At 71.5% G+C, this 55945-nt stretch carries 50 protein-coding genes (1 of these 50 cut by a window edge); 26 read left to right on the top strand and 24 right to left on the bottom strand.

Features of this window, described 5'->3' with window-relative positions; all coding sequences use genetic code 11:
* The 6 genes from CQ393_RS07955 to CQ393_RS07930 all read left to right on the top strand — a co-directional run.
* A protein-coding gene (locus tag CQ393_RS07955) for a sugar MFS transporter (protein WP_153191022.1) crosses the window boundary here: on the top strand, positions 1–170 show its final stretch. 1114 nt of this gene lie to the left of the window's left edge; only the last 170 of its 1284 coding nucleotides appear in the window; its start codon lies off the left edge, out of view; the stop codon is at positions 168–170.
* 43 nt (positions 171–213) lie between these two features.
* Positions 214–1290 (top strand): LacI family DNA-binding transcriptional regulator, encoded by a 1077-nt coding sequence (locus CQ393_RS07950; RefSeq protein WP_055772642.1) that lies wholly within the window; start codon positions 214–216, stop codon positions 1288–1290.
* Between the two features lie 7 nt (positions 1291–1297).
* The gene (locus tag CQ393_RS07945) at positions 1298–2323 is read left to right on the top strand and encodes an SIS domain-containing protein (RefSeq protein WP_153191021.1); all 1026 of its coding nucleotides are present in this window, start codon (positions 1298–1300) and stop codon (positions 2321–2323) included.
* Positions 2324–2629: 306 nt separating this feature from the next.
* On the top strand, positions 2630–3769 hold the full coding sequence (gene nagA / locus CQ393_RS07940) for an N-acetylglucosamine-6-phosphate deacetylase (RefSeq protein WP_153191020.1): 1140 nt from the start codon (positions 2630–2632) through the stop codon (positions 3767–3769).
* A gap of 702 nt (positions 3770–4471) precedes the next feature.
* The gene (locus tag CQ393_RS07935; protein ID WP_153191019.1) at positions 4472–5560 is read left to right on the top strand and encodes a heparan-alpha-glucosaminide N-acetyltransferase domain-containing protein; all 1089 of its coding nucleotides are present in this window, start codon (positions 4472–4474) and stop codon (positions 5558–5560) included.
* Positions 5561–5566: 6 nt separating this feature from the next.
* A complete protein-coding gene (locus tag CQ393_RS07930; RefSeq protein ID WP_153191018.1) occupies positions 5567–6712 on the top strand; it encodes a S41 family peptidase in 1146 nt (381 codons plus the stop codon).
* A 10-nt stretch (positions 6713–6722) separates the two neighbouring features.
* On the opposite strand, the gene CQ393_RS07925 is transcribed toward CQ393_RS07930, so the two are convergent.
* Complete coding sequence (locus tag CQ393_RS07925; RefSeq protein WP_153191017.1) at positions 6723–7949, bottom strand: multifunctional CCA addition/repair protein; 1227 nt, start codon at positions 7947–7949, stop codon at positions 6723–6725.
* Positions 7950–8074: 125 nt separating this feature from the next.
* Complete coding sequence (locus CQ393_RS07920) at positions 8075–10021, bottom strand: transglycosylase SLT domain-containing protein (RefSeq protein ID WP_153191016.1); 1947 nt, start codon at positions 10019–10021, stop codon at positions 8075–8077.
* Between the two features lie 169 nt (positions 10022–10190).
* On the opposite strand from CQ393_RS07920, the gene CQ393_RS07915 reads away from it, so the two are divergent.
* Positions 10191–10598 carry a biopolymer transporter ExbD gene (locus CQ393_RS07915; RefSeq protein ID WP_153191015.1) on the top strand — a complete coding sequence of 136 codons (408 nt, stop codon included), beginning with the start codon at positions 10191–10193 and terminating at the stop codon, positions 10596–10598.
* Between the two features lie 144 nt (positions 10599–10742).
* Positions 10743–11621, top strand: coding sequence for an EamA family transporter (locus CQ393_RS07910; RefSeq protein WP_153191014.1), 879 nt, complete (start codon positions 10743–10745; stop codon positions 11619–11621).
* A gap of 140 nt (positions 11622–11761) precedes the next feature.
* On the opposite strand, the gene CQ393_RS07905 is transcribed toward CQ393_RS07910, so the two are convergent.
* The 4 genes from CQ393_RS07905 to CQ393_RS07890 form a co-directional block, all read right to left on the bottom strand.
* Positions 11762–12499, bottom strand: a complete 738-nt coding sequence (locus CQ393_RS07905) for an endonuclease/exonuclease/phosphatase family protein (protein WP_153191101.1) — start codon at positions 12497–12499, stop codon at positions 11762–11764.
* A 65-nt stretch (positions 12500–12564) separates the two neighbouring features.
* The gene (locus tag CQ393_RS07900) at positions 12565–13395 is read right to left on the bottom strand and encodes a thiol:disulfide interchange protein DsbA/DsbL (protein WP_153191013.1); all 831 of its coding nucleotides are present in this window, start codon (positions 13393–13395) and stop codon (positions 12565–12567) included.
* Positions 13396–13515: 120 nt separating this feature from the next.
* Positions 13516–14163: a thiol:disulfide interchange protein DsbA/DsbL gene (locus tag CQ393_RS07895; protein WP_153191012.1), complete on the bottom strand. Its 648-nt coding sequence runs from the start codon at positions 14161–14163 to the stop codon at positions 13516–13518.
* An 89-nt stretch (positions 14164–14252) separates the two neighbouring features.
* A complete protein-coding gene (locus tag CQ393_RS07890) occupies positions 14253–15038 on the bottom strand; it encodes a c-type cytochrome (RefSeq protein ID WP_153191011.1) in 786 nt (261 codons plus the stop codon).
* A 127-nt stretch (positions 15039–15165) separates the two neighbouring features.
* Between CQ393_RS07890 and yihA the strand changes: the two genes are divergently transcribed.
* Positions 15166–15765, top strand: a complete 600-nt coding sequence (gene yihA / locus CQ393_RS07885) for a ribosome biogenesis GTP-binding protein YihA/YsxC (RefSeq protein ID WP_153191010.1) — start codon at positions 15166–15168, stop codon at positions 15763–15765.
* A 155-nt stretch (positions 15766–15920) separates the two neighbouring features.
* Here the strand turns inward: yihA and CQ393_RS07880 are convergent, their stop codons facing one another.
* From CQ393_RS07880 to CQ393_RS07870, 3 genes are all read right to left on the bottom strand, one after another.
* Positions 15921–16886 (bottom strand): MBL fold metallo-hydrolase, encoded by a 966-nt coding sequence (locus CQ393_RS07880; protein ID WP_153191009.1) that lies wholly within the window; start codon positions 16884–16886, stop codon positions 15921–15923.
* 101 nt (positions 16887–16987) lie between these two features.
* Positions 16988–17821 (bottom strand): helix-turn-helix transcriptional regulator, encoded by an 834-nt coding sequence (locus CQ393_RS07875; RefSeq protein ID WP_153191008.1) that lies wholly within the window; start codon positions 17819–17821, stop codon positions 16988–16990.
* The gene (locus CQ393_RS07870; RefSeq protein WP_153191007.1) at positions 17821–18525 is read right to left on the bottom strand and encodes a VIT family protein; all 705 of its coding nucleotides are present in this window, start codon (positions 18523–18525) and stop codon (positions 17821–17823) included. The genes CQ393_RS07875 and CQ393_RS07870 overlap by 1 nt, the downstream gene beginning before the upstream one ends.
* A 285-nt stretch (positions 18526–18810) precedes the next feature.
* On the opposite strand from CQ393_RS07870, the gene CQ393_RS07865 reads away from it, so the two are divergent.
* From CQ393_RS07865 to CQ393_RS07830, 8 genes are all read left to right on the top strand, one after another.
* Positions 18811–20226: a glutamate--cysteine ligase gene (locus CQ393_RS07865; protein WP_306767953.1), complete on the top strand. Its 1416-nt coding sequence runs from the start codon at positions 18811–18813 to the stop codon at positions 20224–20226.
* Positions 20227–20279: 53 nt separating this feature from the next.
* Positions 20280–20915, top strand: a complete 636-nt coding sequence (locus tag CQ393_RS07860; protein WP_153191006.1) for a glutathione S-transferase family protein — start codon at positions 20280–20282, stop codon at positions 20913–20915.
* A 152-nt stretch (positions 20916–21067) separates the two neighbouring features.
* Complete coding sequence (locus CQ393_RS07855) at positions 21068–21310, top strand: hypothetical protein (RefSeq protein ID WP_153191005.1); 243 nt, start codon at positions 21068–21070, stop codon at positions 21308–21310.
* Positions 21311–21819: 509 nt separating this feature from the next.
* Entirely contained in the window at positions 21820–22095 is a 276-nt protein-coding gene (frmR, locus tag CQ393_RS07850) for a formaldehyde-responsive transcriptional repressor FrmR (protein WP_055772201.1), read from the top strand.
* Between the two features lie 156 nt (positions 22096–22251).
* Complete coding sequence (locus CQ393_RS07845; RefSeq protein ID WP_153191003.1) at positions 22252–23361, top strand: S-(hydroxymethyl)glutathione dehydrogenase/class III alcohol dehydrogenase; 1110 nt, start codon at positions 22252–22254, stop codon at positions 23359–23361.
* Position 23362: 1 nt separating this feature from the next.
* Positions 23363–23701 (top strand): DUF3658 domain-containing protein, encoded by a 339-nt coding sequence (locus tag CQ393_RS07840; protein ID WP_153191002.1) that lies wholly within the window; start codon positions 23363–23365, stop codon positions 23699–23701.
* A gap of 7 nt (positions 23702–23708) precedes the next feature.
* Positions 23709–24539 carry an S-formylglutathione hydrolase gene (gene fghA / locus CQ393_RS07835; RefSeq protein ID WP_153191001.1) on the top strand — a complete coding sequence of 277 codons (831 nt, stop codon included), beginning with the start codon at positions 23709–23711 and terminating at the stop codon, positions 24537–24539.
* Between the two features lie 97 nt (positions 24540–24636).
* Complete coding sequence (locus CQ393_RS07830; protein WP_153191000.1) at positions 24637–26091, top strand: GGDEF domain-containing protein; 1455 nt, start codon at positions 24637–24639, stop codon at positions 26089–26091.
* Positions 26092–26172: 81 nt separating this feature from the next.
* Here CQ393_RS07830 and CQ393_RS07825 read toward each other — a convergent pair whose 3' ends face one another.
* From CQ393_RS07825 to CQ393_RS07805, 5 genes are all read right to left on the bottom strand, one after another.
* Complete coding sequence (locus CQ393_RS07825; protein WP_343199831.1) at positions 26173–26850, bottom strand: ATP-binding protein; 678 nt, start codon at positions 26848–26850, stop codon at positions 26173–26175.
* Between the two features lie 4 nt (positions 26851–26854).
* Positions 26855–27193, bottom strand: coding sequence for a hypothetical protein (locus CQ393_RS07820; RefSeq protein WP_153190999.1), 339 nt, complete (start codon positions 27191–27193; stop codon positions 26855–26857).
* A 68-nt stretch (positions 27194–27261) separates the two neighbouring features.
* Complete coding sequence (locus CQ393_RS07815; protein WP_153190998.1) at positions 27262–28206, bottom strand: DegV family protein; 945 nt, start codon at positions 28204–28206, stop codon at positions 27262–27264.
* A 130-nt stretch (positions 28207–28336) separates the two neighbouring features.
* Entirely contained in the window at positions 28337–29605 is a 1269-nt protein-coding gene (locus CQ393_RS07810; RefSeq protein WP_153190997.1) for an amidohydrolase family protein, read from the bottom strand.
* The gene (locus tag CQ393_RS07805) at positions 29602–31011 is read right to left on the bottom strand and encodes an amidohydrolase (protein WP_153190996.1); all 1410 of its coding nucleotides are present in this window, start codon (positions 31009–31011) and stop codon (positions 29602–29604) included. The genes CQ393_RS07810 and CQ393_RS07805 overlap by 4 nt, the downstream gene beginning before the upstream one ends.
* Before the next feature lie 246 nt (positions 31012–31257).
* Here CQ393_RS07805 and CQ393_RS07800 point away from each other — a divergent pair, with 246 nt between their 5' ends.
* The gene (locus tag CQ393_RS07800) at positions 31258–31797 is read left to right on the top strand and encodes a DUF924 family protein (protein ID WP_153191098.1); all 540 of its coding nucleotides are present in this window, start codon (positions 31258–31260) and stop codon (positions 31795–31797) included.
* A gap of 167 nt (positions 31798–31964) precedes the next feature.
* Here the strand turns inward: CQ393_RS07800 and grxD are convergent, their stop codons facing one another.
* Positions 31965–32891 carry a Grx4 family monothiol glutaredoxin gene (gene grxD, locus CQ393_RS07795; protein ID WP_153190995.1) on the bottom strand — a complete coding sequence of 309 codons (927 nt, stop codon included), beginning with the start codon at positions 32889–32891 and terminating at the stop codon, positions 31965–31967.
* A gap of 61 nt (positions 32892–32952) precedes the next feature.
* On the opposite strand from grxD, the gene CQ393_RS07790 reads away from it, so the two are divergent.
* Positions 32953–33732, top strand: coding sequence for a polysaccharide deacetylase family protein (locus tag CQ393_RS07790; protein ID WP_153190994.1), 780 nt, complete (start codon positions 32953–32955; stop codon positions 33730–33732).
* A 36-nt stretch (positions 33733–33768) separates the two neighbouring features.
* Positions 33769–35019 (top strand): DEAD/DEAH box helicase, encoded by a 1251-nt coding sequence (locus CQ393_RS07785; RefSeq protein ID WP_153190993.1) that lies wholly within the window; start codon positions 33769–33771, stop codon positions 35017–35019.
* 256 nt (positions 35020–35275) lie between these two features.
* Here CQ393_RS07785 and CQ393_RS07780 read toward each other — a convergent pair whose 3' ends face one another.
* The 4 genes from CQ393_RS07780 to CQ393_RS07765 form a co-directional block, all read right to left on the bottom strand.
* Complete coding sequence (locus CQ393_RS07780; RefSeq protein ID WP_343199827.1) at positions 35276–35605, bottom strand: DUF6172 family protein; 330 nt, start codon at positions 35603–35605, stop codon at positions 35276–35278.
* Positions 35606–35683: 78 nt separating this feature from the next.
* On the bottom strand, positions 35684–36355 hold the full coding sequence (locus CQ393_RS07775) for a methyltransferase domain-containing protein (RefSeq protein ID WP_153191096.1): 672 nt from the start codon (positions 36353–36355) through the stop codon (positions 35684–35686).
* A gap of 23 nt (positions 36356–36378) precedes the next feature.
* A complete protein-coding gene (locus CQ393_RS07770; RefSeq protein WP_153190992.1) occupies positions 36379–37029 on the bottom strand; it encodes an SGNH/GDSL hydrolase family protein in 651 nt (216 codons plus the stop codon).
* Positions 37030–37038: 9 nt separating this feature from the next.
* Positions 37039–38310, bottom strand: coding sequence for a pyridoxal phosphate-dependent aminotransferase (locus CQ393_RS07765; RefSeq protein WP_153190991.1), 1272 nt, complete (start codon positions 38308–38310; stop codon positions 37039–37041).
* Between the two features lie 129 nt (positions 38311–38439).
* On the opposite strand from CQ393_RS07765, the gene rsgA reads away from it, so the two are divergent.
* The gene (gene rsgA, locus CQ393_RS07760; RefSeq protein WP_153190990.1) at positions 38440–39537 is read left to right on the top strand and encodes a ribosome small subunit-dependent GTPase A; all 1098 of its coding nucleotides are present in this window, start codon (positions 38440–38442) and stop codon (positions 39535–39537) included.
* Positions 39538–39641: 104 nt separating this feature from the next.
* Here rsgA and CQ393_RS07755 read toward each other — a convergent pair whose 3' ends face one another.
* On the bottom strand, positions 39642–40955 hold the full coding sequence (locus CQ393_RS07755) for a S41 family peptidase (protein WP_153190989.1): 1314 nt from the start codon (positions 40953–40955) through the stop codon (positions 39642–39644).
* A gap of 86 nt (positions 40956–41041) precedes the next feature.
* Here CQ393_RS07755 and CQ393_RS07750 point away from each other — a divergent pair, with 86 nt between their 5' ends.
* From CQ393_RS07750 to alr, 4 genes are all read left to right on the top strand, one after another.
* Positions 41042–42295: a flavohemoglobin expression-modulating QEGLA motif protein gene (locus tag CQ393_RS07750; protein WP_153190988.1), complete on the top strand. Its 1254-nt coding sequence runs from the start codon at positions 41042–41044 to the stop codon at positions 42293–42295.
* A gap of 643 nt (positions 42296–42938) precedes the next feature.
* Positions 42939–43979: a serine hydrolase domain-containing protein gene (locus tag CQ393_RS07745; protein ID WP_153191095.1), complete on the top strand. Its 1041-nt coding sequence runs from the start codon at positions 42939–42941 to the stop codon at positions 43977–43979.
* 65 nt (positions 43980–44044) lie between these two features.
* Entirely contained in the window at positions 44045–46915 is a 2871-nt protein-coding gene (locus CQ393_RS07740; protein ID WP_153190987.1) for a TonB-dependent receptor, read from the top strand.
* A gap of 46 nt (positions 46916–46961) precedes the next feature.
* Positions 46962–48206 (top strand): alanine racemase, encoded by a 1245-nt coding sequence (alr, locus tag CQ393_RS07735; RefSeq protein WP_153190986.1) that lies wholly within the window; start codon positions 46962–46964, stop codon positions 48204–48206.
* A gap of 166 nt (positions 48207–48372) precedes the next feature.
* On the opposite strand, the gene CQ393_RS07730 is transcribed toward alr, so the two are convergent.
* Genes CQ393_RS07730 through CQ393_RS07720 form a run of 3 tightly spaced genes read right to left on the bottom strand, consistent with a single transcriptional unit; the run spans position 48373 to position 52362 of the window.
* Positions 48373–49275: a LysR family transcriptional regulator gene (locus tag CQ393_RS07730; RefSeq protein WP_153190985.1), complete on the bottom strand. Its 903-nt coding sequence runs from the start codon at positions 49273–49275 to the stop codon at positions 48373–48375.
* A 53-nt stretch (positions 49276–49328) separates the two neighbouring features.
* Positions 49329–50567 (bottom strand): FAD-dependent oxidoreductase, encoded by a 1239-nt coding sequence (locus CQ393_RS07725; RefSeq protein ID WP_153190984.1) that lies wholly within the window; start codon positions 50565–50567, stop codon positions 49329–49331.
* A complete protein-coding gene (locus CQ393_RS07720) occupies positions 50554–52362 on the bottom strand; it encodes a gamma-glutamyltransferase family protein (RefSeq protein ID WP_153190983.1) in 1809 nt (602 codons plus the stop codon). Before CQ393_RS07720 ends, CQ393_RS07725 begins: the two co-directional genes overlap by 14 nt.
* A 279-nt stretch (positions 52363–52641) precedes the next feature.
* Here CQ393_RS07720 and ggt point away from each other — a divergent pair, with 279 nt between their 5' ends.
* Positions 52642–54375, top strand: a complete 1734-nt coding sequence (ggt, locus tag CQ393_RS07715) for a gamma-glutamyltransferase (protein ID WP_153190982.1) — start codon at positions 52642–52644, stop codon at positions 54373–54375.
* A 275-nt stretch (positions 54376–54650) separates the two neighbouring features.
* On the opposite strand, the gene gltS is transcribed toward ggt, so the two are convergent.
* Positions 54651–55859: a sodium/glutamate symporter gene (gene gltS / locus CQ393_RS07710; RefSeq protein ID WP_153190981.1), complete on the bottom strand. Its 1209-nt coding sequence runs from the start codon at positions 55857–55859 to the stop codon at positions 54651–54653.
* Between the last annotated feature and the right edge of the window lie 86 nt (positions 55860–55945).

Below are 55945 nucleotides of genomic sequence, written 5' to 3'. Positions count from 1 at the left end.
TGCTGGTCATGGGCATCGCCGGCGGCGCGATCATTCCGCAGGCGTTCGCGGTGCTCAAGCAGCACTTCGATTTCCAGCTGGTATTCGCCGCGCTGATGGTGCCGTGCTACCTGTACATCCTGTACTTCGCTGTCAGCGGGCAGCGTGCGGGTCGCGCGCATGGCGGCTGAATCGAGCATCATGGCGGACAGTCAGTCCAGGCAGGAAACCGTCATGCGCAGGCCCACCATCAAGGACGTCGCCGAGCGGGCGAAGGTCTCGCTCAAGACGGTATCGCGGGTCATCAACAACGAGCCGTCGGTGATGCAGGCCACCCGCGCGCGGGTGCTGCGCGCGGTCGCCGAACTGGACTACGAGCCGGACCCGTCCGCGCGCAACCTGCGCAGCAACACCACCTTCGTGATCGGACTGGTGTACGACAACCCGAACCCGTACCACATCATCGGCGTGCAGAACGGCGTGCTGTCGGCCTGCCGCGAGACCGGCTTCGGCCTGCAGATCCATCCCTGCGACTCGACCTCGCCGATGCTGGCCGAGGAACTGGCCGACTGGGTGCAGCGTTCGCGCCTGGCCGGGCTGGTGCTGACCGCGCCGATGTCCGAGCGCCCGGAGCTGGTGGCCGCGCTCAACGCGCGCGGCATCAAGACGGTGCGCATCATCGCTGCCACCGAGGATCCGGCCGACGGCGCCTGCGTGTTCGTGGACGACCGCGACGCCGCCTACGAGATCACCGAGCACCTGATCCAGCTCGGCCACCAGCGCATCGGTTTCCTGTGGGGCGGCCCGGAGCACCGCTCGAGCGGCGAGCGCTACGCCGGCTACGAGGCGGCGCTGAAGGACTACGGCATCAGCCTGGACAAGCACCTCGTCATCCCGGGCGACTACACCTTCGACGACGGCTTCCGCGGCGCGCGCCGCCTGCTGGCGCTGCGCGAACCGCCGACCGCGATCTTCGGCTCCAACGACGAGATCGCCGCCGGCGTGCTGGCCGCGGCCAACTCGGCCGGGCTGAACGTGCCCTACGACCTGTCCATCGCCGGCTTCGAGGACAGCCCGTTCTCGCGCCAGTCGTGGCCGGCGCTGACCACCGCCAAGCAGGCCACCGGCGACATCGCCCGGCATGCCGCGCGCCTGCTGATCAGCCAGCTGCGCACCGACGCCTACGAGGACAACCCGGTGCAGCTGCAGAACCAGGGCTTCGTGCCGCAGCTGGTGGTGCGCGGCTCCACCGCGCCGCTGCGCCAGCAGCCGCTGCGGCCGCCGTCCATTTCCCCCGATCTTTCCGAGTGAATGCCCCATGTTGCCCAGCGAGACCGAAACCCTGATGTTCAACGAGGCCGCTTCCAGCGCCTCTGTGATCGCCGCGCAGTTCGCGCGCAACCATGACGTGGTGCAGGCGCTGGCCGCCGACCTGCGGCGGAACCCGCCGCCGTTCGTGGTGACCTGCGCGCGCGGCAGTTCCGACCACGCCGCCACCTACGCCAAGTACCTGTTCGAGACGCGGCTGGGCGTGGTGACCGCCTCGGCCTCGCCTTCGGTGGGCTCGGTCTACGAGGCCACGCAGAAGCTGCAGGACGCCCTGTACCTGGTGATCTCGCAGTCGGGCAAGAGCCCGGACCTGCTGCGCAACGCCGAGGCGGCCAAGGCCGCGGGCGCACGCGTGGTGGCGCTGGTCAACGTCGAGGATTCGCCGCTGGCCCAGCTCGCCGACACGGTGATCCCGCTGGGCGCCGGCGCCGAGCGCAGCGTGGCCGCGACCAAGAGCTACCTCGCCTCGCTGGCCGCGATCCTGCAGCTTTGCGCGTACTGGCGCGACGACCCGACCCTGATCGCCGCGCTTGCCGCGCTGCCCGGTGCCCTGACCGCGGCCTGGCAGTGCGACTGGAGCCTGCTGACCGACGGGCTGGTCGATGCGCACAACCTGTTCGTGGTCGGCCGCGGTCCCGGCCTGGCCGCGGCGCAGGAGGCGGCGCTGAAGTTCAAGGAAACCTGCGGCCTGCACGCCGAGGGCTACAGCTCGGCCGAGGTCAAGCACGGGCCGATGGCGCTGGTGGGCCGGGATTTCCCGGTGCTGGCCTTCGCCCAGCCCGACGAGACCGGCGCCGGCACGCGTGCGCTGGCCGACGAGTTCGCCGCGCGCGGCGCGCGCGTGTGGCTGGCCGGCGAGGGCGGCAACCTGCCGGTCGCGGCCGCGCCGCATCCACTGTGCGCGCCGTTGCTGACGGTGCAGAGCTTCTACCGCGCGATCAATGCGCTGGCGCTGCGCCGGGGCCATAATCCGGATCTGCCGCCGCATCTGAACAAGGTGACCGAGACGGTTTGACGGGTTTTCCTTCCCGCACTGCGGGAGAGGAGAGAGCTTTTCCCTTCTCCCTCTGGGAGAAGGTGCCCCGAAGGGGCGGATGAGGGCAGGGATGAAGCCGCGTGTGTCCAGGCATGGCGGAGGCTTCGCCCGACCCTTTTCCCACCCCCCGCTCCGCGCCCCGGCCCACGCCAGCGGCGTGGGCGCTCCAGGGCACGCGCGCCAGTGGCGCGCAAGCCGTGCCTTCTCGCCCCGGTGGGAGAGGGGCTTTGCATTCCCAGCCTTCCCGCTGGCCTTGACAGCGGGAGGCAACCCGGAAACGGAAAGATGACCAGCTACGCATTGACCAACGCCCGCGTCCTGGGCAACGACGACTTCCACTCCGGCCATGCGGTGCTGGTGCAGGACGGCAGGGTGGCCGCCGTCCTGCCCGAGGACTCGCTGCCGGCCGGCGTACCGCGGCACGACCTCGGCGGCGGCTGGCTGCTGCCGGGGTTCATCGACGTGCAGGTCAACGGCGGTGGCGGCGCGCTGCTCAACAACACGCCGGACGTGGACGCCCTGCGCGCGATGATGCGCGGGCACCGCCGCTTCGGCACCACCGGCATGATGCCGACGCTGATCAGCGACGACGCGGCAGTGATGGCGCAGGCCATCGCCGCGGTGCGCCAGGCCATCGCCGAAGGCGTGCCCGGCATCCTCGGCATCCATCTGGAAGGGCCGTACATCGCGCCGGCGCGCAAGGGCACGCACGACGCCGGCAAGTTCCGCGTGCCGGGGCCGGACGAGGTGGCGATGGTCACTTCGCTCGACAACGGCGTCACCCTGATCACGCTGGCGCCGGAACGGGTGCCCGTCGCGACCATCAGGGCGATGGTCGGCAGCGGCGCCATCGTTTGCGCCGGCCACACTGCCGGCAGCTACGAGGAAACCCGCGCCGGGCTGGATGCGGGCATCACCGGCTTCACCCACCTGTACAACGCGATGACCCCGCTGCAGGGGCGCGAGCCCGGCGTGGTCGGCGCGGCGCTGGAGGACCCGCACAGCTGGTGCGGGGTGATCGTCGACGGCGTGCACGTGCACCCGGGCAGCCTGCGCGTGGCGCTGGCCGCCAAGCCGCGCGGCAAGGTGCTGCTGGTGACCGACGCGATGCCGATGGTCGGCGCGGACGATCCCTCGTTCGAGCTGTACGGCGAGGTCATCACCGCCGTCGACGGCGTGGTGCGCAATGCCGCCGGCTCGCTGGCCGGCTCGGCGCTGGACATGGCCACCGCCGTGCGCAACACCGTGGACCTGCTCGGGTTGCCGCTGGCCGAAGCCGCGCGCATGGCCTCGACCTATCCCGCGCAGTTCCTGCGCCTGGACGACCGCTATGGGCATATCGCGGCGGGCTACCAGGCGGATTTCGTGCTGCTGGACGATGCCTTGCAGGTGCAGGCCACCTGGATTGCGGGTCAGCGGGAGTGAGCCTTTGTTTCATGCGCTCGCCGTTGTTTTGAGAACGCGTGCGGGTCACGTCCTCCACAGGGAGGAGAGCCGGGTCCGGCGGAATTTGAACGTCGTGGAATCTGCCTGGTTTTCCTCCCTTGAGAGGAAAGCAAGGCGAAAGCTTTCACTCCTGCCTGCAGGAGCGGGTCACGTTGACCAGCCATCCGGCTGTTGAAAAGGCGCATCTTTGCTCGTGCAAAGAAAAGTAACCAAAAGCGGTGCTTTTCAACTGCCGGATGGCTGGTCAAGCACCGCCTGCGTCCCCGCCCGACGCGCCGTGCGCGCCGGGTCCACTCCGCCGATGGGATTATTTTTCGACACGACCCGGCTGCGATGCAGCTGGGGCCGGGACAGTCGCCTAACGGCGCCAGCCGCTCACCGAGGCGGAGCAGCGCTTCGCCGCTTTCCGGTTTGCCCCTGTCGTGTCGAAAAGGACGTGCATCCATGCACGTTGCCCCTATGGGATCTTGTCCATCGGCTCCGTCGCTGCGGACGGAATCCCGGAAGGTCAAAATCATGGGCAACAGCAACAGCAACAGCAACAGCAACAGCAGAGCAACACGCTTCGGCCCGTTGTTCCCATGAAAGTGGAAGTGGTTTTCAACAGCCGGAAGGGCCGGTCAATCGCTTCTCAACGCATCGCCATCAGCCTCTGACACCTGATCGCACGGGACACCCTCGATGACCAGTTCCCCATCCAGCCATGTACCCGCCCGCTACGCCTCGGTCGACGCCCTGCGCGGCATCACCGTGGCGGCCATGCTGCTGGTCAACAACCCGGGTACGTGGAGCCATGTCTACGCGCCGCTGGAACACGCGCAATGGAACGGTTGCACGCCCACCGACCTGGTGTTCCCGTTCTTCCTGGTGATCGTCGGGGTGTCGATCGCGCTGGGCGTGGTGCCGCGCGTCGAACAGGGCGCTGACCGCGCCGCCTTGACCCGCACCGTGCTGGTGCGCGCGCTGCGCATCGTTGGCCTGGGCATGCTGCTGCACCTGCTGGCGTGGTGGTGGCTGGACCTGGCGCATTACCGGCCGCTGGGCGTGCTGCAGCGCATCGGCGTGTGCTTCGCCGTCGTCGGCACGATGGCGATCTGGCTGCGCGCGAACGCGCAGCGTGCCTGCCTGCTGCTGTTGCTGGGCGGATACGCGGCGCTGCTGGCGGCGGGCGGCACGCTGGAGCCCTGGCACAACCTGCCCAGCCGCGTGGACACCGTCCTGTTCGGCGACATGGCCTACAAGTACGACGCCGCCACCGGGCTGGGGCACGATCCCGAAGGACTGCTTTCCACACTGGGTGCGCTGGCCTCGACCCTGATCGGCCTGCGGGCCGGCGCGCTGCTGCGCAGCGGCCGCCCGGCGCGCCTGCTGCTGGCCGCCGCCGCGCTGCTGGCGCTGGGCGCGCTGTGGTCCACCTGGCAACCGCTCAACAAGAACCTGTGGACGCCGTCCTACGTGCTGTGGACATCCGGTTGGGCGTTGGGTGCGCTGTGGCTGGCGCACATGCTCATCGACCGCGTGCAATGGCCGCCGCTGGGCCGGCGCTTCGGCGCCAACGCCATCACCGCCTACGCCGGTTCCGGGGTGATGGTGCTGGCGATGCTCGGCACCGGCAGCTGGGGCTGGCTGTACGGCAACGTGTTCGACCGCTGGATCACGCCGCTGGCCGGCGCGCAGGCCGCTTCGCTGGCGATGGCGATCGCCTTCGTCGCGGTCTGGTGGCTGCCGATGTGGTGGCTGGACCGGCGGCGGATCTATCTGAAGATCTAGGCGCGCGTGCAGGGCAAGGGATCCGTTCTATCCTGCACCGATCCGATCCAGGGGAGGGAAACCACGATGCGCAGGAAGCAGAACGGTGTGATGGTGTGGACCACGCTGGCGGCGATGCTGCTGGCCCTGCCGGCCGCGGCGACCCCGGTGCCGTCGTTGCCGGCGCGGGAGCAGATGCTGGGCCTCCTGGAGCACAAGGCGCTGTATCGCGACCGGGTCGACTGGGCGGTGCTGCGCCGCGATCTTGCTGCCACCGACGATCCGGACCGGCAGCGCAGGTTGCTGTCCGATGCCATCAACCGCGCGACCGCCGGCCATGGCGGGTGGATGTCGGCCGAAGAGGTGCGCGAGGGATACCGGAAGCGGGCAGCGGGGCCGGGCATGGCTCCGGCCGCCGCTGCCACCGAAGGGCCGCAGGCTCATCCGATCGACGCCCGGCTCGGTCTGATCCGCGTTGCTCCCTACCTGCCCGACCCCGGACTCCCGCGCGAGCAGCAGCGGGCCGCCGAGCGGCAAGAGGCGCAACGCCTGCAGGACCTCCTCTGGCGCCAGGACGATGGCAGCCGCTGCGGCTGGATCGTGGACCTGGGCGACAACACCGGCGGCAACATGTGGCCGATGCTGCTGGGCGTGGGCCCGTTGCTGCGCGGCCGCGCCGATGGGCCGGACGTCGTCGGGCATTTCTTCGACGGTGCCGCGCTGCAGCCCTGGCGGTACCGGGAGGGCGCGGTATGGGTGGGCGATGCGCCGAGACTGGCACCAGACGATACGGCCCGTCGCCCGCGCAGGCCGGACGCGCCGGTCGCGGTGCTCCAGTCCGGCCGCACCGCCAGTTCCGGCGAGGCCATCGTGCTGGCGTTTCGCGGGCGACCGCACAGCCGCAGTTTCGGCACGCCGACCATGGGCTATTCCACCGGGAACGTGCCGGTGACGCTGGTCGATGGCAGCACCCTGCTGCTGACCGGCACGGTGATGAAGGACCGCAACGGCATCGGCGGCGGCAGCCGCATCGTTCCCGATGTCACCGCGGCGCAGCGCGCCGACGCGATGCGGCTGGCGCAGGCATGGCTGCTGGCGCAGCCCGCCTGTGGCGGGAATCCGACGGGAAATGCAGGGCCAGGCGCGCGGCCGTCGTGGAAAACCGTCCCCTGAGCGGTTTTCCCTATGCCCGGCGCGCCGTGCCGATCGCTTCGATCCGTGCCTTCTTCAGGGCTTCGCCCACCGCCGGGCCGCTCAGGTCCCCGGCGGCGAGGTCGCGTGCGTTGACCGCCAGCGCGGCGGCATGCAGGCGCAGCAGCGTGGCGCGCTGCGGGTAGTCGCTGTCCTCGAAGCCGAGCCGGCCGCGCTTGTCGCATTCGCAGGCCAGCGCCATCTGCGCGATGCGTTCGGGACGGCGGAAGCCGTCGCAGCGCTGGATCAGTTCCAGCACCGTGGCATCGCGCAGTTCGTCGATGCGGTGCACGTTGAGGTGTTCGCGGCACACCGCCTCGGCCAGCTGGCGGTGGTCGGCGGGAATCTTCAGGCGCTCGCACAGCGCGGCCAGCGGCTTCAGTCCACGCTGCTCGTGCATGACGTGGCGCGGCAGCTGGTCGGCCGGCGTGAGCGCCTTGCCCAGGTCGTGGGTGAGCGCGGCGAAGCCGACCAGGTCGTCGCCCGGCGCCAGCCGCGCGGCCATGTCGCTGACCATTTCCTGGTGCGTGCCGGTGTCCACTTCCGGATGGAACTCTGCGCGCTGCGGCACGCCGTACAGCGCTTCCAGTTCCGGCAGGATCGGCGCCAGCGCACCGGTGTCGTGCAGCGTGCGCAGGAACGCGGAAGGGCGCGGCGCGCGCAGCGCCTTGCGCAGTTCCTGCCAGATGCGCTCGGGCACCAGCGCGTCCAGTTCGCCGCTGGCGGCGATTTCCCGCATCAGCGCACCGGTTTCCGCGGCCAGGGTGAAGCCCAGCGGCGCCAGGCGCGCCATGAACCGCGCCGCGCGCAGCACCCGCAGCGGGTCCTCGACGAAGGCCGGGCCGACGTGGCGCAGCACGCGCGCCTGGATGTCGCGCACGCCGCCCCAAGGGTCGACCAGTTCGCCGGTGTCGCCGTCGCGGGCGATGGCGTTGACGGTGAAGTCGCGGCGCTGCAGGTCCTGCTCCAGCGTCACCGACGGATCGGCGTCGACCACGAAGCCGCGGTAGCCGCGCCCGCTCTTGCGCTCGGTGCGCGCCAGCGCGTGTTCCTCGCCGCTGTGCGGATGCAGGAATACGGGGAAGTCGCGGCCCACCGGCTTGTAGCCGGCGTCGAGCATGCGCTGCGGGGTGGCGCCGACCACGACCCAGTCGCGGTCGCCGTGCGGCAGGTCGAGCAGTTCATCGCGGATCGCGCCGCCTACGAGATAGGTCTTCATGCGGGAATGATGCCGGAAGCGGAGGCTGTTGCCCTCCCGTAGGAGCGACTTCAGTCGCGATGGGGCTTCACCGGTAGAGCCCCTCGCGACTGAAGTCGCTCCTACGGGGAGCGGGTGCCCGGCCCTTATCCGGCCGGGCAGGCGAACTTCTTGCGCGTGTCCGCTCGCTGCCCGCGCATGCGGTCGCTCAGCGGCAGCGCGTCGCCGCCCAGGCGCCAGTCGTAGATCACGCTGAAGGCCAGCACGCGCGCGACGTACTCGCGGGTTTCCTTGTAGCTGATGGTCTCGATCCAGAAATCCGGATCGAAGCCGGGGCGCTGCGACTGCCAGCGCGCGGTCGGCGTGGGCCCGGCGTTGTAGGCGGCGATGGTCACGTAGGGCAGGCCGTCGTACTTGTCCAGCAGCTGCCGCAGGTAGGCGCTGCCGATGGCGATGTTGGTGTCCGCGTCGTACAGGCTGGCCGCGCCGCCGTAGCCGGACAGGCCGATGCGCTTGGCCACGTCCGCGCCGGTGGCCGGCAGCACCTGCATCAGGCCCATGGCGTTGGCCGGCGAGCGCGCATTCGGGTTGAAGACGCTCTCGGCGCGGATCTCGGCCGCGACCCAGGCCGGATCCAGCGCGTTGCGCGCGGCTTCGCGGCGGATCGCGTCGTCGTGGTGGAGGGGGAAGCGCAGCGCGTACAGGCGCATTTCCTGCGCCCCCTTCAGGCCGAATACCGCGCGGTCGAACCAGCCGCCTTCGCTGGCCACTTCCACGGCCAGCCGGCGCTGGGTGTCGTCAAAGCGCGACAGCGCGTCGGCCCATTCGCGCGTCGCCCAGGCCGCGCGGTCGATGCGGAACAGCTCCAGCGCCCGCACCAGCGCCGGGTCGCGCGCCACGGCCGCGCGCGCCTGCGCGCCGTCGCCGGGATTCCAGGGACACAGCGCGTACGGCTGCCGCAGCTTGTCGGCGGCGAGGAAGCCGTGGAAGGTGGGTTCGGCCGCGGCGGCGCGATAGAGCGACACCGCTTCGGCGGCCTTGCCGGTTTTTTCCAGCAGGCGCGCCTCGAACCAGCGCCAGCGCGAATCGCCGCGCTGGCTGGCGGGCATCGCGCGGATCGCGGCCAGCGCCGAAGGCCAGTCGCCGCGCGCCATCGCCTCGCGCGCGCGCCATTCGTGCAGGCGTTCGTCGTAGGCCGATTCCGGCACCGCGGCCAGTCGCCGCGCCGAATCCGGCAGGTAGGACGCCACCGTCCACAGCGCGATCTGGTAGCGCACCTGCGCCTGCTGCGCGGCGTCCAGGCCCAGCGCCTGCGCGTACTGTGGCAGTTGCCGCTCGGCGGCATCGGGATCGGTCCGTGCCAGCTTCGCCAGGCCGTCGGTGACGATGCGGCGGCTGCGTTCGGTCTTCGGCCACTTCAGGGCGCGCGCGTCGGGCTTGTCGACGAAGGCGGCGTAGTCGTTGGCCTGCGCCAGTTCGGCGGTGGGCAATCCGCGCGCGGCCGCGCGCATCACGCCGGGTTGCTGGGCATCGGCGGCGGCGTCGATGCGCTCCCAGCGCACCGCCGGCGTCAGCCCGCCGCGGTCGGCCAGGCCGGCGAACACCGGATCGCAGGCATCGGGCAGGGACTTGCCGCTGCGGCGCCACAGCGCCTGCGCGTCGCTGCTCCATTTCGCATCGGCCTTGCCGGTGGCCAGGCGTGCATTGAGTTCGGCGCACTGCAGGCCGGGGTCGCTGCTCGGCTGCCAGTTGGCCAGCAGCGTCGGCCAGTCCTGGCGCCGTGCCAGCGCCGGCAACCACACGGCGCGGAATGCGTCGGCCACGGCTTGGCCCTGGTAGCGCTTGAGGAAATCCAGCGCCTTCGCGGTGTCCACGGTGTCGATGCCGCGGCGCAGCGCGCTGTATTCGAGCCAACCGTACAGCGGATGGTTGCGCAGGCCGGCGGTCGCGGCGGCGTCGAACTGGCCGCGTTCGGCGTTGTCGATGGCCATGCGCATGGCGGAACGCTGGGCGTCCAGGGTCTGCGCGCCGGTACCGGTGCAGGCCAGCAACAGGGACGCGGCGAGGGGCAGCAGGCAGGTCGTTCGTTTCATGCGGGAAAGCATAGCCGGGCCACCGTCAACACCATCGCGGCGATGCCGGCTCGCGCATGAACGCGTGCCGAAACCGCGACTGAACGCCGGCTCGATGCGCACACCGGGCGGTCGCGGGCGCGGCGTAGTGTCGATGGCGAGGCGCACCGCCTCGCCGAAGGAGCGGACCATGGCATTCAGTGCAGCAGGAAGTTCCGGACCGATCGCCGACATCAACGTCACGCCGCTGGTGGATGTGATGCTGGTGCTGCTGATCATCTTCATCGTCACCGCGCCGCTGGTGTCCTGGCCGATTCCGGTGGACCTGCCGCAGCGCACCACCACCCCGGTGCAGCGCGTGGACCCGCCGCCGCCGATCGAACTGCGGGTGGATGCGGCCAACCAGCTCACCTGGAACGGCCAGACGTTGCCGGTCGCGGCGCTGCAGGTGCGCCTGCAGGAGCAGGCCCGGCTGCATGCCGGCAACCTGCCGGAACTGCGCATCGACGCCAGCCCCGACGCCGAGTACGACACGATGGCCAAGGTCCTGGCGGCCGCGGACAACGCGCACATCGAACGCATCGCCTTCCTGCGCTGAGTCCTTCCCTGGCGGGCCGCCTGCTGCCGCGGGCGGCCCGTCATGCCGCTGCCGACCACGACGGCGGCCACCGGGCGCAGCGGCCGCCACGGAAAGCGCTGCGCCGGGCGCGGCCGCGGGCCGCCGGCGCAATACACTACGTGCATGCAGACTTCCCGATTCGCGCCGCTGTTGCCGGCGCTGGCGGTGCTCGGCTCGGTGACTTCGCTGGCCATCGGCACCTCCTACGCCAAACATCTCTTCCCGCTGATCGGCGCCCAGGGCACCAGCGCGCTGCGCGTGGGTTTCTCGGCGCTGTTCCTGCTGCTGCTGTGGCGGCCGTGGCGCTGGCATACCAGCCGCGCCGACGGCGCGGCGATCCTGCGCTACGGCCTGACGCTGGGCCTGATGAACCTGCTGTTCTACATGGCGCTGCGCACGATCCCGTTCGGGATCGCGGTGGCCATCGAGTTCACCGGCCCGCTGACGGTGGCGATGCTGTCCTCGCGGCGGCCGATCGATTTCCTGTGGGTCGGCTGCGCGGTGGCCGGGCTGCTGCTGTTGCTGCCGTTGGCCGGCGGGCCGGCACTGGACGCGGCGGGCGTGCTGTATGCGCTGGGTGCCGCGGCCTGCTGGGCCCTGTACATCGTGTTCGGCAAACGCGCCGGGCACCTGCACGCCGGCCATTCGGTCTCGCTGGGGCTGGCGGCCGCGGCGCTGGTGGTGGTGCCGGTCGGCATCGCCCATGCCGGCACGGCGCTGCTGCAGCCGTCGATCCTGCTGGCCGGGCTGGTGGTGGCGGTGGTGTCCAGCGCGATCCCGATGTCGCTGGAGATGATGGCGCTCAAGCGCCTGCCCAAGGAAACCTTCGGCATCCTGATCAGCATGGAACCGGCGGTGGCCGCGCTGTGGGCGCTGCTGCTGCTGCACGAACGGCTGGGCGGGCTGCAATGGCTGGCGATCGCCTGCACCGTGCTGGCGTCGGTGGGCAGCGCGGCGACCGCGCGCCGGTCGACGCCGGCACCCGCCGCCGTGGTGACGTGAGGGCAGCGCCGGCCGCTGGCCGGCGATCGCACGGTTTCATGCCCTGAGTCAGGGCGGCCGCGAAGCGGCAGGGCATGGAGAGCGTGAGGCCGCGCCCCGGAGATCGCATTGCAACCCCGCGGCGGCAGCGCCCGCACCGGCTAACGCAGGCTGTCGCCCGGCACTTCGACCTGCATTTCCACCGCCAGGTGGTCCGAGTGGGCAGCGGCGACGGCACCGGTCTCGAGAGTGCGCAGGCTGTCGCTGACCAGGATGTGGTCGATGGCCCGGTCCGGGCGCCAGCTGGGGAAGGTCGGCACCAGGCAGCCCGGCGGCTGCAGCCGGGTCTTGCGGTAGAGCACCTGCATTTCCGGGCGCTCGGCCTTGCAGTTGAAATCGCCCATCAGCACCGCGTTGGGGTAGTCGCTGAGCAGTTCGGCGATGAAGTCCAGCTGCGACATGCGCGAGCCCACGCCCAGCGACAGGTGCGCCACCGCCACCGTCAGCCCCTCGCGGCCGTCGCCGAAGCGCGCCAGCAGCACGCCGCGGCCGCCGATGCGGCCGGGCAGGGCGTGGTCCTGCACTTCCACCGGTTCCAGCTTGCTGAGCAGGCCGTTGGCGCTGGAGGCCACGCCGCCCATGCGCCGGTTGGGCTGGTGGCTCCAGTAGTTGAAGCCGGCGCGCTGGGCCAGGTAGTGGGTCTGGTTGGTGAAGCCCGAACGCAGGCTGCCGGGATCGGCCTCCTGCAGGCCGACGATGTCGCGGCCGCTGGCCAGCCTGGCGATGGCGTCCAGGCTGGAGCGCTTGCTGCCCGACGGCAGCGCGTGCGACCAGCTGCGGGTCACGTAGTCGCTGTAGCGGCGCGTGCTGGAGCCGGCCTGGATGTTGGCCGTCAGCAGACGCAGGGTATGGGTAGATTTCACGGCGATGGAACAAGGGCCTCGGGGACGAGGCCCTTCATACCTTACTTGGCGTTGGCGGCGCGTTCGCGTGCGATCAGGTGGTCGGCGATGCGCAGCATGTCGTCGTAGCTCTTGCCCTTGACCAGGTACTTGCCGGCGACGATCAGCGACGGCGTGCCACCGATCTTGCTGCGCTGGGCGAACTGCTTGGCGCGGTTGGTCTTGGCCACCACCGAGAAGCTGCCCATGGTGTCGGCGAAGGTCTTCGGGTTCACGCCGTACTTGCCGTAGAAGTTGGCGATGTCCTCGACCGAGTCGCGGCCCAGCTCGCCCTTGAGCGAATGCTCGACGTGGATGGCCGAGTACAGCGCGTCGTGGGTCTTCTCCTGCACGCCCAGCGCCTCGGCGGCATAGAAGGCGCGGCCGTAGTCGTCCCACATGCTGCCGAACATGGCCGGCACGTAGACGAAGCTGACGTCCGACGGCAGGCCGGCCTTCCACGGCCCGATCAGCGGCTGGAAGCGGGCGCAGGCCGGGCAGACATAGCCGAACACCTCGGCCACTTCGATCTTGCCGGTCGCTGGCTGGATCGGCTGGCCGCCTTCGATGACGACATAGTCGGTGCCGGCCACCGGCTCGGGGCCGACCAGGCGGGCCTGCGCCGGCACCGGGGTGTTGTCGGCGGCCGGTTCGGCGGCGGCTTCCTCGCCTGTGGGCGCCGGTGCGGCGGTGGCGCCCTCGGCTTCGGCAGCCGGGGCGGGCGCGGCGTCGGCGGCGCTGGCGGCCGGTTGTCCGGCGGCGGGCGCCACGGCGTCGGCGGAGCCGTCCTGCGCCTTGCAGGCCACCATCAGCGGGAGCAGGGCCGTCAGGGCCAGTACGAAACGGATCTTCATCGGTGGATCTCCAGCGGGAATTCGTCGGGTCGTCGGGCCGCCTGCGGCGGCGGCCGGACGCATGATGACATCGATGTACGGCAGCGGCTGAACCGGTCCGCGGAACGCTCCGGTACGGGTTCAGCGACGGCGGGCGGCGGCGCGCTCGCGCTCCACCAGCGCGCCGGCGATGCGCAGCTGGTCCTCGAAGCTGCGGCCCTTGACCAGGTACTTGCCGTTGACGATCAGCGCCGGCGTGCCCGGAACCCTGACGCGCACCGCGAAGGCGCGCGCGGCCTTCACCTTTTCGTCGACCTGGTCGCTGCGCAACGCATCGATGTAGCGCTGCGGCTGCACGCCGTAACCGGCGTAGAAGGTCGCCAGCTCCTGCGGCGACACGTTCTGCATCGGCAGGCTGCGCTGTTCGTGCAGGGCCTTGAACACGTCGGCGTGGCTGCGCTTGAGCACGCCGGTCTGCTCGGCGGCGTAGAAGGCGCGCGCGTAGGCGTCCCAGTGGCCGCCGAAGGCGCCCGGCACCGCGGTGAAGCGCACGTCGGCCGGCAGCTTGGCGACCCAGGTTTCCAGCAGCGGCTCGAAATGGGCGCAGTGGATGCAGGGATAGCCGAACACCTCGACCACCTCGATCTTCCCCGCCAGCGGCGCGAACGGGCCGGGCTCGGCGATCAGTTCATAGTCGCGTCCTTCCACGGGCGCGGCGGTGTCGGCGGCGCAGGCGGCCAGCGGCAGCAGGGCCAGCAGCAGGAGGAACAGGCGCGGGAAATGCTTCATCGGGAGTCTCCAGACTGGAAACAGAGACGCCGACCGCTGGGGTCGGCGTATCCGGGGAACGGGGTGCGTCGCCGCGGCGACCGGCACCGTCAGGGCTGGGAGGGCGCCGAGGCCACGCCCATGTCGTCGGCCCGGGCGTGCAGGCCCTGCACGTAGCTGGACAGCGCCTGGATCTCCTGCTCGGTCAGCCGGCTCGCCACCTGGGCCATGATCCGGAACTGCGAGGGATCGGTTTCGTGGGTCTGGCCGGCCTGGTAGTGCTGCAGGCGCTGGGCGACATAACCGGCATGCTGCCCGCCGATATGCGGGTAGGACGGACCGGGGTTGCCGGCGCCGGTCGGGCCGTGGCAGGCCATGCAGGCCGGGATCTCGCGGCTGGCGTCGCCGCTGCGGTACAGCTTCTGCCCGATCTCGTAGAACTTCATGCCCGCGTACGGGCCGTCGGCCACGGCCATGTCGTCGGCCACGCCGGCGCCGGACTTCTGCCCGGCGAAGAAGGCGCCGATGTCGCGCATGTCCTGCGCGGTCATGCCCTGCACGAACGGCAGCATGACGGCGACCGCACCCTCGGTGCGCTGGCCGCCGGCGATCAGCGCCAGCTGGCGGGCGATGTAGCGCTCGCTCTGGCCGGCCAGCCGCGGGTACATCTCGATGGCGGAGTTGCCGTCGGCGCCATGGCAGGCGGCGCAGGCCTGCGCCTTGCCCTCGCCGGCCTCGGCGTCGCCAGGCATGGTCTTGCTGAGGTCGATTTCCAGCGGCGCGGTCTGCACCGGCGCGTTGTCCGGCACGGGCGTGACCGAACTCTGCGCGAAAGCGACGACGGCGATCAGCGGGATGGCGAGGGCAGAAACGGCTAAGACACGAGCGTGGCGCATGCAGAAGCTCCGTGTGGAACGGGCCGGGCGGGTCCGCGCCGGCATCGACCGGATTATCCACGCCGTTTCATGGCAGGGTCAACGCACGGGGCGGGCGGGGAAGCCCCGGGCATGCGATCCTATGCCCATGTCACAGCTCCTAGAACGCGCCCGCTACCTGCTTTCCGCCCACAACGCCCGGCAACTGCCGGCGGACGAGGGCGCCGAAGTGGCGTTCGCCGGCCGCTCCAACGCCGGCAAGTCCAGCGCGCTCAACGCGCTGACCCGCCAGAACGCGCTGGCCCGCGTCTCCAAGACCCCCGGCCGCACCCAGCAGCTGGTGTTCTTCCAGGTCACGCCCGAGGCGCACCTCGTCGACCTGCCCGGCTACGGCTACGCCAAGGTGCCGCAGGAACTGCAGGCGCACTGGCAGGCCTTCATCGACAACTATTTCCGCACCCGCGACGCGCTCAAGGGGCTCATCGTGGTGATGGACATCCGCCACCCGCTCAAGGACTACGACCGGCAGATGCTGGCCTACGCGGTGCAGCGCGGCCTGCCGGCGCACGCGCTGCTGACCAAGGCCGACAAGCTCGGCCGCGGCCAGCAGGCGCAGACCCTGCAGAAGGTGCGCAAGGATCTGGCCGACGCGTTCGGCGACTCGGTGAGCGTGCAGGCCTTCTCCGGCGAGTCGAAGCAGGGCGTGGACGAGGCCCGCGCGGTGATCGGCGGCTGGCTGGGCCTGTAACGCCGGCGACCGGCCGGCGGCCTCCCATTCCCACATTCTGCAGATGCCGGCCCCGCAGGCCGGCATTGGCGTGCGTGACCGAAGCTACCTAATTCAGGGCGCGGTCCGCGGTTTGCGGCGCAAACCGCGGGACGTCGGCGCGGAGCGATGGCCTGTCACATCAGCGGCGAGAACTCGCCCGGTACCCAGGCGAACGCCTCGCCTTCGCGGCGCACGTGGCCGATTCCGGGGAACGGCAGGTGCGCGCCGGCCACCCACCATCGGCCCGCCGCCGCGTCGGCCATCATCCGGCGGCGGCTGGCGATGGCCGCGGCGCGGTCGCTGTCGGCTTCGTAGCTGGCGTCGGGCTGCGCGAACTGCACCGCATGGAAGTGCACGACGTCGCCCCACACCAGCAGTTGCCGGCCATCGCCGCTGTCGATCTTCCAGGAAACGTGGCCCGGCGTATGGCCGTGGCTGTCCAGCGCGGTGACGCCGGCGGGCAGCGCATCGCCTGCGGCGAAATGTCGCAGGCGCCCGGCCGCCGCGTAGGGCGCCACCGCGCTGCGCGCCATCGGGAAGGCGAAGCGCAGCGGCTGCGGCGCGCCCGCTTCGCTGGCCGGGTCCAGCCAGTAGGCGGCGTCGGCCTGCGACAACCACACGGTCGCGTTGGCGAACGCGGCCTCGCCTTGGGCGTCGAGCAGCCCGCACAGGTGGTCCGGATGGGCGTGGGTCAGCAGTACGTCGTCCACGTCGGCCGGGTCGTAGCCGGCCGCACGCAGATTGCCCAGGACCTGCCCGAGGCCGGGGCCGAAGCACTGCGCGGCACCGGTATCGACCAGGGTCAGGTGTTCGCCGCGCTGCACCAGGTAGGCGTTGACCGCAGTCTGCAGGCCCTTGCCATCCTCGGGGACGTAGCCCTGTTCGAGCAGGCGCGTGACCGCGCCGGCATCCAGCCCGGTCAGCGCCTGCCGTGGCAGGGCGACGGTCCCGTCGAACAGGGCGGTGACCTGCAGGTCGCCGATCTGCTGGTGGTAGATGCCGGGCACCTGCTGGTGCGGGACGTGGGACGTGCGGGCGTGCGCGGTACCGGCCGCCAGCAGCAGGACGATGGCCAGGGGACGCAGGGGAATGCGGGGCATGGGGAGTTCCCGGAAGGGCGGCGCTGCCGCGGAGCGGTCATGCTGCCGCGGCGTGCGTGCGCGGTCCGCTCGCAATGCGGCGCGATCCGCTCACCGCGGCCTCAGCTGTTGCCGATGGCCGACGGCTCCATGCCGTAGCGCTCCATGAAGCGCCGGTTGAAGCTGGCCAGCGAGCGGTAGCCCACCCGCGCGGCCACCGTCTTCAACGGCAGGCGCGTGGTGTAGAGCAGCTGCATCGCATGCGCCAGGCGCGCATCGCCCACCAGTTCGCGCAGGCCGAGCCGTTCGCCGGCCAGGCGCCGGCGCAGGGTGGCGCCGCTGATGCCCAGGTGCTGCTCGAAATCGCGCGATTGCCAGTGGCGTGCCGGCTGCGCGGCGACGAGGTCGCGGATGCGTTCGCCCAGGCCCGGCTCGGGCGGGACCAGCAGGCTGCCATGGCCCAGCCGGCAGAAGGCCACGGTCAGGGCGGCCAGCGCCAACCGCGCGCCGGTGTAGTCGCCGCTTTCCAGCGCCCGCCGCCACTGCAGCAGGTGCGCGCCATGGTCGGCCAGCGGCAGCCGCGCCATCGCCTCGCCCGCGTCCGGCAGCGGCCCGCTCCACAACGTGCGCGCGGCGGACAGCGCCTCGGCGCACAGCGGCACGATGGCGCTGAGGTAGAGGCCGCTGTGCGGATCGGGCAGGTTGACCACGTCGATCCGGCAGCGGCGGGTGACCAGGAACAGGTCGCCGGGCGCGAACTCCAGCGCCTGCCGCGCGGTGCGCGCCTGCTTGCGTCCCTGCAGCAGGATGGCGAACTGCGGCTGCGGGATTTCCACCGACGATGCGCCATGCCCGCGTCGCGCGGTGATGCAGGCATAGCCGTCGGCGCGCTGGCAGTCGGCCAGCGTGGCCAGTTCCGCGAGCAGGGAAGCGGTCGCCGCCGGCAGGAGCGCCATCAGCCGGCGAGGTGGGTATCGAACAGGTTGCCGATGGCCGCCGCCGCGCCCATCGCCAGCGCGCCCCAGAACATCACCCGCAGCGCGCCGCGCAGGCGCGGCGCGCCGCCGGCCTGGGCGGCCATGGCGCCGGTGATGCACAGCCCGGCCAGGGTGGAGGCGGTGGTGATCTGCGCCACGTGCGCGTGCGGCGCGAACAGGGCGGTCGTCACAGGCAATGCCGCGCCGGCGACGAAGGCGCCCGCCGACGCCACGGCCGCCTGCAACGGCCGCGCGCGCAGTTCCTCGGTGATGCCCAGTTCGTCGCGCGCGTGCGCGGCGAGCGCATCGTGGGCGGTGAGCTGCACCGCCACCTGGTGCGCGAGTTCGGGCGTCAGCCCGCGGCGCCGGTAGATGCCGGCCAGTTCCTCCAACTCGGTATGCGGATCCTCGTGCAGCTCGCGGCGTTCGAGCGCCAGGTCGGCATGCTCGGTGTCGGCCTGCGACTGCACGGATACGTACTCGCCGGCGGCCATCGACATCGCGCCGGCGACCGTGCCGGCCACGCCGGTGGCCAGTACGGTCGAGGCCGGCGCGCCGCTGGCGGCGATGCCGACCACCAGCCCGGCGACGGAGACGATGCCGTCGTTGGCGCCGAGCACGGCCGCGCGCAGCCAGCCGACGCGATCGGAGCGGTGTACTTCCTTGTGCAGGGGGCGTTTCATGGCCGCCAGTGTAGGGCGGCCGGTCGGCCATAGCTGGAATGACTCGCAGCCGCGGCTGCGAACCAGGGTCAAGTCGCTGCCGGTGGGATGCTGAAAACCGTCACCGCGACATGCCGGAAAGAGGCGCCGCGATATAGTGCGCGCTCGGAAGCTGTTCGCGATCCATCGTGAGCGAGGGCCGGCGGCCCGTGGCGGAGCGCAGCAAGCGCGGCGTATCGATACGCGTGCATTGCCGGCCGTGCGGGAGGCGGGACGAGCGCGACGGATCGCGGGCCGGTTCCCGTGATGCCGGGGGCAGCCCCCTATTTCTCCAGCCAGTCCACTGCGAGCCAGCCCTTGTCGAGCCCCAGCCACGTCGCCGATACGCCCATTACCGACCGCTCGCAGCTGGTGGAGGCGCTCGCCTCCGGCGAGAAGCCGCGCCCGCAGTGGCGCATCGGCACCGAGCACGAGAAGTTCGGGTTCCGCCTGGACGACCTGCGCCCGCCGACCTTCGAGGGCGAGCGCGGCATCCAGGCGCTGCTGACCGGGCTGACCCGCTTCGGCTGGGAACCGGTGCAGGAGAACGGCAACACCATCGCCCTGCTGCGCGACGGCGCCTCGGTGACGCTGGAGCCGGCGGGGCAGCTGGAGCTGTCCGGCGCGGCGCTGGAAACCATCCACCAGACCTGCGTGGAAACCGGTACCCACCTCAACGAGGTCGCGCAGGTGGCCGGCGAGCTGCGGCTGGGTTTCCTCGGCATGGGTTTCCAGCCGAAATGGGCGCGCGCGGACATGCCGTGGATGCCCAAGGGCCGCTACCGCATCATGCGCGAGTACATGCCCAAGGTCGGCTCGCTCGGCCTGGACATGATGACCCGCACCAGCACCGTCCAGGTCAACCTGGACTACGCCTCCGAGGCGGACATGGTGAAGAAGTTCCGCGTGTCGCTGGCGCTGCAGCCGGTCGCCACCGCGCTGTTCGCCGACTCGCCGTTCACCGAGGGCAGGCCCAACGGCTACCTCAGCTACCGCTCGCACATCTGGACCGACACCGACGCCGGCCGCACCGGCATGCTCGACTTCGTGTTCGAGGACGGCTTCGGCTACGAGCGCTACGTCGACTACCTGCTCGACGTGCCGATGTATTTCTCCTACCGCGATGGCGTCTATGTCGATGCCAGCGGCAAGTCGTTCCGCAGGTTCCTCAAGGGCGAGCTGGATGTGCTGCCCGGCGCGCTGCCGACGCTGCGCGACTGGTCCGACCACATGACCACCGCCTTCCCGGAAGTGCGGCTGAAGAAATACCTGGAGATGCGCGGCGCCGACAGCGGCCCGTGGAGCCGCATCTGCGCCCTTCCTGCGTTCTGGGTGGGCCTGCTGTACGACGACGCGGCGCTGGACGCGGCCTGGGACCTGGTCCGGGATTTCAGCCTGGCCGAGCGCCATGCGCTGCGCGACGGCGTGCCGCGGCAGGCGATGAACCTGCCGTTCCGCGGCGGCAGCGTGCGCGACCTGGCGCGGCGCGCGCTGGAGATCTCGCGCGAAGGCCTGCGCCGCCGCGCCGCGCTCAACGGCGACGGCCAGGACGAGACGCGTTTCCTCGACGTGCTGCAGGAGATCGTCGATTCCGGCAGGACCGCCGCCGAGCGCAAACTGGACCTGTTCCACGGTGCCTGGAACGGCAGCGTCGATCCGGTGTTCGGCGAGTTCGCCTACTGATGCGGCGTCGGCCGCGTTGCTAGACTGCCGGCTCCTTTCCCGGAGTCAGGCGCATGGGCAACACCGCGGACGAGATCGTCTTCTATACCCACCCGCAGTCGCGCGGCCGCATCGTGCGCTGGATGCTGGAAGAGACGGGCCAGCCCTACCGCACCGAAGTGCTGGGCTACGGCGAGGGCATGAAGTCGGCCGATTACCTGGCCATCAATCCCATGGGCAAGGTGCCGGCCATCGTCCATCGCGGCGTGGCGGTCACCGAGGCCGCCGCCATCTGCAGCTACCTGGCCGATGTCTTCCCGCGGGCCGGGCTGGCGCCGGCGCTGGACGACCCGCTGCGCGGCAGTTACTTCCGCTGGCTGTTCTTCGCCGCCGGCCCGGTCGAGGCGGCGGCCAGCGCCAAGGCGCTGGGCCTGCTGGCGCCGCCGGAAAAGGCGGGCCTGGTGGGCTACGGCAGTTTCGACCAGATGGTCGACACGCTGGAGAAGGCCGTCGCCGGCGCCGCGCCGTGGCTGCTTGGCGAACGTTTCAGCGCCGCCGATGTCTACCTGGGCAGCCAGGTGCTGTGGGGCATGATGTTCAAGACCCTGCCCGAGCGGCCGGCCTTCGCCGACTACGGTGCACGCCTGCGCGCGCGTCCGGCCTGGCAGCGCGCCACAGCGCTCGACGACGCGCTGGTGGCCGGCGGCTGAGCCGCCGACCGCGCGGTCGCACGGCGGCTTGACCCCGGTCAGGGCGGACGCCGCTGCGGGCACGCAGTATCGGCGGGCGGGCACGGTCGCCCGCCGCCGGGACGGCCGCGGGGCGGGCATCCGGTCGCGTGCATCGCCCCGGGAGCATGTCGATGACGCAATTCAGGATTTCCCTGTCCGGCACGGCGCCGGACCTGCAGGTGCTGGAAGACGCGCTGCAGGATGCCGATCCTTCCGTCCTGCTGGACATCGAGCCGCTCAGCCGGGTGCTGCGCATCTCGACCCTGCTGGACGAACACAGCCTGCTGCCGGCACTGGGCCGCGGCGGGCTGCCGATCTCCGCCGCGCAGCTGGAGCGCGTGCCTTCGGAATGCTGCGGCGGTTGCGGCGGCTGAGCCGTCGCGGCGCGACGGCCCGGCCTTGCGTCCTGGCTTGAAGATGCGGACCTGATGCGTGCGCTGGAAAGCGGGCTCGCCGACTTCGGGGCGATCCTGTGCCGCGCCGCGCTGCGCCGCGCTGCGCCGGGTGGGACGGATGCGCGACCTGCCGCTGTCCGATGTTTTCCATGCTTCGGGGCGGATGACGGCCGGGGCGCCGTTTGCCGACCGGTTCGGCATGCGGATGTTCCGCCATGTCGGAAACGAGATGCGCGTGGCGTATCCCGGGGATATCTCCCTCCATGCTCCGTTCCGGCGATGTCTCCGATAGGAGCATGGCGGCTGGCCCCAAGCGATCAGGAGCCGCCGCCGGCATGGCCGTGAAGGCGGACGGCGCGGCCGCATGACGCTTTGCCCGTCGTCAGCCGGGCTCCGCACGGCGGGGCATCCCCTGCGCCGCTGCCGCGCGCTGGATGCGCAACGATTTTCCAATATACTGTCCCCCAGTACAGGATAGGAGCGGGCGCGTGCCGCATTCCCCCGAGGAAAAGAAGAAGGTGCTGGCGCGGGTGCGGCGCATCCGCGGGCAGTGCGATGCGCTGGAGCGCGCGCTGGAGGCCGGCGCCGACTGCGGGCCGGTGCTGCAGCAGATCGCGGCCATCCGCGGTGCCGTCAACGGGTTGATGTCCGAAGTGATGGAGGCCCATCTGCGCGAGGAATTCGGCCAGCCGGCGCAGTCGGCCGCGCAGCGCGCCGCGCGCGTGGCCGAGATGTCCGGCCTGATCCGCTCCTACCTGAAGTAGGAGCGGCTTCAGCCGCGAAGGGCTTTCGTGCGGATCCCCATGGCTGCCGGCATGGGAACCGAATGCGACGGCCCTGTTGCAACGGAAGCCGCTCGCGCAAAAACACCGGTGCATGCGGACGCACGCACCCACGAACAACCGCTACAGGAGAACCCCATGAAATCACGTGCCGCCGTCGCCTTCGGTCCCGGCCAGCCGCTGCAGATCGTCGAGATCGACGTCGCCCCGCCGAAGGCAGGCGAAGTGCTGGTGAAGATCACCCACACCGGCGTCTGCCACACCGATGCCTTCACCCTGTCCGGCGACGATCCGGAAGGTCTGTTCCCGTGCGTGCTCGGCCATGAGGGCGCCGGCATCGTGGTCGAGGTGGGCGAGGGCGTGACCTCGGTGAAGCCGGGCGACCACGTCATCCCGCTGTACACCGCCGAGTGCGGGCAGTGTCTGTTCTGCAAGAGCGGCAAGACCAACCTGTGCACCGCCGTGCGCGCCACCCAGGGCAAGGGCGTGATGCCGGACGGCACCAGCCGCTTCTCCTACAACGGCGAGCCGATCTACCACTACATGGGCTGCTCGACCTTCTCCGAATACACCGTGGTGGCCGAGGTCTCGCTGGCCAAGGTCAACCCGGATGCCAATCCGGAGCACGTGTGCCTGCTGGGCTGCGGCGTCACCACCGGCATCGGCGCGGTGCACAACACCGCCAAGGTGGCCGAAGGCGACAGCGTGGCCGTGTTCGGCCTGGGCGGCATCGGCCTGGCGGTGATCCAGGGCGCGCGCCAGGCCAAGGCCGGGCGCATCATCGCCGTCGACACCAACCCGTCCAAGTTCGAGCTGGCCCGCCAGTTCGGCGCCACCGACTGCGTCAATCCCAAGGACCACGACAAACCGATCCAGCAGGTGATCGTGGAGATGACCGGCTGGGGCGTGGACCACAGCTTCGAGTGCATCGGCAACGTCAACGTGATGCGCGCGGCGCTGGAATGCGCGCACCGCGGCTGGGGCCAGAGCGTGATCATCGGCGTGGCCGGCGCGGGGCAGGAAATCTCCACCCGCCCGTTCCAACTGGTCACCGGCCGCAGGTGGATGGGCACCGCCTTCGGCGGTGTGAAGGGCCGCAGCCAGCTGCCGGGCATGGTCGAGGACGCGATGAAGGGCGACATCGAACTGGCGCCCTTCGTCACCCACACGATGGAACTGGAGAAGATCAACGAAGCCTTCGACCTGATGCATGAAGGCAAGTCGATCCGTTCGGTGGTCCACTACTGAGATGAGCGCGATGTTCGATAAAGAAGGATTGGCCGCCGCGCTGGCCGGCATGGGCGATGGCCAGGAAGCGCGCGAGGCGGTAGCGCGGCTGCAGGAGTTCGACCGGGTGAAGATCGATCAGCTGATCCTGTCGTCGCTGGACCGGGCATGGAAGAACGCGGGCTTCGTTACCGCGGGCGTGTTGATCGCCGCGCCCGACGAGTATGAGGATATCCCCGAGGCGTACTACGCTTCGCGTGTCTGCGCTCTGGCCAACGCTTCGCGGATCGAGGTGAAGGGCGACCTGGAGGTGTTGAAGACCTGCGAGATCCGCCTTTGGCCTGCATCGGGAGTTGACTGAGATGACGATGGAACGCCTTGAACACCGCGCCTGCTTCGGCGGCTGGCAGGATGTCTACCGGCACCGTTCGGAGACGCTGGGCTGCGACATGAGCGTCGCCGTCTATCTGCCGCCGCAGGCCGAAAGCGGGGCGAAGCTGCCGGTGCTGTACTGGCTGTCGGGCCTGACCTGCACCGAGCAGAACTTCATCACCAAGGCCGGCGCGCAGCGCTACGCCGCCGAGCATGGCCTCATCCTGGTCGTGCCCGATACCAGCCCGCGCGGCGACGACGTGCCCGACGCCGAAGGCTACGACCTGGGCAAGGGCGCCGGCTTCTACGTCAACGCCACGCAGCAGCCGTGGGCGCCGCACTACCGGATGTACGACTACGTGGTCGACGAGCTGCCGGCACTGGTCGAGGCGCATTTCCCGGCCGGCGACGCGCGTGCGATCAGCGGCCATTCGATGGGCGGGCACGGCGCGCTGGTGATCGCGTTGCGCAACCCGGGCCGCTACCGCAGCGTGTCGGCGTTCTCGCCGATCGTGGCGCCGTCGCAGGTGCCGTGGGGCGAGAAGGCGTTCGCCGCCTACCTGGGCCAGGACCGCGATGCGTGGCGGCAGTACGATGCCACCGCGCTGGTGGCGGACGCGACCGAACGCCTGCCGCTGCTGGTCGAGCAGGGCGGGGCCGACGAGTTCCTCGACAACCAGCTGCGCCCGCAGCTGCTGCAGGAGGCCTGCGCAACCGTGGGCCATCCGCTGCAGCTGCAGCTGCGGTCGGGCTACGACCACAGCTATTACTTCATCGCCAGCTTCATCGGCGAGCACATCGCCCATCACGCCCGCGCCATGGCCTGAGCCGGCGTCGGCAGGATGAAGGAGCGCGCGGATCGTCGCGCGTTCCACACGCGGGCCTTTGTTATCGTCGGACCCTCGGCGCTGACAAGGGGAAGGCATGCCGCGGGTGCTGGCGCTCCTGTTCGTGTTGTGCCATGGCCTGGTGCTGGCGATGCTGCCGGCATCGGCGACCGTCCTGTCGTTCTGCTTCCTCATCGCCGCGCCGGTGCTGGCCGCCGCCGCATGCCTGTGGCAAGGGCGGCAGCAGCGGGCCGCGCCGGGCTGGCGGGCCACCGCGCTGGCCATGTTGCTGTGGGCGGGCGGCATGGCCATGAACATGGTCGATGCGGTGCGTGCGGGCGATGCCACCGACACACCGCAGATCAGCCTGCTGCTGTATGTGGCCTACGGCGTGCCGCTGGTGTTCGTGCTGGCGCGCGCCCGGCGCGAGCGCTGGGCGATCAGCCTGATCGACGCCGTGCTGGCGGCCCTGCTGGGCGTGCTGTTCTTCCTGCATACCCGCTACCACGCCAACGCCGGCGATGCCGGCATGAACGGCCTGCGCCTGATGTTCGACATCCAGAACGCCTGCATCGCGGCATTCGCGCTGCTGCGCTGGGCCAGCATGGATCTGCCGGACCGGCGCGCGTTCTTCCGCGTGCTGGCGATCTACGCGCTGGCCTATCTCGCGGTTGCCGGCTACATCAACCACGTCGCGGCCTACATCCCGTTCGGCCAGTACGCCGACCTGCTGATCGACCTGCCCTTCCTGCTGCTGGCGGTGCTGGCACTGCGCGCGCGCGGATCCGTCCCTGCCGTCGAGCGCCCGCGGTTGCGGCATGCCGTGCAGGCGGGCGGGCCGATGATCCTGCCGCTGTTGCTGCTGGTGGTCGCCACGCTGGTGGTGGATCACGCCCGGTACTGGGCGCTGGCCGGCTTCATGGCGGCGATCCTGGGCTTCGGCCTGCGCAGCACGCTGCTGCAGATCGGGCTGCTGGAACGGCAGGCGGCACTGGACGCGCTCGCGCGGCTTGATGGATTGACCGGCGTTGCCAACCGCCGCCAGTTCGATGCCGTGCTGCAGGTCGAATGGAGCCGCGCATGCCGGCAGGAGAGCGCGCTGTCGCTGCTGCTGATCGACATCGACCATTTCAAGCGGTTCAACGATACCTACGGCCATCCGGCGGGGGATCGATGCCTGCGCGAGGTGGCGGCGATGCTGCAGGCCACCGCGGCGCGCGACGGCGACCTGGTGGCGCGTTATGGCGGCGAGGAGTTCGCGGTGGTGGCGCCGGCCACGTGCCCGGAAAGCGCGCGCGAACTGGGCGAACGCCTGCGCGCGGCGGTGCAGGCCATTCCAGCGGGCGTGTTGCCGCAAGCGGTGACCATCAGTGTCGGCGTGGCCGGCATGCGGCCATCGCGGCCACAGCCACCGGAAGTACTGCTGGCCGGTGCGGATACCGCGCTGTACGCGGCCAAGAATGCCGGCCGCAACCGCGTGGAAACGTGGGTGGAAGCCGGGCCGGGGCAGGACATGGCGATCAGCCTGCCCGCGCCGTCCAGCGTGGATTGAACCTGGTCCGCCGGTCGTGGCCCCTGCGCGGTTTGTGCCTCTCTCCTGGCAGAAGCAGAAGGAGGACAACCCGGCAGCATGTCAGTCCGGTGACGGCATGAAATCCGTATAGGCGTAGCGCGCCTCGCGCAGCACCGTCTCTCCCGCGCGCAGGTCCAGCGGCGCGCGGAACATCGGCCCGGCGCTGACGCAGGTATGGAACTCGCCGTTCTCGCCGCAGGCGTCGATGCCGGCGGGCAGTGCGTCGAGCAGGGCGTGGTCGAACGCGCGCCCGGCGAAGGCGGCATCCAGGACCTGCGTGTCCACGCAGCACAGCCGCGCGCGCAGGCCGGCGTCGATCATCTGCCGCGCGAGCGCGGCGGTGTCGCGCCCGAACAGGGGAAACAGGCAGTCCCAGTCCAGTGCCGCGTATTGCTGCTGGCGCCACTGGCGGATGTCCTCCAGCAGCAGGTCGCCAAAGGCGAGCGTGCGCAGCCCCGGCCACCGCCGGCGCGCGCCGTCCAGCGCCTGCGCCATGCGCCGCAGGTAGCCGGCGTTGTCGCAGTCCTGCGGGATCCAGGCGCGCAGCAGCGGCAGGCCGGCGGCGTCGGCCTGCATCCGCAGCACCGCCTCGCGCACGCCCTGCATCGAGGAGCGGTCGTAGCCTTCGGTCAGCGTGCTGAGCAGTGCCACGACCTCCACGTCGCCGCGCTGGCGCAGGACATGCAGCGCCCAGGCGGCGTCCTTGCCGCCGCTCCAGGACAACAGGACGGGGATCACCCGCTCAGCGCACGTCGCGCAGTTCCCAATGGCTGCCGGCCAGCCAGCGCAGGCGCTGCTTGAGCACGTCGCCGGGAATGCGGGTGACGGCGACCAGGTCGATGCGCAGGTCCGACTGCCTGCCGCTCACCGTCGCGTCCGGATCGGTCGCGCCCCAGCTCGGGTCGACATCGTCGGGTTCTTCCTGGGTGGCGCGCCAGCGCTCGAACAGTTCGGGCGTGCGCAGGGCTTGCTGCAGCTGTTCGGCGAAGGCATCGGCACCGTTGGCGGTGAAGGACAGGCGCGGGTCGGTGCCGCGGGCGGCGGCGGGGTCGGGCAGCGAGATCGAGTAGTGCACGGGCATGCGGAGGTCTCCTTGGGAAAGACAGTGTGGCGTGGCCGGCGTCGCGTCCGCGTACACGCCGGCGCGGATCAGGCCTCGAATTCGTGCGGGACGTCGGCGAAGCCGACCGTCACCGCGCCCTTGCCGACATTGACCATGCCGGTCAGGCTCATCACGCTTTCGAGCAGGGCCACGCCGCGCGCCTGGCAGGTCTCGCGCAGGGCGGCGTAGCCGGGCAGGGCGCGCAGTTCGTCGAGCGGGCCGCCGTAGCTGGCGCAGACCACCGGCGTCAGCAGGCCCTGCTCCACGCGCTGGCCGACGAAATCGAACAGCCGCTTCACCGCGTTGTCGAAGCCCTTGATCTTGGCCGCCGGCGCGGTCTCGCCGCGGTAGCCGTGCAGCACCGGCTTGATGTCCAGCGCGCTGCCCAGCGCGGCGGTGAGCAGGCCGACGCTGCGGTCGCCCTTGTGGCGGGCGCGGGCGCGCATGTAGTAGAGGTCGCGGGTGACCATGTAGCCGTGCACGTTGCCGGCCAGCTCCTCCAGCCGTTCGCGCATCTGCGCCACGCTGGCGCCGGCCTCGCGCAGCCGCACCGCTTCCACCGCGGTCACCGCCTGCGCGGCGAACAGGTTCTGGGTGTCGACCACGCGCAGGGCGAACGGCGAGTTGTGGCCGGCGGCCTGGCGGATCGGCCGGTACTCGTTGAGGATGGCGAAGCTGGCCTGCAGCGCGTTGTCGTGGATCGGGCTGCGGGTCTTGGTGATGGTCAGGCAGAACACGTGGTCGTAGTCGATGACCAGGTGCTGCAGGAACAGGTCGCGGATCTGATTGACGCTGAAGGGGATGGTTTCCGCCTCGGCGCCGCGTTCGGCCACGTGGGTATCGAGGAAGTTGAGGGTGGCGTCCTCCTCGCGGTGGTCGGCCAGCACGGCTTCGCCGATCCGGACCGTGATCGGCAGCAGTATCAGCCTGTGTTCGCGGATGAAGTCGGCCGGCAGGTCGCAGGCCGAATCCACGACGATCCCGATGCGCATGATCCAACCTCCCCGTGCGTTGTGTGCCTGCGGTCACACTAACCCAAAACCGCGCCCCGGGCAGGTAGGACAATGCCGCGCGGCGCGCCGCCCGCTCCCGGCGGCGGCGCCGGGAGCGGGCGTGGAAACGTCAGCGGCGGTAGGCCGGCAGCGCCGGCGTCCGGCCCAGGTAACGGTCGCGCAGTTCGGTCTGGCGCGAGCGCATCGGCACCGCGCGCCCGCCCAGCCACATGCGTTCGGCGTAGTGGGCCACGTCCAGCGGGTCGCCCTCCCACAGCACCAGATCGGCCTGCTGGCCGACGGCGATGCTGCCGATGCGGTCGGCTACGCCGAAGGCCTGCGCCGGCACCTGGGTCAGGCCGGCCAGCGCGGCGTCCCAGGGCAGGCCGTTGGCCACCGCGTTGCCGGCCAGCTGGCGGATCTTGCGTGCGTTGTGCGAGGCGTCGCCGTCCTGGCTGAAGGCCACCGCCACGCCGGCCGCGTGCAGGCGCGCGGCGTTCTCCAGCGTCGCGCCGATCTGGTCGAAGCTGGCCGGCAGGTTGGACAGCGCATCGACGAATACCGGCACGCCGGCGGCGGCCAGTTGCGGCGCCACGCGCCAGGCCTCGGTGCCGCCGGCAATCGCGATGCGCACCTGTTCGCGTCCGGCCCAGCGCAGCAGCTGGCGGATGTCGGCGGCGCGGTCCACCCGCACCACGATGCGACCGGCGCCGGCCAGGTAGCGCGCCAGGGTGGCGCGCCCGGCCGGGGTCAGCAGCGCGTGCGGCGAATCGACGGCGATGCGGCCGCGGGCCTCGGCCACCATCTGGTCGAGCAGCATCCACTGCGCGGCGCGCGAGCTGCCGGACAGTTCGGAGCCGGCCGCGCCCATGCGCACGAACAGCATGCGCGGGCCGATCGGATCGGCGCTGCCGTCCAGCCGCAGCACCCCGCCCTGGCCGGCGATGAAGCCGCCGCCGCTGTTGGCGCCCAGCGCGGTGAAGCCGATGCCTTCCACGCGCGCGACCGGTATCAGCACCGAATCGGGGTTGTAGGCCAGGGTGACGTCGAACTCGGGACGCTGCGGCTGTTCCTCCAGCTTCACCGCGCTGTCCACGGTCGAGGCCTCGCCGGAGACCTCCTCCACGCCGATGTCGGTGATGCCGCCGAACAGCGCCGGGGTCAGCGGGCGGCCGCCGGCGTCGACCACCTCGACGCCGGCCGGTGCGGCCAGCGCCGGGCCGACGGCGCGGATCACGCCGCCCTGCACCAGCACGTCGGCGGCGTTGAGCGTGCCGCGCGCGGTGGCGGTGTGCACGGTGGCGTTGCGGACCAGCACGTCCTGGGCGGCGGCTAGGACGGGCAGGGCGGCGGTGGCGGCCAGCAGCGCCAGCCGGCGGATCAGGATGGATGCGCTCATGGCAGTGCCTCCTGGCCGAGCATGAAGTCGCTCAGCGGTTGCCGCCCGCGGTCGCCGCGGTCGTAGGCCTGGAAGCCGTCGACATAGACCTTCTCGGCCAGCGCGTAGGAACCGAAGGGGTTGCCGTTCCACACCACCACGTCGGCCATCTTGCCCGGCTCCAGCGTGCCGGTGCGTTGCTCGATGCCGAGCGCGCGCGCGGCGTTGGCGGTGAGCCAGCGGATGGCGTGTTCCGGCGTGATCTCGTCCATGCCGGCGCGGCGCGCGCTGGCGATGACCTTGGCCGCTTCCTGGTTGAGGCGCTGGATGCCCTCGGGCGAATCGGAATGCACGATGGCGCAGCTGTTGGCCGGGCGGTCGACCAGCGCCAGGTTCTCCTGGATGCCGTCGAAGGCCTCCATCTTGAAGCCCCACCAGTCGGCCCACAGCGCGCCGCAGACGCCCTCGGCGGCCAGGCGGTCGGCCAGCTTGTAGGCCTCCACGCCGTGGTGGAAGGCGGCGATCTTGAAGCCGAACTCCCTGGCCAGGTCGAGCATGGTCGCCATCTCGTCGGCGCGGTAGCAGTGGATGTGCACGCGGATGTCGCCCTGGATGGCGCCGGCCAGCGTATCCAGCTTGAGGTCGCGCTTGCCGCCGCTGTCGCCGGAGCTGTCGCCGTTGTCGCCGCCGCCGAAGCGGCGTTTGCGCTTGACCGGGGCGGCGGTGTTCTTGGCGATGTACTCGCTGGCGTCGATGAAGGCCGCGCGGTAGCCGGCGACGTTGCCCATGCGCGTGGCCGGCGCGGTGCCCTTGCCGCCGTACACGCGCTTGGGGTTCTCGCCGCAGGCCATCTTCAGCCCCCATGGCGCGCCGGGGAACTTCATCGCCTGGTAGGTGGTGGCGGGCAGGTTCTTCAGCGTCACGCCGCGGCCGCCGACCAGGTTGGCCGAACCGGGCAGCACCTGCATCGCGGTCACGCCGCCGGCCAGCGCCGCGGCGAAGCCCGGGTCCTGCGGCCACACCGAATGTTCGGCCCAGACGTTGGCGGTCACCGGCGCAGTCATCTCGTTGCCGTCGCCATGCGCCTGCACGCCGGGACTGGGGTACACGCCCAGGTGCGAATGCACGTCGATGATGCCCGGCGTGACCCACTTGCCGCGCCCGTCCACGCGCACCGCACCGGCCGGCGCCTGCAGCGCGCTGCCGACCGCCACCACGCGGCCGTCGGCCAGCAGCACGTCGGCATCCTCCAGGCGGCGCCCGGTGCCGTCGAGCACGGTGGCGTGGCTGATCAGCACCGGCGCCGAGGGAACCGGGCGGTAGGTGCTGGGGTAGGGGTCCTGCACGAAGCGCGAGGCGGCGGGGGCGGGCGCGGGGTGCGCGCAGGCCAGGGCCAGTCCCAGCCCGGCCAGCAATCGATGTCGCATGGGGTCTCCCTGTGCGGCGGATGGTGTGCGCACGCTAGCGGCCGTCCCGGTTCCTGCCAAGTGCATGGAGCGGCGTGCATGCAGGCGCGGGCGGGCTGGCGGTGCGCGGCCCGGCGGCCGGGGCCGCGGTGGTATCCAGACACGGGCCGGCCGCTTAAGCTGCACCGTCGCGGGCCCGTCCCGCGCCGCCGGCGCGGCCTTGCGGCCGGTGGAACGATCAGGAAAGGGCGATCAGGAAAGGGAGTGATGGAAGCAGTACAGACAGTAGTGGAATTCTGGCGTTCGGCGGGGCCGCGGCGATGGTTCGCGCGCGACGACGCCTTCGACGACGAATTCCGCCTGCGCTTCCTGGACCTGCATTACCGGGCCGCGCGCCGCGGCTGCGAGGAATGGCTGCACGGCGCCGACGGCGCGCTGGCGTTGCAGATCCTGCTCGACCAGTTCCCGCGCAACTGCTTCCGCGGCACCGCGCATGCCTTCGCCACCGACGGACTGGCGCGGCACTACGCCACCCGCACCATCGAGGAAGGGCTGGACCGCGAACTGACGCCGCAGCTGCGCGCCTTCATCTACCTGCCGTTCGAGCATTCGGAAGACCCGCAGGACCAGGAGCGCTCAGTGGCGATGTTCGAGGTGCTCGGCGACCTGGAATACCTGCGCTTCGCCGAACTGCACCGCGACATCATCCGCCGCTTCGGGCGCTTCCCGCACCGCAACGCCGTGCTGGGCCGGATCCCCACGGCGGAGGAACTGCATTTCCTGGCCGAGGGCGGTTTCGCCGGGTGAGGGAGGGACGTGCGTTGTCCCCCCGTCGCCCTTCGTAGGAGCGACTTCAGTCGCGAAAGGGGCTTCACCGGGAATGCCCCTTCGCGACTGAAGTCGCTCCTACGGGGCGTACATGCAGAACGCCGGCTTTCGCCGGCGTTCTTTTTGTCGCGGTGGCGCCCGCCCGATCAGTAGCGCGGCACGCTGGTGTCCACGTCCTGCGCCCAGGCGTCGATGCCGCCGGTGACGTTGTGGACGCGGGTGAAGCCCAGGGCGCGGAACTGCTCGGCGGCCTGCGCGCTGCGTCCGCCGCGGTGGCACAGGAAGGCCAGCGGGGTGTCCTTGGGCAGCGCTTCGAGGCGGGCGCGGGTGTCGCCGTCGAAGGTTTCGAACGGGGCGTTGATCGCGGCGACGGCGCGCTCGTCGGCCGGGCGCACGTCTACCAGGGTCAGGGTGCCGGCGCGCAGCTGGTCGTCGGCGCCGCGCACGTCCAGTTCCTGCACCGGCTTTGGCGCGTTGGGGTTGTCGATGGCCAGGCCCTGGCCGCGGATGTCGTCCACCCAGTCGATGGTGATGCCGTTGGCGCGGCGCGCGCTGGCCGCGTCGAACTGCACGCGCAGGCCGTTGGATTCGGCGGCGATGGCGTTGGCATCCAGCGGGGCCAGCTGGAAGTTCGGCTGGAAGCGCGCATCGATGCTCAGCTGCAGCGCGGCGCCCGGGGCGTCGGCCAGCGCGCCCTTGAGCATTTCCACCGCGGCCGGGGTGACGGTGATGGACGGCGGGGTGCGGTCCGGCGGCGCCACGCCGAGCAGGGCGCTCAGCTCGCCGCTGTTGGCCATCTGCAGCACGATGTCGCTGCCGCCGACCAGTTCGCCGTCCACGTACAGCTGCGGGATGGTCGGCCAGTCGCCATAGGCCTTGATGCCCTCGCGGATTTCCCCGTCGGCCAGCACGTTGACGTGGGCGAAATCCACGCCCAGGTCCTGCAGCGCGCCGACCGCCTTGGCCGAGAAGCCGCACTGCGGCATGGCCGGCTGGCCCTTCATGAACAGGACGACGCGGTTGGCGCCGAGGATGGATTCGATGCGTTCGCGCAGGGCGGGATCCAGGGACATCGTGAACTCGTGGGGTTGGTCGTAGACGGAGCCGATTCTACGCCGCATGGCATCATGGGACATGACCGCCACGGGAACCCTGCATCGCACGCCGACCCATCCCTGGCGCTGGATCGGCTGGCTGCTGCTGTCGCAGGCGCTGGTGGCGCTGGCTTGGGCGTGGCTGGGCTGGAAGGCCGGGCTGCCGCTCATGCTGGCCAGCCACGCGCTGTTCGTGGTGCCGGTGTTCCTGCCCAACAGCGGCTTCTACGCGCCGGTACTGTCGCGCCTGCCCGGCCCGGCGGTCTGGCTGACCATCGACGACGGCCCGTCCGACGACACCCTGGCGATCCTCGACCTGCTGGAGCGCTACGACGCCAGGGCCACCTTCTTCATGGTCGGCGAGCGCGCGGCGGCGCGGCCGGAGCTGGTGCACGAGGTGCTGCGGCGCGGGCACGGGCTGGGCAACCACAGCCAGTCGCATCCGCAGGCGTGGTTCTGGCGCCTCGGGCCGCGGCGGATGGCCGGGGAGATCGGCCGTTGCCAGCAGGCGCTGGCGGCCATCGCCGGCACGCCGCCGCGCTGGTACCGCTCGGTGGTCGGCATGACCAATCCCTTCGTGGCCGTGGCCCTGCGCCGGCATGGCCTGGCGCGGGTGGGCTGGAGCGCGCGCGGGTTCGACGGCGTGCATTGCCGGCCCGACGCGGTGGTGGCGCGCATCGCGCGCACGCTGGCGCCGGGTGCGATCGTGCTGCTGCACGAAGGCGCCGCGCACGGCCACAACCCGGCCATCATCGAATCGGTGCTGCGGCAGTTGCAGGCGCGTGGACTGCCCGCCCGCCTGCCGCCGGAAACCGCTTAGACTCGCCGCCCCGCCGGCGGCCCCTGGAACCGCGCCATGCCCTTTTCCCGACTCGGCCTGTCTCCCTATGTATTGCCCGCGCTGCAGCGCGCGCTGCGGCAGGCCGGCTACGGCGCGCCGACGCCGATCCAGCAGCAGGCGGTGCCGGCGCTGCTGAAGGGACAGGACGTGGTGGCGCTGGCGCCGACCGGCTCGGGCAAGACCGCCGCCTACGTGCTGCCGGCCCTGCAGCGTTTCTTCGCCGCCCCGCCGCGCAAGCCGCGTGCGCTGCGGCAACTGGTGCTGGTGCCCACGCGCGAGCTGGCGCTGCAGGTGGCCGACGTGTTCGCCACGCTCGGCCGGGAACTGCCGCGGCAGCCGCGTGTGGTGTGCGCGGTGGGCGGGGTGTCGATCAATCCGCAGATGATGGCGCTGCGCGGCGGCGCCGACGTGGTGGTAGCCACGCCCGGGCGCCTGCTCGACCTGCTGGCGCACAACGCGCTGTCGCTGCGGCAGGTGCAGCTGCTGGTGCTGGACGAGGCCGACCGCCTGCTGGAGCTGGGCTTCGGCGACGAACTGCGGCAGATCCTCGCCGAGCTGCCCGCGCAGCGGCAGACGGCGCTGTTCTCGGCCACGTTCCCGGAGCAGATCGAGGCGCTGGCCGCCGCCGGCCTGCGCGCGCCGCAACGGCTGCAGGTCGATGCGCAGGCGCCGCCGGAAATCGAACAGCGCGCGCTGCGCGTGGATGCAGGCTGCCGCGTCGAACTGCTGCTGTCGCTGCTGGATGATCCGCGCTGGCGGCAGGTGCTGGTGTTCGTCGCCAGCATCCGCGAGGGCGACCGCCTGGCCGGCGCGCTGCGCAAGGGCGGCATTGCCGTGCAGGCGCTGCACGGCGACCTGTCGCAGGGCCGCCGCGTGCGCGCGCTGCAGGCGTTCAAGGACGGCGAGCTGCAGGTGCTGGTGGCGACCGACGTGGCCGCGCGCGGTATCGACATCGCCGGCCTGCCGGTGGTGGTGAACCATGAACTGCCGCGTTCGCCGGCCGATTACCTGCACCGCATCGGCCGCACCGGCCGTGCCGGCGCCACCGGCCTGGCGGTGAGCTTCGTCGAGGCCGCCGCGCTGGCGCACTGGCGGCTGATCTGCAGGCGCCATGGCCTGCGGCTGGAACCGGAAGTGGTGCCCGGTTTCGAGCCGAAGGATATGGAGCAGGCGCCGCCGGTGGCCGATGGCAACGGCGGCATCAAGGGGCGCCGGCCCAGCAAGAAGGACAGATTGCGCGCTGCCGCGCAGGCGAAGCCGTCCTGAACATCGCGTCGCTGGGCGGCGCATCGAAGCGGTAGAGCAGGGCAACGCCCGCTGGAGCGTTGCCGGACGGGCCCCGCCCGACGTCGCACGGCGCTACCGGGCTGTAGCGATGCGTCCCTCGTGTAGAGCATGGCATCGCCCCGCTTGTGACATTGCCGGGCAGGCCCGGGCGTCGCCCGGCGCTACAGAACCGCAGCGATCGGTCCCTTTGTAGAGCGGGGCATCGCCCCGCTGGGGCATTGCCCGGCGCGGCGGATCAATCCTCGAAATCGCTTTCCGCTGCGACGGTCGGTTCCGCCGCCGGGCGCGGCGTGCGCTTGCCCGGCTTGCGCAGCACTTCCACGTAGAACTGCTTGTTGCCGGCGGCGACCAGCGCGTCCACCGCGCGGATCAGCTCGGGGAACGGCACGGCCTGCGCGCTGGCCTCGTCGACGCCGGCCCTGCTGTCGAAATCCCAGAAGTCGGCGCCGGCCGGCAGCGCCTTGCCGCGCTCGCGCTTGATGTACTTGCGGATGTCGTGCTTGCTGGCTTCCAGCAGGCGGTCGGGGTGTTTGCCTTCGATGTCGAGGCGGTAGGTTCTTCTCACGGGGTTCTCGTCATGGCGCCGACCCGGGCGGGTGGCAGGGAATGGCGCGATTATCCGCGCAAACGGCGCGGCCGTGGTTCAGGCGCGGCGGGCGACCAGCAGCCAGTTGTTGAACGGGGTGTTGCCGTACAGCGGCGCGAGGCTGACCTGCAGGCCGGCCTGCTCGAGCAGCGCGCGCAGCGTGGCGGCGTCGGGATAGTGGCGCGGGCGGAACTGCATCCAGCCGATCCAGTTGGCGGCGCGGTCGCCGATGCGCGAGATGCGGCCGCGGCGGCTGTCGTCGGCCAGCGCCATGCGCAGCACCAGGCGGCCGTCGCCGTCGAGCATGGCCGCGGCCTGCCGCAGCAGGGCCGACTGCGCCTCGGCCGGCAGGTACTGGAGCACGTCGAGGATCGCCACGCTGCCGCGGTGGGCGGGCAGGGTGGTGGCCAGGTCCATCACCTCGAAGTCGCTGGCGGCCAGGCCGGCGCGGCGGGCGACGCCGGCGGCGCGGCGGATCTTGGCCGCGTCGTTGTCCACGCCGCGGTAGGGCAGGGCCTGGCCGTCGTGGCGCAGTGCATGCGCCAGCAGGCCCAGCCCGCAACCCATGTCCAGCAGCGGCGCGTCGCTGCCGCGTAGGGCATCGAGCACGCCGGGATAGAGCGGGTCGCTGCGCAGCTTGGACAGCACGTAGCAGTAGTCCCAGCGGTTGCCCCAGGGATGGCGCGGGGCGAACGCGCGGGCGATGGTCCGGGCGTCCCGGGCGGGCATGGCCGCGGCGGCGCCTGCGCTGCTCACGTGGCGGGCAGGTCCGCCAGCAGGTCCGCCGCCACCGGCAGCGCCTGTTCCATCCACAGCCGGTACATCGCCGCGGACGGGTGCAGGCCGTCGTCCACCAGCATCGCCGGTTCGGCGCCATGCGCGCGGCTGGCCGGGGTGATGTCGACGAAGGCGACGCCGTAGTCGCCGCAGCAGGCGCGGGCGGCGGCATTGAAGTCGTCGATCTCGCGCGCGACCACGGCGGCGTCGCGCTCGTGCGCGGTCGCGTAGGGCGTCACGCCCCAGTCGGGAATCGACAGCACCAGCCCCCGCCGCGGGTCTTCGGCGGCCAGCGCGATGGCCCGCTGCAGCAGCTGTTCGAACTGCTGGCGGTACTCGGCCAGCGGCCGCCCGCGGTACTGGTTGTTGACGCCGATCAGCAGGCTCGCCAGCGCGTACGGCCCCTGCGGCGCATCCGCGTCGATGGCGGCGGCCAGTTCGTCGGTGGTCCAGCCGGTGGTGGCGATCACCTGCGGGTCGTCCAGCGCGATGCCGCGCGCGCGCAGCGCCGCGGCCAGCTGGAACGGCCAGGTGCCTGCGGCGGGCACGCCTTCGCCGATGGTGTAGGAATCGCCCAGCGCCAGGTAGCGCGGGGCAGGGGCGGAAGCGGCGCCGGTCGCGCTCATCGACGCGCCTCAGGCCACCGCGCTGCGCGTCTTCAGCGGCACCACCTTGGTGACCCGCTCGGCGCGGCGCGCCAGCACGCGGTCGATGCGGCCGAACACCTCGCGCATGGTCGCGGCCTCGGGCAGCAGGGTCACGCGGAAGTGGTGGCGGTAGGGCACGTTGAAGCTGGAACCGGGCACGACCAGCACGCCCTCGTCGTTCATCAGTTCCAGCGCGAATTCGTGGTCGTCGAAGCCCTGCGCGGCCGGCCCGACCACCGCCGGGAAGGCGTACAGCGCGCCGGCCGGCGCGACCAGCCGCAGGTGCTCGCTGGCGTCACAGGCCTCGATCACGGCGCGGCGGGTCTCGTACAGGCGGCCGCCCGGCGCGCACAGCGCGGAGATGGTGTCCGGGCCGTTGACCGCGGCCTCGATGGCGTACTGGCCGGGCACGTTGGCGCACAGGCGCAGCGCGCTGAGCAGGTCCAGCGCGGCGCGGAACTCGCCCAGCCGCTCGGCGGCGCCGGACAGCAGCATCCAGCCCACGCGCCAGCCGCAGGCGCGGTGCACCTTGCTCAGGCCGCTGAAGGTCAGGCACGGGTGGTCGCCGGCCAGCGGCGCGACCGGCTGGAAGGTGGCGCCGTCGTAGAGGATCTGGTCGTAGATCTCGTCCACCAGCAGCAGCAGGTTGTGGCGGCGGGCGACGGCGACGATCTTCTCCAGCAGCTCGCGCGGGTAGCTGGCGCCGCTGGGATTGTTCGGGTTGATCAGCACGATGGCGCGGGTGCGCGAGGACACCAGCGTCTCGATCTCCACCGGGTCGGGCTGGAAGCCGTTCTCCGGCGCGCAGCGGTAGTACACCGGGCGGCCGTCGTTGAGGATGGTGGCCGCCGACCACAGCGGGTAGTCGGGCGAGGGCACCAGCACTTCGTCGCCCGGGTTGAGCAGGGCGCGCAGCGACAGGTCGATCAGCTCGGACACGCCGTTGCCGAGGAACACGCGGTCGGGGTGGGCGTCGGGCGCGCCGCGCCGCGCATAGGCCGCGGCGATGGCCTCGCGCGCCACCGGCAGGCCCTGCTGGTGGGTGTAGGGGTCGGTGCGGCCCATGTCGTCGGCGATCGCGCGCTGCAGGTGCTCGGGCGCGCGGAAGCCGAAATTGCCGGGGTTGCCGATGTTGAGCTTGATCAGCCTGCGGCCCTGGGCCTCCAGCTCGCGGGCTCGTCGGGCCAGTTCGCCACGGATCTCGTAGCGGACTTCGGACAGGCGTTCGCGGGTGGGCAGCGGTTTGGCAGGGCTTGACATGCGTGGGGCCGTCATGGGCGGGAAACCGCATGGTAGCGGAATTGCTGCGTTGCGGGGCGATGGTTCCGCGCGGAACGGAAATCGGCCCCGGCAGGCGGCCGCGAACGCCGCGCCGCTTAGAATTGGCCGATGACCGACACCATCGATTTCACCGCGCTGGGCCACATCGGCTGGCCCTGGCCCGGCCCACCCGAAGCGCCCGCATGGCAGGCCGCCCTCGCCGCGCACCCGCAGGCGCGTCCGGCGCGGGTGGTCGAGCAGCACCGTTCCGGCTACGTGGTGGCCGACGCGCCCGACGCCGCGCTCAAGGCCGAGTCGCTGCCGGAATGGCAGCGGCCGCGCTTCCCGAGCCACGAGCGCGCGGCGGTCGGCGACTGGGTGCTGCTGGAGGAGGCGCGCATCGTCGCGCTCCTGCCGCGGCGCACCTCGATCAAGCGCGGCGCGGCCGGCGAGCATTACCACCAGCAGGTGATCGCGGCCAACATCGACACGGTGTTCATCGTCTGCGGGCTGGACGCGGACTTCAACCCGCGCCGGATCGAGCGCTACCTGATGCTGGCCGGCAGCGGCGGCGCGGCGCCGGTGGTGGTGCTGACCAAGGCCGACCAGACCGAGTACGGCGCCGACGCGCTGGCGGTGCTGGAAGACCTGGCCGCGCAGGACATCCCGCTGCTGGCGATCAACGGCAAGGACCCGGCCAGTGTCGCGGCGCTGGCGCCGTGGCTGGGGCCGGGCCGCACCGTGGTGCTGGTCGGCTCCTCCGGCGCCGGCAAGTCCACGCTGACCAACACGCTGCTCGGCGAGGACCGCATGAAGACCGGCGAGGTGCGCGGCAGCGACTCGCGCGGCCGCCACACCACCACGCACCGCGCGCTGCTGCCGCTGCCCGGCGGCGCCTGCCTGATCGACACGCCGGGCATGCGCGAGCTCAAGCCCACCGGCGAGGAAACCCTGGCCGAAGGCGGTTTCGCCGACATCGAGGCGCTGACCGAGCAGTGCCGCTTCCGCGACTGCTCGCACCAGCACGAGCCGGGCTGCGCGGTGCGCGCGGCCATCGAACTCGGGCAGATCGACGAAAGCCGCCTGCTCAACTACCTCAAGCTGCGCGAGGAAGTGGCCGCCGCCGCGGCCAAGCTGGCGCAGCGCCAGGCCGAGCAGGCCACCGAGCGGCGGAGCAGTGGCCGCGGCGCGCAGTGGCGGCCGGCGGGGAAGCCGAAGCGGCGTTGAGGCGCCGCCCGGCCGGTGCCGGGCATGCCCGGCAAATGCAGGAATGGCGGAAGCATGGGGTTGCCGACCGGGGCGACGGTATCGGGTGTGTACCCGGCGTGGAGTCAGATGTCCTTGTCGTCCGCTGTCGGCTTTTCGCCGGCGTCTTCGGCGTCTCCCGTGCCCGCGCGTGCTTTCGCCAGTTCTTCGACAATCCTCGCGACCACGTCCAGGGCCGGGTCCCGGCCCTCGCTGACCGCTTCCGGCGTCCAGGGTGCGGCAAGATCGGGCGTGACGCCCTTGCCCTCCAGCACCTGCCCGCCGCCGGTGCGGATTTCCTGCATGCCGATGGAAAGCTCGCCGCCGTCGGGCAGGTCGATTCCGCGCGAGGCGACCACGGCCCCCGCGGTGGTTTCGCCGATCAGCATCGCGCGTCCGCTTTCCCGCAGGCGGGCGGCGAGCAGTTCGGCCGCGCTTGCCGAGGCCGCATCCACCAGTACCAGCAGCGGGCCGTCGCCATACCGCAACGATGGCGAAGCCGGGCCTTCGGCTTCCCGTCCCCGCCGCGTCTCCAGCCAGGCGAAAACGCCGTCGCCATCGAGCATCGCGTAGACCTCGGCCGCGACCCGGGCGATGCCCCCGGCATTCCCCCGCAGGTCGATCACGATGCCTTCGAGCCCGTCCCGCTCGCGCGCGGCGGCGAACGAGGCGCGCAGCCATTGCAGGCTGTCGTCGTCGAACAGCTTCCAGTGCAGGTACAGCAGGCCGCCCGGCAGGTAGCGGCTTTCCCGCATCCGCACCGGCGGCAGCGGGCCGGGGACGAGACGGTGCCCGTGCTGGCGGCCTTCCCGGTCCTTGAACAGGAACAGGGCCGGTTGCCGCTCGCGCCTGCGGTGCATCCAGGGCGGTTGCCCGTCGATGCCCAGGAGCTGCCAGCCCGGCAATATCCCGGCCGCGGATGCGGCGCTGCCGGGAAGGACGGCCAGCACGGATTCGCCCCTTCCGGACTGCGCCCGCATGAAACCGTAGCCGATGCCGCCATCGCTGCCGCCATTGCGCAGGGCAGCGGCGTTGGCGGCGCGTTCGCCCGGCGCCACGGCATGGCTGTGGGCATCGCCGAGCGTGGCGAGCACTTGGTTCAACGCGCTGTAGAAGCTGTCCTCGTCGGGCTGGGCGACCGCGCCGGCGCGTCGTTCGCGGGCGAGGCGGGTGAAGCCGGCGGGGTCCCGGTAGAACAGCCGCCTCGCATGGCGCACGGCGGTGTCGTAGGTTGCTGCGTTCAATCCGGCGCGCTGTGCGGAGCCATCGGGCACCTCGATGCGGGCGGGCAGTTCGCCGCTGCGGGCGTAGGGAACCGTATTGCAGCCGGCAAGCGCCGGCAGGCAGGCCAGCAGCAGGTGGAGCAGCGGCAGGGCGCGGCGCGACGTCGGCAGGATCATCCCTTGCTCCAGCGGGTTCGTGCGACTGTAGGTGCACGCCCGTGTCGCGGACAATCCGTCAGGGCACGATTGACCAGGGTGTGCACATGAACGCTACCGGCATTTCCTCCGATCCGGCCATCGCCCACCACGCCGCGCTCGATGCGCGGCTGGTGGCGGCGGTGCGCGGCATCCGCCTGCTGACCCTGGCGAGCTGGCCGGCGTCGACGCAGGCGCCGTTCCTGGACAGCGTGGCCCGCGGCAATCCGGTGCTGCCGCAGGTGGCGTATCCGAAGCACGATTTCAGCCAGGCGCGGCGCGAGCTGGAGGCGATCGCCGCGGCGGCCGATCCGGGGCATCCGCTGGGGCGCTACCTGCGCGACTCGGCCGCCAGCTGGGACCTGGCCGCGCGCCTGCTGGAGGCGCTGGGCACGCGCGAGGTGGATGCGCTGTCGGCGCAGCTGTTCGGCACGCCGGAACAGCCAATGCCCGGCCACGGCCCGACCGCGCGCGAGGCGGCGCGGCATTTCATCCAGATCGCCAACGAACTGGACCACGAGCTGCTGGCGCCGGAGGAACAGGTGCCGGTCTCGGCCGTCGCGCTGCAGCTGCAGCTGCAGAACGACCTGGACGGTTTCTTCGAGTCGCGCGTGATCGCCGTGGTGCTGGACCCGGACCTGATCGCCAAGGCCGCCGCCGGCGCCACCCAGATCCGCCTGCGCAGCGGCGCCTGCTTCAGCGTCTACGACCGCGCGCAGCTGTTCCACCACGAGGCGCTGGTGCATTCACTGACCGCGCTCAACGGGCGCCGGCAGGCGGTGCTACCGAGCCTGGCGCTGTCCTCGCCGCGCATCACCGCCACCCAGGAGGGACTGGCGACGTTCGCCGAGCAGATCACCGGCAGCATCGACATCCAGCGGCTCAAGCGCATCAGCCTGCGCATCGAGGCGATCGCGATGGCGCGCGACGGCGCCGATTTCGTCGAGGTGTTCGGCTACTTCCGCGACGCGGGACAGACCGCCGAGGAGAGCTTCGCCTCGGCCCAGCGCGTGTTCCGCGGGGTGCCGGCCTGCGGCGGCGGCGCCTTCACCAAGGACACCGTGTACCTGCGCGGGCTGGTGTCGGTGCATACCTTCTTCCGGCAGATGCTGCGCGACGAGAAGCTGCGGTACTGCCACTGGCTATTCGCCGGCAAGATGACGCTGGACGATGCGCAGGCGCTGGCGCCGCTGTTCGAGAGCGGGGCGCTGGCGCCGCCGCGCTGGCTGCCGCCATGGCTGCAGCGCGCCAACCGGCTGGCCGGCACGCTGGCGTTCTCGCTGTTCGCCAACCGCATCCGCATGGACCGCATCGACGACTAGCCGTGTAAACCCGGCGCGTTGTGCAGTGGCATGCGTGAGAGGGGAGGGTTGCAGCCGAGGCTGGCGTCCAGTCTTCCGGGACTCCCCCGGATGAAAACCTGCTGAGAGATCACGACTAGCCGGTGGGCGTACGGGGCTTTGGTTTCGGATGCAACGGCCAACCCCTCGCATTGATTGGGTGATCCACAACCGCAGGCTATGGATGGTGCCCGGGCGCGTGTGCGGGCGTCGCCGGCGGGCAGGGCCGCGCACGCTGTCCGCGCCCTCGCCAAGCCTTGGATTCGATGGGCGTTTTCGCCGGGTCCGGGGCGTGCCCGGACAGGCGGCGCGTGGGTGTGCGGCGCGCCCCGCGGGCGTGGCGGGCGCCGGTCCGCAGGTCGTGTCGATGTCGTTGACGCTGCCGGGGTGAAAGCGCCAAGGTGAAGGCGCGACGGGCGGTGCGAAGGGGAGACCGGATCGGGGAGTCCGGTACAGGCGCAGGGAGTGCGGGGGCAGGCTTGCCGGGATTCCGGTCGCCGGCCCGTCGGCGGCGGCTTTCCATCACTCCTGTCTTCTTCCATGCGGGGGACGCATGCGCAACCGGTTCTGCCTGCGGTCGATTGCTGTGGCCTGGCCAACGGCGTTGCTGCTCCTGTCGCTGGCGATGCCGGCGCCGGCGGCGACTGCGGCCGACGAGGCCGCCCGGCAGGCCGCGCTCGATGCCCTGATGCGGCCCTACGACGGCGACGTTCCCGGCGCTTCGCTGCTGGTGCTGAAGGACGGCAGGGCGCTGGTGCGGCGCGGCTACGGGCGCGCCGATCTGGAGAACGGCATCGCCGCCGGCGCCGACACCAACTACCGGCTGGCCTCGGTGAGCAAGCAGTTCACCGCCGCCGCGGTGCTGCTGCTGGCGCAGGACGGCGCGCTGTCCATCGACGATCCGGTCAAGCGCTGGCTGCCCTCGCTGCCGCCCGCGGCCGATGCCATCACCCTGCGCCACCTGCTCGCGCACACCTCCGGCGTGCTCGACTACGAAGACCTGATGGGCGCTTCCTGGCAGGGGCAGATCCGCGATGCCGGCGTGCTGGCGCTGCTGGAACGCCAGGACCGGCTGTATTTCCCGCCCGGCACCTACCGCTACAGCAACAGCGGCTATGCGCTGCTGGCATTGGTGGTCGAGCGCGCCTCGGGCATGGATTTCCCGGCGTTCCTGCGCACCCGCATCTTCGCGCCGCTGGGCATGCGCGACAGCCTGGCCTACGTCGCCGGCGGCCCGGACGTGCCGCACCGCGCCTGGGGCTACAGCCAGGCCGCGCAGGGCTGGGAGCGCACCGACCAGAACATCTACAGCGCCGTGCTCGGCGACGGCGGCATCTATTCCAACATCGACGATCTGGCCCGCTGGGACGCCGCCTGGTACGACGGCCGCCTGTTCGACGCGGCCACGCGCGCGCTGGCGCTGGGCCGCCAGGTGCAGGTCGCGACCGCGCCGGAAGCGACCTGGTACGGCTTCGGCTGGCGCGTCGCCGAGGGCCGGCAATGGCACAACGGCGAGAGCATCGGTTTCCGCAACAGCCTGGTGCGCTGGCCGGAGCAGCACCTGACCGTGGTGCTGCTGAGCAACCGCAACGATCCCACGCCCTACGACACCGCGCGCGCGATCGGCGCGCTGTTCCTCGACGAAGTCCCGCCTGCGCCGCGCTGACCGCGCCGCCTCCGTTCCACCGCCGTACTGCTTGGTCGTCCGTCCCCCCATCCCCTGGAGACATCATGCGTAGCCAGCCCGACCCCCGATTGAACTTCCTCTGCGCCGCGTTGCTGGCGGCCCTGGCCGCGCCGGCCGCCGCGCAGGACGCCGCGCCCGCGGCCACCACCCTGGACAAGGTCAACGTCACCGGCTCGCGCATCAAACGCGTGGACGTGGAGGCCGCGCTGCCGGTCACCATCGTGCAGAAGGCCGAGATCGAGGCGCAGGGCATCACCTCGGCCGAGCAGCTGCTGTCCTTCCTCAACATCGCCGGCAACGGCGCCGACGGCATGGTGTCGGCCTCGGTGGACATGGACCTGGGCGAGCTGCGCGGCACCGCCGGCGTGTCCGGCGCCAACCTGCGCGGGCAGGGCAGCGACGCCACCCTGGTGCTGCTCAACGGCCGCCGTGTCGCCACCCACGGCCTGCGCGGCCAGGCGGTGGACCTGAACTCCATTCCGTTCGCGGCGATCGACCGGGTCGAGGTGCTGCGCGACGGCGCCTCGGCCATGTACGGTACCGACGCCATCGGCGGCGTGATCAACTTCATCACCCGCACCGACTACCGGGGCATCGCCGTCAATGCCGGCTTCGACGTCACCCAGGACGGCGGCGGCAACATCTACAACTACAGCCTGCTCGGCGGCGTCGGCGACCTGGACACCGACCGCTGGAACGTGTGGGGCACGGTCAACTGGCGGCGCAGCGAGTTCCTGCGCGGCTACCAGCGCGATTTCGCCAACAGCTTCCAGCCCGACCGCGGCGTGTCGCCGGACACGCGCGGCACGCCGTTCGCCACCGTGACCAACGCCACCGGCGGCATCATCAACGGCTCGCTGATCGACCCGGACGGCGGCAGCAAGCAGAACTACGTCAACATCCTCAACCTGCCGGGCGGCGCCGGCTGCGAGAACGGCGGCCCGGCGATGGGCCCGTACGACTACCGGCTGTGGGACAGCGGCAGCTCCAAGTACGCCTGCGCCTGGGACTACCCGGCCGCGCAGGCGCTGCAGCAGCCGCAGGACAGCTTGCAGTTCCTCGGCCGCGCCACCTTCCGCATCGGCGACAACCACCGCTTCTACGCCGAGGCGATGGGCTCGCGGGTGGAATCGCAGCGCGAGTACGAGCCGCTGCAGCTCACCTCCAGCGCCTCGGCCACCTCGGTGATGAGCCCGAGCACCTGGTATCCGCTGAACGACTACACCAAGCAGACCTACGACCAGGTCTACAACGCGCTGGCCGCCTACTTCGGCACGGCCAACCTGACCTACGGCAACCCGATCCCCTACCGCTGGCGCTGCATGGCCTGCGGCCCGCGCCAGATCGACACCACCACGAAGTCCTACCGCATGCTGGCCGGCATCGAGGGCAGCATCGGCAGCTGGGACTACGACGTGGGCGTGTCGCGCGCCTCCAACGAGGCCGAATCGGTCCTGCGCGGCGGCTACTACTTCTCCAGCGGGCTGAGGGACGCGCTCGGCAGCGGCCTACTCAATCCGTTCCTGATGCCGGGCCAGCAGCAGGGCGCGCAGGGCATGGCCGCGCTGCAGGCCGCCTCGGCCAGCGGCGTGCACCTGTACGGCGGCAAGTCCACCGTCACCACGGTGGACGCCAGTTTCAGCGGCGGGCTCGGCTTCAGCCTGTGGGGCAGCGAGGCGCAGCTGGCCACCGGCGTGGAGGGGCGGCGCGAGGAGTTCGAGTTCGGCGGCGTGCAGGTGCTCGACGGCCTGCCGCTGAACTACAACACCATCTACCAGGCGCCGTTCGACGAGACCAGCGAACTGCCCAAGGTGCGCCGCGACGTCAAGGCGGTGTACGCGGAGATGTACCTGCCGATCGTTGACACCCTGGACGTGACCGTGGCGGTGCGCCACGACCGCTACGACACCTTCGGCGGCACCACCAACCCGAAGTACTCGTTCAAGTGGCAGCCGATCGAGTCGCTGGCGTTCCGCGGCGCCTACAGCACCGGCTTCAAGGTGCCCGAGTTCACCAAGCTGTTCGCCGGCGTCAACCGCGTGGACTACTTCGGCCGCGACCTGGTCGACCCGGCCAGCTGCCCCGGCGGCTCGGTCAATTCGTCGATACCGGGCTGCGACCTGATCCAGCCGGTGATCATCACCGGCGGCAAGACCGACCTGCAGCCGGAGGAGTCCGAGCAGAAGAGCATCGGCTTCGTGTTCTCGCCGACGGATACCTTCAACCTGAGCCTGGACTGGTGGGAGATCGAGCGCACCAACACCATCCGCGTGCCCAACCTGGCGACGCTGACCGCCAACTACGCGCTGTTCCCGGACAACTGGATCCGCGACAGCAGCGGCAAGGTCACCGCGATCGACCAGCGCTACATCAATTCCGGCGGCACCCTGACCCGCGGCGTGGAACTGGACGCGAACCTGAGCGGCGAGCTGGCCGGCGGCCGCTGGCAGGTCAACCTCAACGGCAGCTACATCGACACGTTCAAGGAAAAGTCGCTGGCCAACGAGCCCTACGGCGAGAACAAGGTCGGCGAATATGTGCGCTTCTACAACCTGCCGCTGAAGTGGAAGCACACGCTGAGTTTGGGCTGGGCCCGCGGCGACTGGGCGCACCTGCTGACCCAGGTCTACCGTTCCGGCTACAAGGACGAGGAACCGGTGAGCGTGGAGGGCGGCTTCTACACGCCGGCCAACTGGAACCCGGACGTGGACGACTACATCACCTACAACTACAGCCTGACCTGGACCGGCCTGGAGAACACGCGCTTCACCCTGGCGGTGCGCAACCTGCTCAATACCGATCCGCCGTTCACCGCGCACCAGGTCGACTTCGCCTCCGGCGCCACCTGGGAGCCGCGCGTGGCCGATCCGCGCGGGCGCTCGTTCAACCTGCAGGTCGAGTACCGCTTCGATTGATCCTGCCAGCAACGCCGCCGGGCGACCGGCGGCATCGGGACGCACCATGACGGATACGGGCATCGCATCTCCCGGCCGCCGCGGCTTCATCGCCGCGGCGATGGCAACGGCGCTGGCTGCCTCGCTCGACGCGCACTGCGCGCCGCTGCTGGGCCGGCCCGGCAAGAAGCGCATGGCCGCGCCCAATGCCTGGCTCGAGATCGACCTGGACGTGTTCGACGCCAACCTGCGGCGGGTGCGCGCGCTGGCGGGCCCGGCGCAGCTGTGCGCGGTGATGAAGGCCGACGCCTACGGCACCGGCCTGGACCTGGTGATCCCGCGCGTGATCGCCGCGGGCGTTCCCTGCGTCGGCATCGCCAGCACCGAGGAGGCGCGCATGGTGCGGGCCTGCGGCTACAAGGGGCGCGTGCTGCGCGTGCGCGCGGCGACGCTGGACGAAATCGAGGCCGCGCTGCCGTACCGGATCGAGGAGCTGACCGGCAATCTGGCCATGGCGCAGGCGATGGCGGCGCTTGCCGGCAGGCGCGGCCGGCCGCTGCCGGTGCACCTGGCGCTGAACTCGGCCGGCATGGGCCGCAACGGACTGGAGCTGGCCACGGAGCAGGGACGGCGCGATGCGGTGGCGCTGGCCGGTACCGGCGGCCTGCGCGTGGTCGGGCTGATGACCCATTTCCCGGGCGAAGACCCGGCCGGGGTGCTGGCCGGCGTGCGCACCTTCCAGCAGCAGGCCGACTGGCTGTTCGCCCACACCGCGCTGCGGCGCGGCGACGTGCAGCTGCACGCGGCCAATTCGTTCGCCCTGCAGCACGTTCCCGAATCGCGCCTGGACATGGTGCGCCCGGGCGGCGCGCTGTACGGCTACGGCGGCACGCCCAAGCCGCCGTTCGCGCACGTGGCCGCGTTCAAGACGAAGGTCGCGGCGGTGCAGGCGTTCCCGGCCGGCGACACGGTGAGCTACGACAGCACCTTCACCCTGCGCCGCGACTCGCTGCTGGCCAATCTCCCGGTCGGCTATTCCGACGGCTACCGCCGCGCCTATTCCAACAAGGGCAGCGTGCTGGTCCGCGGCCGCCGCGCGCCGGTGGTCGGCAACGTCACCATGAACACCACTATGGTGGACGTGACCGACATCCCCGGCGTGCAGGCCGGCGACGAGGTGGTGCTGTTCGGCCGCCAGGGCGACGGGCAGATCACCCAGGCCGAGATCGAGGCCTGGACCGGCGTGATCCTGGCCGACCAGTACAGCATCTGGGGCGCGCTGAACCCGAAATTCCCCAGCAGGCCATCGTAGGAGCGGCTCGACGTGGCCTCGGGCCATCAGCCGCGATGGGGCTTCCTGCATGCGGCATGGACCGCATGGACTACGGTTCGTGGTCTTTCAAACCTGGAAGGAAATCGGCGCCTTCATTGGTAGAGCCCCATCGCGGCTGATGGCCCGAGGCCACGTCGAGCCGCTCCTACGGGGCTGGGGTGCCGCGCGCTTCGGCCAGGCTGCGCTGGAACTGGCGGATGAATTCGGTGGCGGCCTTGGAGGGCGGCCGATCCTCCAGGAACACGCATTCGATGCGGAAACCGATCTCCGGTTCCAGCGGGCGCGCGAGCAGGGTGCCGCCGACATTGGCGCAGGCGGTGAACTCGTCCAGCACGCTCATGCCGGCGCCGCAGCGGGTGAGCGCGGCGGCCAGCGAATAGGTCTGGTTGGACACGACCTCGCGCATGCTCACGCCCTGGCGCTTGAGTTCGCCGGTGAACAGGTCGCCGATGGGGCCGCTGCTGGCCAGGCCGACCATGTCGCGGTCCTGCAGCCAGCGCAGCGGGATCGCCTCCGGCGGGTCGGGCCATTGCGCGGTGTCGAACAGCAGCATCAGCTGGCCCTGCCCGAGCACGCGGCGCTGCATGCGCGGGTGCTGCGGCGGGTTGTAGGCGATGGCGATGTCGCATTCGCGCTCGTACAACGCCTGGAACAGGTCGCCGTGGTGCAGGGTCTGCACGTCGAAGGTGACTTCCGGGTGCTGGCGCCGGTAGGCGGTGATCGCCGCCGGCACCACGTGCTGGCCGAGCGAGGGCACCACCGCCAGGCGGATGTGGCCGCCGCCGATGTCGCGGATGTTGCCCACCGTCTTCTGCAGCGACAGCAGGCGGTCGTAGATGTCCTTGACCTCGACGAACAGCGCGTGCGCCTCGTCGGTGGCGACCAGCCGCCCGCGCACCAGCTTGAACAGCTCGAAGCCGAGCTGGTACTGCGTGTGGTGCAGCACCTTGCTGACCGACGGTTGCGAGACATGCAGCGAACGGGCCGCGGCGCTGATCGAGCCGGTGGTGTAGACCGCGTGGAAGACTTCAATCTGGCGCAGACGCATGGCTCGATCCTAGTCGATGCGGGCGTCGCCGGCGACCGGCCGCGGCGCGCGCGTCACCGCGCCATCGCCAGGGCGACCGCGCGTTCGCCGCTGCCCATCGCCAGCGTCCAGCCGAGCATGCCGTGGCCGAGGTTGCACACCAGGCCGTCGCCGACGGTGCGGATCTCGGGCGAGGACCAGGGCGTGACCGGGCGCAGGCCGGCCCAGCGGCTTTCGATGTTGTCGTAGTCCACCGCGTCGGGCATCGAGGCGCGCGCCATCGCCACCAGCTGCGCCATGCGCTCCGGGTCCGGGTGCGGATCCCAGTGGTTGAGGTCGGCCAGGCCGGCCACGCGCATGCGTGCGCCGAGGCGGCAGAACACCAGCTTGCGCGAGGTGTCGGTGATGCTGGTCGTGGGGGCGCGCGCGCCGCAGGGCGCGGTGAACGAATAGCCCTTGATCGCCATCAGCGGCACGCGCACGCCCAGCGGACGCAGCAATGCGGCGCCGTCGATGCCGCTGCACACCACCAGCCGCCGCGCCTGCACCGCCGCGCCGGCGCGCGGCTGCAGGCGCCAGCCGTCGCCCTGCCGCACCACGTGCCGGACGTCGAAACCAAAGCGCGCCTGCGCGCCGTAGTGCCGCTGCAGCACCTGCAGCAGGCCGGTGCCGAACAGGAACGGATCGCCGGCTTCCTCCTGCGGCGAATGCACCGCGCCGGCGATGCCGGGCATGGCCGCAAGCGCCGGCTCGGCGGCGATGGCTTGGCCTGCGTCGAGCAGGCGTTGTTCGACGCCGAACGGCTGCTTGAGCGCCATCATCGCGGCCGCGCCCTGCAGGGCGGCGGCATCGTGGTAGACGTGCAGCTTGCCCGACACCGCGTGGTCGAAGGCGATGGGGTGGCGCTGCAGCAGCGCGTGCAGCGCGGTGCGCGATTCCAGCGCCAGTTCCAGGGTGGCCAGCGTATTGGTACGCAGCCGCGCGGCGCCGGCCTGGCGCAGGAAGGCCAGGCCCCAGCGCCAGAAATCCGGATCGGCCGACCAGCGCGTGCGGAACGGGCCGTTGCGGCCGAGCAGCATCGCCGGCAGCTGCTTCCAGGTGGAAGGGCCGGCCATGGCGTCGGTATAGGCGTAGCTCAGCTGCGCGCCGTTGGCGAACGAAGTGCCCTGCACGGGGCCGTCGGCGCGGTCCAGCAGCAGCACGGACAGGCCGCGGCGCGCGGCGGCGTAAGCGGTGGCGAGGCCGACCACGCCGGCGCCGAGCACGACGAGATCGGCGCTGGCGGGTTCGCCGTGGGGCTCAACGGGAAGCATCGGGGGTCCGGTAGGCGGGGAAGGCGGCGGTACCGTCGCGGCGCGGGTCGGCGGCCCATTCCCAGCGCCCGTCGCGCAGGAACACGCCATGCAGGCCGGAATCCTCGCCGGCACCGGCGCGGATGTCCACGCCGCGCTCGTGCAGCGCCGCCCGCAGCGGCGCGGGGAAACGCTCGGCCTCGCCGTCGAACCGGCTGCCGCGCGCGACCAGATTGGGCAGCGCCACCGCCTGCTCCAATGGCAGATGCCAGTAGAACAGCCCGGTCAGGGTCTTGCCGATGTAGGCGGGAATGGCCGAGCCGCCGGGCGAGCCCAGCGCGCCGGCCAGGCGGCCGTCGCCGTCGAGCATCAGCAGCGGCGACATCGACGAGCGCGGGCGCTTGCCGCCGGCGATGGCGTTGGCCATGCCGGGGCGTCCGTCCTTGCGGTCCCAGGCGAAATCGGTGAGCTGGTTGTTGAGGAAGAAGCCGCCGACCATGCGTCCCGAGCCGAAGAACGATTCGACGGTGGTGGTCACCGAGACGGCATTGCCGTCGTTGTCCACCACCACGAAATGGCTGGTGCCGCCCGGTTCGTCGGTGGCGTCGGCGGCGATGGCCGGTGCGCCGGCGGGCACGCCGGGCCGCGGCGGCCGCGCGGCGGCGCGCGCACCGATCAGGGCGCGGCGCGCGTCCACGTAAGCGGGCGCCAGCAGGCCATCGACCGGGACATCGACGAAACGTGGGTCGCCGACGTAATGGTCGCGGTCGGCGTACATCAGCCGGCTGGCCTCGGCGAACAGCAGCCACGCCTGCGGATCGGCGGCGTCGCGGCGGTCGATGTCGGTGCCGTCCAGCAGCGCCATCAGCTGCAGTACGCCCACGCCGCTGGCCGGCGGCGGCAGCGAGCACAGCCGGTAGCCGCGCAGGGGCCGGCACAGCGGCGCCACCTTCTCGGCGCGGTAGCCGGCCAGGTCGTCGAGCGTCATCGTCCCGGGCCGCGGCGCCTCGGCGGTGCGGGCGACGATGGCCCGCGCCAGCGCGCCGCGGTAGAACGCCTCGGCGCCGCCGGCGGCCAGCGTGCGCAGCGTGGCCGCGTAGGCGGGATTGCGCAGCGTGTCGCCGGCGTGCAGCAGGCCGCCGTGGCCGTCGTCGAAGAAGCGGCGCACGTCGGCGGCCGCCGCCTGCGGGAACTGGCCGTGGATGTGCCGTTCCAGCCGCGGGGTGATGGCGAAGCCGCGCTCGGCGGTGGCGATGGTGCCGTCGAACAGCTGCGCCCACGGCAGCCGGCCGTGTTCGCGCAGCGCCAGGGCAAAGGTGGCGACGGTGCCCGGCACGCCGGTGGCGCGGCCGGAAAGCATGGCCTCGGCGCGCGGCAGCGGCTGGCCGTCGGCATCGTCGAACCAGCCCGGACCGGCGGACGCCGGCGCCTGCTCGCGGCCGATGTAGCCGCTGACCTCGCCGCTGCGGGCGTCGTAGGCCAGCAGCACCGTGCCGCCGCCGATGCCCGAGCTCTGCGGTTCCACCAGCCCGAGCATCAGCTGCACGGCCATGGCCGCGTCCATCGCGCTGCCGCCGCGTTCGAGCACCTCGGCGCCGGCGCGCGCGGCCAGCGGATGCGCGGCGACGACGATGGCCGGCGAGCTCCGGGTGGGAGCGGCGGCTGTTGCCGGCGCGCGTGCGTCCGGCGCGGTTCCGCAGCCGGCGACGGCGAGCGACAGGCACAGCAGCAGGGTGCCGGCAGCCCGGCGCCAGCGCGCCGGAACGGCGGGCGCGCTGGCCGTGGGGGAGGACGTGGAACGGGCGGGCTTCTGCATGGCCGGCAGATTACCGCCGGCCATGCCGGAGCAGGAGTCACAATCGCGGTGCAGGTGTTAACCGGCAGCTATGGAATGCCGCGCTCGTCCCCTGCGGTGCGCCGCGGCCGGCCGGCGCTTCCATGCGCGCGAGCTATACCGTGGGCCATGAAATGTGGGCGACAGTCGCGCCACCGCCGGCCATGCTTCCGGATGGGCCAGTGCGACCGCCGCCATCGGCACCGCCGCGGGCGGACGACGGCCGGCATTGCGCCCGCGAACCGCAAACCGGAGATAGGCATGACCCTGCGAACCCTCGTTTCCCTCCCGGGCCGTGGCATGGCGCTGCTGCTGTGCGCGCTGCTGGCGCTGGCGCCGCCGGCCGGCGCGCGCGAGCTGCTCAACTACCAGGCGATCCAGAAGCCCGACCATGGCGACCGCGGCATGGTCGTCAGCCAGAACCAGCGCGCCAGCGAGATCGGCGCGCAGGTACTGCGCGACGGCGGCAACGCGGTGGATGCGGCGGTGGCCACGGCCTTCGCGCTGGCGGTGCTGCTGCCGCGCGCGGGCAACATCGGCGGCGACGGCTACATGCTGCTGCACCTGGCCGGCGAGAACCGCAGCGTGGCCATCGACTACCGCTCGATGGCGCCGGCGGCGGCCACGCTGGAGCGCTTCATCGGCGCCGACGGCCGCATCGACGGCGAGACCGCCGGCTGGAAGGCCGCCGGCGTGCCCGGCACCGTGGCCGGGCTGGCGCTGGCGCATCGCCAGCACGGGCGCCTGCCGTGGGCGCGGTTGCTGCAGCCGGCGATCGAACTGGCCGACAAGGGCGTGGTGCTCAGCCGCGACGAGGCCTTCGCCCTGGACTGGGGCCGCCAGCGCCTGGCGCGCAGCCCGGCCGGCGCCGGCGTGTTCCTGCACGCCGACGGCAGCGCGCTGCGCGAAGGCGAGCGCCTGCGCCAGGCCGACCTGGCGTGGTCGCTGCGGCTGATCGCGCGCGACGGCGCGGATGCGTTCTACCGCGGTCCGATCGCGCAGCGGCTGGTGGCGGCCATGCAGCGGCACGGCGGCCTGATCGCCAGCGAGGATCTGGCCAACTACCGCGCCATCGAACGCGAGCCCCTGCGCACCACCTACCGCGGCCGCGAGGTGGTGACCATGCCGCCGTCCAGCGGCGGCGGCGCCAGCGTGCTGGAGATGCTCAACCTGCTCGAGCACGAGGACCTGGCCGCGCAGGGCGCCGGCTCGGCGGCGGCGCTGCACGCCATGGCCGAGGCGATCAAGCTGGCCTGGGCCGACCGCGCGCGCCACGCCGGCGACCCGGCCTTCGTCGCCGCACCGGTGCGCGGGCTGGTGTCCAAGGCGTACGCCGATACGCGCTGGAAGCTGTTCTCGCCCGACCGCGCGCTCGATGCCACCACGCTGACGGCGGGCGATCCCACGCCCTACGAAAGCCCGCAGACCACGCATTTCTCGGTGATCGACGCTGACGGCAACGCGGTCAGCAACACCTTCACCCTGGGCTCGGACTTCGGTGCCGGGGTGATGGCCGAAGGCACCGGCTTCCTGCTCGGCAACCTGATCGGCAACTTCTCGCTGCGCGCCCAGCTGGCCGCGCGCAAGGAACCCGGACGCGTGGTCGCCAACGCGCTGCAGCCCGGGCGCCGGCCGGTATCGAGCATGTCGCCGACCCTGGTGCTGCGCGACGGCAAGGTGTGGCTGGTCACTGGCAGTCCGGGCGGCAATACCATTCCCGGTACGGTGATGCAGACGATCGTGGATGTGGTCGATTTCGGCATGAACCCGGCCGAGGCCGCCCACCGGCCGCGCATCCACCAGGACATGGGCAGCGGCATGCTGCAGATCGAGCCGGGTTTCAGCCCCGATACGCTGCGCCTGCTGCGCGGCATGGGCCATCGCATCGAAAGCGACGAGACCATCGGCAGCACCCAGACCCTGCTGGTCGGCGACGACGGCGTGCAGGGCGCGGCCGATCCGCGCCGGCCCGGGGCCGGTGCGGCCGCGCAGTGATGTGTCAGGACCCTCCCGCTCTTCGGGGCGGGGGGTCGTAAGCCATCGGTTCGTCGCCCCTCGGCGCTCCCGCGCCAACGGAAGCCGAGGCGCGAAGCGGGCAGGGCAAGGGCGACGCGCCGGAGCAACCCGGCGTCGCAAGGTTCCAGGCAGCCGTGTCTGTCCGGCCGGCACCTTTCCGCGAAGGAAGCCCGCGGGAATCCAGCTTCCTGAAACGGCAGGGCCGCCATGACGGCGGCCCTGCGCATGTCCTTCGTCGATCGGCCCGGGCCGCGTCAGTGCGGCCAGAAGTTGAGGAAGCCGGTGATGATCAGCGCGTTGACGAAGTCGATGAAGAACGCGCCCACCAGCGGCGCCACCAGGAAGGCGCGCGGCGCCACGCCGTAGCGCTGCACCAGGCGGCGCATCACCGCCATGGCGTTGGCGGTGGTGCCGAGCATGAAGCCGATGAAGCCGCCGCCCATCACCGCCGCGTCGTAGTCGCGGCCCATCACGTAGTAGATCGGCACCGCGAACAGTGCCACCAGCGACACCTGGATCACCAGGTTGACCACCAGCGGCAGGCCCATGCCGGCCAGTTCCCACAGTTTCAGGTCCATCAGCGCCACCGCCAGGAACAGCGCCAGGCAGATGTTGCCGATCAGGTCGGTGGTCGGCACCGACAGCCTGATCAGCCCGGTGTAGTCGTCGATGTTGCGGATCACCGCGCCCACCAGCATCGCGCCGATGTAGGAGGGCAGGGTCAGGCCGATGCCCTCGAAGCCGCGGCTGACCCACGCGCCCAGCCACATCGCCATCAGCAGCATGACGATGCTCTTGAGCGCGTCGAACTCGCGCGCCGATTCGTTGGGGAAGTGCACGTGCACGCTCTCGTCGGCCTCGCCGCCGTCCGCGCCCGCGGCGCTGCTGGCCGGGCCGCGGATGCCGAAGCGCCGCATCAGCACGGTGATGGCCGGTCCGCCGACCACGCCGCCGCAGATGATGCCGGCCATCGCCGCGGTGATCGCCAGGGTCTCGGCGCCCTGCAGGCCGGCCTTCTCGAACAGCGGCGCGAAGGCCATGCCGGTGGCCGGGCCGCCGGTGAGCGTGGCCGAGCCGGCGAGCACGCCGAACATCGGGTGCAGGTCGAACATCCACGCCACGCCGATGCCGACCAGGTTCTGCACCACCGCGAAGATGCTGGCCAGCAGCAGGAAGATCATCACCTGGCGGCCGCTGACGCGCAGCAGGCGCAGGCTGGCGTTGATGCCCAGCGTGGTGAAGAAGGCCACCATCAACGGTACCTTCAGGCTGGTGTCCAGCTCGAACAGGGTGGTGTCGCGCGCATGCGCGGCCCACACCAGCAATGCCACCAGCAGGCCGCCGACGACCGGTTCGGGCAGGTTGTAGCGGCGCAGCACCGGGATCGCGCGGCACAGCGCATAGCCGGCGAACAGGGTCAGGCCGCCGAAGGCGATCGTCTGTACGGCATCAAGTTGGATCATCGAATCTGTACCTCGTGCCCTGCCATTGCAGGAATCTGGGGCGGGCGCCGGCGGAGGGCCGGCGCCGCCGGGGGGAGAACTGCCCG

The organism is Stenotrophomonas sp. MYb238 (assembly GCF_009496535.1).
GTDB lineage: Bacteria > Pseudomonadota > Gammaproteobacteria > Xanthomonadales > Xanthomonadaceae > Stenotrophomonas.
Note: the sequence above shows the minus strand (reverse complement) of the source record. Positions and strands in the feature narration are given on the sequence as shown.

Bases quoted from the DNA above. Each gene is read 5' to 3' on its own strand.
- CQ393_RS07950 (WP_055772642.1), top strand. From the start codon at position 214: ATGCGCAGGCCCACCATCAAGGACGTCGCCGAGCGGGCGAAGGTCTCG.
- CQ393_RS07945 (WP_153191021.1), top strand. From the start codon at position 1,298: ATGTTGCCCAGCGAGACCGAAACCCTGATGTTCAACGAGGCCGCTTCC.
- nagA (WP_153191020.1), top strand. From the start codon at position 2,630: ATGACCAGCTACGCATTGACCAACGCCCGCGTCCTGGGCAACGACGAC.
- CQ393_RS07935 (WP_153191019.1), top strand. From the start codon at position 4,472: ATGACCAGTTCCCCATCCAGCCATGTACCCGCCCGCTACGCCTCGGTC.
- CQ393_RS07925 (WP_153191017.1), bottom strand. From the start codon at position 7,949: ATGAAGACCTATCTCGTAGGCGGCGCGATCCGCGATGAACTGCTCGAC.
- CQ393_RS07920 (WP_153191016.1), bottom strand. From the start codon at position 10,021: ATGAAACGAACGACCTGCCTGCTGCCCCTCGCCGCGTCCCTGTTGCTG.
- CQ393_RS07915 (WP_153191015.1), top strand. From the start codon at position 10,191: ATGGCATTCAGTGCAGCAGGAAGTTCCGGACCGATCGCCGACATCAAC.
- CQ393_RS07910 (WP_153191014.1), top strand. From the start codon at position 10,743: ATGCAGACTTCCCGATTCGCGCCGCTGTTGCCGGCGCTGGCGGTGCTC.
- CQ393_RS07900 (WP_153191013.1), bottom strand. From the start codon at position 13,395: ATGAAGATCCGTTTCGTACTGGCCCTGACGGCCCTGCTCCCGCTGATG.
- CQ393_RS07895 (WP_153191012.1), bottom strand. From the start codon at position 14,163: ATGAAGCATTTCCCGCGCCTGTTCCTCCTGCTGCTGGCCCTGCTGCCG.
- CQ393_RS07890 (WP_153191011.1), bottom strand. From the start codon at position 15,038: ATGCGCCACGCTCGTGTCTTAGCCGTTTCTGCCCTCGCCATCCCGCTG.
- yihA (WP_153191010.1), top strand. From the start codon at position 15,166: ATGTCACAGCTCCTAGAACGCGCCCGCTACCTGCTTTCCGCCCACAAC.
- CQ393_RS07880 (WP_153191009.1), bottom strand. From the start codon at position 16,886: ATGCCCCGCATTCCCCTGCGTCCCCTGGCCATCGTCCTGCTGCTGGCG.
- CQ393_RS07875 (WP_153191008.1), bottom strand. From the start codon at position 17,821: ATGGCGCTCCTGCCGGCGGCGACCGCTTCCCTGCTCGCGGAACTGGCC.
- CQ393_RS07870 (WP_153191007.1), bottom strand. From the start codon at position 18,525: ATGAAACGCCCCCTGCACAAGGAAGTACACCGCTCCGATCGCGTCGGC.
- CQ393_RS07865 (WP_306767953.1), top strand. From the start codon at position 18,811: ATGCCGGGGGCAGCCCCCTATTTCTCCAGCCAGTCCACTGCGAGCCAG.
- CQ393_RS07860 (WP_153191006.1), top strand. From the start codon at position 20,280: ATGGGCAACACCGCGGACGAGATCGTCTTCTATACCCACCCGCAGTCG.
- CQ393_RS07855 (WP_153191005.1), top strand. From the start codon at position 21,068: ATGACGCAATTCAGGATTTCCCTGTCCGGCACGGCGCCGGACCTGCAG.
- CQ393_RS07845 (WP_153191003.1), top strand. From the start codon at position 22,252: ATGAAATCACGTGCCGCCGTCGCCTTCGGTCCCGGCCAGCCGCTGCAG.
- CQ393_RS07840 (WP_153191002.1), top strand. From the start codon at position 23,363: ATGAGCGCGATGTTCGATAAAGAAGGATTGGCCGCCGCGCTGGCCGGC.
- fghA (WP_153191001.1), top strand. From the start codon at position 23,709: ATGGAACGCCTTGAACACCGCGCCTGCTTCGGCGGCTGGCAGGATGTC.
- CQ393_RS07830 (WP_153191000.1), top strand. From the start codon at position 24,637: ATGCCGCGGGTGCTGGCGCTCCTGTTCGTGTTGTGCCATGGCCTGGTG.
- CQ393_RS07820 (WP_153190999.1), bottom strand. From the start codon at position 27,193: ATGCCCGTGCACTACTCGATCTCGCTGCCCGACCCCGCCGCCGCCCGC.
- CQ393_RS07815 (WP_153190998.1), bottom strand. From the start codon at position 28,206: ATGCGCATCGGGATCGTCGTGGATTCGGCCTGCGACCTGCCGGCCGAC.
- CQ393_RS07810 (WP_153190997.1), bottom strand. From the start codon at position 29,605: ATGAGCGCATCCATCCTGATCCGCCGGCTGGCGCTGCTGGCCGCCACC.
- CQ393_RS07805 (WP_153190996.1), bottom strand. From the start codon at position 31,011: ATGCGACATCGATTGCTGGCCGGGCTGGGACTGGCCCTGGCCTGCGCG.
- CQ393_RS07800 (WP_153191098.1), top strand. From the start codon at position 31,258: ATGGAAGCAGTACAGACAGTAGTGGAATTCTGGCGTTCGGCGGGGCCG.
- grxD (WP_153190995.1), bottom strand. From the start codon at position 32,891: ATGTCCCTGGATCCCGCCCTGCGCGAACGCATCGAATCCATCCTCGGC.
- CQ393_RS07790 (WP_153190994.1), top strand. From the start codon at position 32,953: ATGACCGCCACGGGAACCCTGCATCGCACGCCGACCCATCCCTGGCGC.
- CQ393_RS07785 (WP_153190993.1), top strand. From the start codon at position 33,769: ATGCCCTTTTCCCGACTCGGCCTGTCTCCCTATGTATTGCCCGCGCTG.
- CQ393_RS07775 (WP_153191096.1), bottom strand. From the start codon at position 36,355: ATGCCCGCCCGGGACGCCCGGACCATCGCCCGCGCGTTCGCCCCGCGC.
- CQ393_RS07770 (WP_153190992.1), bottom strand. From the start codon at position 37,029: ATGAGCGCGACCGGCGCCGCTTCCGCCCCTGCCCCGCGCTACCTGGCG.
- CQ393_RS07765 (WP_153190991.1), bottom strand. From the start codon at position 38,310: ATGTCAAGCCCTGCCAAACCGCTGCCCACCCGCGAACGCCTGTCCGAA.
- rsgA (WP_153190990.1), top strand. From the start codon at position 38,440: ATGACCGACACCATCGATTTCACCGCGCTGGGCCACATCGGCTGGCCC.
- CQ393_RS07755 (WP_153190989.1), bottom strand. From the start codon at position 40,955: ATGATCCTGCCGACGTCGCGCCGCGCCCTGCCGCTGCTCCACCTGCTG.
- CQ393_RS07750 (WP_153190988.1), top strand. From the start codon at position 41,042: ATGAACGCTACCGGCATTTCCTCCGATCCGGCCATCGCCCACCACGCC.
- CQ393_RS07745 (WP_153191095.1), top strand. From the start codon at position 42,939: ATGCCGGCGCCGGCGGCGACTGCGGCCGACGAGGCCGCCCGGCAGGCC.
- CQ393_RS07740 (WP_153190987.1), top strand. From the start codon at position 44,045: ATGCGTAGCCAGCCCGACCCCCGATTGAACTTCCTCTGCGCCGCGTTG.
- alr (WP_153190986.1), top strand. From the start codon at position 46,962: ATGACGGATACGGGCATCGCATCTCCCGGCCGCCGCGGCTTCATCGCC.
- CQ393_RS07730 (WP_153190985.1), bottom strand. From the start codon at position 49,275: ATGCGTCTGCGCCAGATTGAAGTCTTCCACGCGGTCTACACCACCGGC.
- CQ393_RS07725 (WP_153190984.1), bottom strand. From the start codon at position 50,567: ATGCTTCCCGTTGAGCCCCACGGCGAACCCGCCAGCGCCGATCTCGTC.
- CQ393_RS07720 (WP_153190983.1), bottom strand. From the start codon at position 52,362: ATGCAGAAGCCCGCCCGTTCCACGTCCTCCCCCACGGCCAGCGCGCCC.
- ggt (WP_153190982.1), top strand. From the start codon at position 52,642: ATGACCCTGCGAACCCTCGTTTCCCTCCCGGGCCGTGGCATGGCGCTG.
- gltS (WP_153190981.1), bottom strand. From the start codon at position 55,859: ATGATCCAACTTGATGCCGTACAGACGATCGCCTTCGGCGGCCTGACC.